Consider the following 46,512-nt stretch of genomic DNA (forward strand, 5'->3'; position numbering starts at 1 on the left):
CTTTATTCTTTGGCAATACCGTCTCGACCTCGCAGATCCTGGAACTGTGCCGCGATGTGCTGGCAGAAGGCTTGTCGCATGCGCGCGACGGCGCCGACTGGGGGCAGGTCGTGCTGCCGGTGGAAAAAGCCGCGCGCGACCTGCGCCTGGCTTTCCCGCAAGACGTGGTACGGCTGTCGGTCAACCAGATTGCCGCTTCGAGCATTTTCTTCCCGGCGCTGGAAACCATGCGCAGCCAGCTGCACGGCATGATCGCTGTGCTGGAAAAGCAGGCTGAACGGGCGGAAACCATCGAGCAGTGCCGCACCCGTGCGGTTGAGCTGGGCTACAAGCTGGACGGCTGGAACAGTACGCCGGTCGCTGGCGGCGGCAAGAAGGCTGGCAAAGCGCTGGCGGCTGAAGAAGGCGAGGGCAGCGTGTTGTGGGTGGAAGCCTTCTCGTCCTCGCTGCAGCTGCACCAGACACCCTTGTCGATCGCGCCGATTTTCAACAAGCAGCGCGAAGGCGTGGCGCGTTCCTGGATCTTTACCTCGGCGACGCTGGCGGTGAAGAACGATTTCCAGCACTACGCGGCGCAGATGGGCCTGGGCGACGAGCCGGCGCAATCCTGGCCCAGCCCCTTCGACTACGGCCAGCAAGGCCTGCTGTATGTGCCGCAGAACCTGCCGCAGCCGAATTCGCCGGACTACACCGACGCCGTGATCGATGCCGCGCTGCCGGTGATCGAAGCTTCCGGCGGCCGTGCTTTCCTGCTGTGCACCACCATTCGCGCGGTCAACCGCGCGGCGGAGCGGCTGCGCGCGGAATTCGAAGCGCGCCACCTGGATTTCCCGTTGATGGTGCAGGGCGAAGCCGGCCGTACCGAACTGCTGGACCGTTTCCGCGCTGCCGGCAACGCCGTCCTGATCGGCAGCCAGAGTTTCTGGGAAGGCGTCGACGTGCGTGGCGAAGCATTGTCGCTGGTGATCATCGACAAGCTGCCGTTCTCGCCGCCGGACGACCCGGTGCTGGCGGCGCGCATCGAAGCCCTTGAATCCAAGGGCATGAACGGCTTCATGCACCATCAGCTGCCGGCCGCGATCATCAACCTGAAGCAGGGCGCCGGCCGCCTGATCCGCGATGAAAGCGACCGCGGCGTCCTGATGATCTGCGATCCGCGCCTGATCTCCAAAGGCTACGGCCGCCGCATCTGGCAAAGCCTGCCGCCGTTCAAGCGCACCCGCGAACTGGATGCAGTGAAAGCTTTCTGGCGCGGCGACGCTGTCGCCGAATAACTGGCATTATCACGGTTGCAGGAAGTGCCGCGGCAGCGCTGGCGCGATCGGCCTTGATCAGCTAAGCTGGCCTGGGTAAGGTCGCTCTGCCTTGTCATCAACATGTAATAATCAGTCTCTATTGTCGCAGCTTGCATTTCGCAGGCCTGCGCACGATGGCAGTGCGCGGTTTTTGTCGAACGTTCGTTTGGATAAAGGTAAGCAATGTTTGCAGCAGTGGATTTGGGGTCCAACAGTTTCCGTTTGCATATCGGCAAATACAATGGCGATGCGATCCGCGTCATCAAGAGTGCGCGCGACCCGATCCGCCTGGCTGCCGGCCTTGACAGCAAGGGCTACCTGACCGAACAGGCGATGCAGGTGGCGCTCGATTCGCTGGCGCGCTTCCGCAGCATCCTGGCCGACTACCAGCTGGAAGCGGTGCGCGTGGTCGCCACCAACACCCTGCGGGTGGCCAAGAACGCCGCCGAATTCCTGCCGATCGCGGAACAGGTGATCGGCTATCCGATTGAAATCATTTCGGGCGAGGAAGAAGGCCGCCTGATCTATATGGGCGTGGCCAGCATGCTGCGCCTGCCCAACGAGAAGCGGCTGGTACTGGACATCGGCGGCGGCTCCACCGAGCTGATCCTGGGCCGCGGCCAGCAGATCGAGCGGGTCGAATCGTTCGGCATCGGCACCGTCAACCAGAGCCTGGCGTTCTTCGCCGACGGCCAGATCACCGCCGCCGCCTACGATGCCGCGGTGCTGTCGGCGCGCAGCCATTTTGAAGATGCCGCGCCGCCATACCGGCCGCAAAACTGGAACCATGCCTACGGTTCTTCCGGCACCATCCGCGCGATTGCCGAGACGATCGACAAGAACGGCCTGGGCGACCATCGCCTGTCCTATACCAGCCTGGAAGCCTTGCGCGCGCGTTTCGTCGAGTTCGGCCATGTCAGCCGCATCGACCTGCTCGGCATGAAGCCGGAACGCGCCGCCGTCATGGTCGGCGGCCTGGCGGTGCTGATCGGCCTGATGCAGGAACTGGGCATCGAAGTGATCCAGCCGATCGAAGCAGGCCTGCGCATGGGCGTGATGTGGGACTTGCAGCTGCGCGGTACGCGGCTGGACCGGCGCGACCAGGCTGTGCACGATTTTTCGCAGCGTTTCCACGTCGACCAGCTGCGCGCCAGCCGGGTTGCGGAAACGGCAACCTCGCTGTTCGAAATGCTCAAGCCGAGCAACGACGGCCTCAGCCAGTACCTGCACTGGAGCGCCTTGCTGCATGAAGTCGGGCTGGTGGTGTCGCAGAGCGGTTATCACAAGCACGCTGCCTACCTGATCGAAAATGCCGACCTGTCCGGTTTCACCACCCGCGAGCAGCGCGCCATGAGCATGCTGATCCTGGGCCAGAAGGGCAACCTGCGCAAGATCAGCGATGCCTTGCTCGATCCCGATTTCTCGAAGGCGGTGCTGGCGCTGCGCCTGGCCGTGATGTTCCTGCACTCGCGCATAGAGATCGATCTTGACGAGCTGCGCCTGAAAATGAAGAGCAAGATCGAGCTCGACATCAAGCGCGACTGGATCGAAGACCATCCTACCGCGACCTACTGGATGACCAAGGAACAGGACTGGTGGCGCGAGATAGGCGTCGATTTCGCCATCCGCAGGACTTGAGCGTCCGGCGCTTTGCCGCGCGCGACCGTCCGAAACAACAACGCCGGCAATTGCCGGCGTTATTGTTTCCATCGATGGCGCATGTGTCAGTAAGTCAGTCCGCTGGCCTTGTTGAACAGCGCAATGTCCACGTAGTTGGAGAGATGGTTGCTGCCTGCGGTTTCACCCATCATGTAGCCGCCGATATCAAAGCCGCCGCCGGGAATCGTGTATTCCCCCTGGCCAGCCGCGCGCTTGCCCGGCTGCAGCAGGCGGATCCAGGTCTTGGCCGCTGCAAAGCCTTCCAGCGTCATGGCCGACACCGGTTCATCGCGGTACTTGCGCATCATGTTGAGATGTTCCAGCTGGATAGGCGAGCTGCCGATGCCGGGATTCGGCACCACCTGCGAAAATACGGTCCATTCGACCGCCTTGCCGCCGGCCAGCTGGCGCAGGGTAGTCAGGTTGGTGAGCGAGGAGCCGGCCACAAAAGTCTGCGGCGCCAGCTTGCGGAATTCCTTCAGGAACACGCCGGCGCTGACGGTGTCTGCCACCATGATGACGAAGCCCGGCTTGGCCGCTGCCAGGGCCGCGGTTTCCTTGCCGATCTGTTTGGCATCCTTGCTCAGGTGGACGGTGCCGCTGAGCTTGATGCCGCTTTCCTTCATCTGGTCCAGCAGGCGCTGATAGGCATCGGCGGTGGCGGCCGACTCCTGGTAGACCACACCGATGTCCTTGATGCCGAGCTTGTCGAAGTGGGAAAAGATGTGACGGATTTCCTGCTGGTAGCTGGGACGCCAGAACAGGATCCTGGCGTCCTTCTGGTAATCGGCGCCGGCCAGCGGCGCATACAGAGTCAGGCCGCTGCGCTTGAAGTCGGCTGAGTTCAGCACCGCGCGGGTGACGTCGTCGCCGATGCCGCCGAACAGATAAGCGACATGCGCCTGGTCGACCAGTTCAGCCACCGCCTTGACAGCCAGGTCGGACTGGCCGCGGTCGTCGCGCACCAAGTACTGGATGCGGCGGCCGTTGATGCCGCCCTTGGTGTTGAGAACGTCGAAATAGGTCTTGATGCCCGCCACATAGTCTCGCCCCAGATCGGCGTTCGGTCCGGAAAGATCGATGGCCTGGCCGACCACGATGGTGTCGGCGGCATACGTCAGCAAGGGCAGGCACAAAGAGAAAGCAGCCAGGCACTTGCACAAAATGCGTTTCAAGTTTAAGTTCATCAAAAAAGTGAAATAAGGTGGCGGAGGAGTCGCAGTGTCCTTGTTTAATATGACCGCTTGATGAAATTGTGGCGCTGGCGGCTATATTGGCGGGGCTGGAAACGAAGCTCTTGATAAAGCTGTACTTGCCGAAAGTCAAAGAATTGTATATATTATTTATACGATTTGTTAATGGAGAATTGAATGGTTGCCAGTAAAATTGTTAAACGCGCTGTTAAAAAACCGGTAGTTGTAGTCAAGGCGGCAGTCAAACCGGCCGCCAAGGCCAAGCCGGCTGCACGGCCTGCAGTCAAGGCCGCCCCGAAAGCGGCGCCTGCCGTCAAGGCTGCGGTAAAACCTGCAGCAAAGCCCGCAGCAAAGACGGTGCCGAAGCCAGCTGCCACGCCGAAGCTGCCAATCGTCGCCAAGCCGCTGGCCGCCAAGCCGGCGCCAAGCCTGAAGTCTTTGCCGGATGCCAAAGCCAAGGTCAAGAAGGCCAAGCTGGTGCGCGACAGCTTCACCATGCCTGCCGATGAATACCAGGTGCTGGGCGACGTCAAGAAAACCTTCCTGAAAGCAGGCCTGGAAGTGAAAAAGAGCGAATTACTGCGCGTCGGCGTTGCCTTGATCCGCGACCTCGGCCTGGCAAACCTGAAGCTGGCCGTGGCCAGCCTGCCGCCAGTCAAGGCCGGCCGCCCGAAAAAAGAGAAGTAAGCAGGCATCGGCCTGGCAGGCTGTGACAGCCTTGGCTTGCGCCATGGCTGAAGCAGGTCGCAGGGCGCCAGAAACACGAAAAGCATGAAATATCCTTTGGGTTATTTCCATGGTTTTCGTGTTTTTTTTGTCTCGAAAATTGCCATTCCGTCACTGTTGCTATGTCATAAAACCGAAATAAACTTGTCATTTTCTTGAAGTAATCGGAAGTTAGGCTTGTCATCGTCACAATCTGAAAGGACGATGAATGCAACTCCTAACTAATGCTGGCGCGGCAAGCTCGAGTGATGCCAAGTTGACGGTTAGCCTGGCCAGCACGCAGGAAGAAGTGCGCGAAGTGCAGCGCTTGCGCTACAAGGTTTTTATCGAGGCGATGGGCCTGTCCGCGCTGGCCAATGCCGATGGCCTGGACAGCGACGAGTTCGACGCCTATTGCGATCACCTGATCGTACGTGACACCAAGACGCTGCGGGTGGTCGGCACTTACCGCGTCATGAGCCCGCATGCGGCACGGCGCATGGGCCGCTATTACTCCGAACAGGAATTCGACCTGGGCCGGCTCGACAACCTGCGCAGCAGCATCGCTGAAGCCGGACGCGCTTGCATAGATCCCGACTACCGCAGCGGCAGCGTCATCATGCTGCTGTGGGCCGGCCTGGCCGCCTTCATGCGGCGCGAGCGCTGCGACTACCTGATGGGCTGCGCCAGCGTCAGCCTGGCCGATGGCGGCCACAATGCGGCAGCCTTGTACCACGCGCTCGATCAAAACAGTTTCTCGCCCGCTGAATACCGCGTCACGCCGCATGTGCCGTTCCCGGTCTATGAGCGCGAAGCCGGCCACGTGGCGCAAATGCCGCCGCTGCTGAAAGGTTATTTGCGCAGCGGCGCCTGGGTCTGCGGCGATCCGGCCTGGGATCCTGATTTTCATTCTGCCGATTTTTTCCTGCTGCTGCCCTTGTCGAAACTGGACGGCCGCTATGCACGTCACTACTTGAAAGAAGCGAGGACGACATGAAACCAGGCGAACAGTTTCTGGAAGCTGCTTTGTTCGGCGCCAATGCCGGCGCCGGCTCCGCATCGTCGAAGCGCGATCCGATCCGCTTCCGCACGATCTGGATTTCCGATGTCCACTTGGGCACCACCGGCTGCCAGGCTGCTCGCCTGCTGGAATTCTTGCGCGCGACCGAATCGGAAACCTTGTACCTGGTCGGCGACATCGTCGATGGCTGGCAGCTGAAGCGGCGCTGGTACTGGGACCAGGTCCATAACAACGTGGTGCAGACGGTCTTGAAAAAGGCCAAGAAGGGCACCGAAGTCATCTTCGTGCCGGGCAACCACGACGAGGCGGTGCGCCAGTTCATCGACCTCGATTTCGGCGGCATCCGCATCCGCGACGAGCTGGTGCATACGACCGCCGACGGCAAGCGCATGCTGGTGCTGCACGGCGACCGCTTCGACGGCGTGATCGCCTGCGCCAAATGGCTGGCGTATGTCGGCGACGGCCTGTACACGGTGATCCTGAAGTTCAACCAGTGGTTCAACGGCTGGCGCGCGCGCGCCGGCCTGCCTTACTGGTCGCTGTCGCAGTATCTCAAGCTGAAAGTGAAAAACGCCGTCAACTACATTTCCTCGTTTGAAGATGCGCTGGCCGCCGAGGCGAAAAAGAAGGGCCTGGACGGCGTCATCTGCGGTCACATCCACAAGCCGGAAATCCGCAACATCGACGGCATCACCTATTGCAACGACGGCGACTGGGTGGAAAGCCTGTCGGCGCTGGTGGAAGAGGCCAGCGGCGAACTGCGCCTGGTCACCTGGCAGGAAATCATGCAGCAAAAGAATGGCGTAGCCAGCAACCAGATCAGAGAACTATGCGAATTGCCATCGTAACGGACGCTGCCCAGACCCAGATCAACGGCGTGGTCAACACGCTGCGCGCCACCACCGCCGGCCTGCGTAGCAATGGCCATGAAGTATTGCTGCTCAGTCCGGACGATTGCCAGACATTTGCCTGTCCCACTTACCCGGAAATCCGCCTGGCCTACAAACCCTATGCCAGGGTCGCCGCCAGCCTCAAGGCGTTTGCGCCGGATTGCATCCATATCTCGACCGAAGGTCCGATGGGTCTGGCGGCGCGCCGCTTCTGCCTGCGCCAGGGCATAGGCTTCACCACCGCCTACCATACCCGTTTCCCTGAGTACCTGAGCGCACGCTCGATGCTGCCCAAGGCAGTGACCTATCGCTGGCTGCGCTGGTTCCATGGCCCCTCCAAGGCTGTCATGGTGCCGACGCAGCATGTGATGAAGGAGCTGGAACAACGCGGCTTCCGTCATCTTGTGCTGTGGGGCCGGGGCGTGGATACCGAGCGTTTCAAGCCGGTTGACGAGGACCATGCCTGCATCGTCCGCCCGCTGTATCTGTATGTCGGCCGCATCGCCGTGGAAAAGAATATCGAATCCTTCCTGCGGGTCGATTTGCCCGGCACCAAATGGGTGATCGGCGACGGTCCCTTGCGCGAAGAGCTGCAGCAGCGCTATCCGGAGGTGCAGTTCCTGGGCGCCAAGGCCCACCATGAACTGACTTCTTACTATAACTGCGCCGACGTCATGGTCTTCCCCAGCCATACCGACACCTTCGGCCTGGTGATGGTGGAAGCCATGGCCTGCGGCGTGCCGGTGGCCGCTTATCCGGTGCCGGGGCCGGTCGACGTGGTGGCGCACGGCCGTTCCGGGATCCTGGACCATGACCTGACTTCGGCCTGCCTGATGGCGCTCAGCCTCGACCGCCGCGAAGTGCGGCGGCATGCGCTGGAATATTCATGGGAGGCAGCGACCCTGCAGTTCCAGCACCACCTGCACCTGATCCAGGGCGCCAAGGTGCGCCCCAAGAAAATTCTGACCAGCCAGTCGCGGCCGGCTTCCGGCCTGTAGCCATGAAAAAAGGCCCCGCAGTGCGGGGCCTTTTTTTAAACAGGAATGCTGTTCCGGGCGATTACCAGAATTTCCACCAATGTTCTTTGGCCACGACCTTTTTGCTGTCGGTGCCGGTGCCGCCGACATAGATGCTGTTAGGGTAGGTCTTCTTCAGCACGCGCTCGGAGTCGTCGCGCAATTGCGTCAGGCCCAGGGCGTCATACGATTGCACCATGATGTGCAGCGCTTCTTCCACTGCCGGCGCGTCGCGGTATTCAGAGATCGCGCTTTGGGCGCGGTTGGCGGAAGCAACATAGGCGCCGCGGCGGTAGTAGTAGCTGGCGACGTGGACGTCATACTGCGCCAGTGCATTCACCAGGTACTTCATACGGTCCATCGAATCCGGCGCATAAGTGCTGTTCGGGAAACGCACCACGACTTGCTTGAAGGCATCGAAAGCGTCGCGCGCGGCTTTCGGGTCGCGTTCGGTGGCGTCTTCGCTCGACAGGAAGTCGAAAATGCTGACCTTGTCGTTGAAGTTCACCAGGCCACGCAGGTAGTACATGTAGTCGACGTTAGGATGATTCGGATGCAGCTTGATGAAGCGGTCGATGGCCGCCAGCGCTTCAGGCTGCTCGCCCTGGCGATAGTGTGCATAGGCAATATCCATCTGCGCCTGTTGCGCATAGGTGCCAAACGGATAACGCGATTCCAGCTTTTCAAAGTACTTAATTGCCTTATCGTAGCCACCGCTGTTCATTTCATCCTTGGCCTCCGAGTATAATCGGGGGGCGGACCAGTTTGCGGTTTCGTCGACTTTGTCTGGCAGCAAGCCACACGCAGATAAGGAGAGAACGAATGCCGCTGCAGCTAGTTTTAAGAGTCTTTTTTGCATAGTTTTTTGCAAGATTGCGTATGTTTACCTGTAGTTACTGTGTTTGGGTAATTACTTTAACGATTGATCGATTATAGCCGATGGGACTTCCTCTGATGTCATTTACCAAGCCAAATTTGGCTGAAATTCTGCCGGAAGCTGATTTAGAGGCCAATATCGAAGATCTCGATGAAGGCGTCGACGAGGGCGACGCCGCTACGGCCAGCGCGCCCATAGTATTGCAATTGACGCCTGATGTGTGCGGAACGCGTCTGGATAAGGTGGTTTCGAGCCTGGTGCCTCAGTTTTCGCGCAGCCGCATCCAGCAATGGATAGAAGCCGGCCACGTGACGGTGGACGGCAAGGTTGCCACCACTACCAAGATGACCACCTACGGCGACGAAACCGTGGTGGTGCTGCCGCAGCCCGCGCCTGACGAGCAAGCCTTCACGCCGGAAGACATGGCGCTGAACGTGGTCTATGAAGACGCCGCGATCATCGTCATCGACAAGCCGGCCGGCCTGGTGGTCCATCCGGCCGCCGGCAACTGGTCGGGCACTTTGCTTAACGGCCTGCTGTTCCGCTGGCCGGCGCTGGCCGGGGTGCCGCGCGCCGGCATCGTGCACCGCCTGGACAAGGATACCAGCGGCCTGATGGTGGTGGCCAAGACGCTGGAAGCCCAGACCGACCTGGTGCGCCAGCTGCAGGCGCGCACCGTCAAGCGCCAGTATCTGGCGCTGGTGTGGGGCACGCCGCTGCTCAACGGCACTATCGACAGCCCGATGGCGCGCCATCCGCGCGACCGCATCAAGATGGCGGTGTCGGACAGCCTGATCGCCAAGCCGGCCATCACGCATTATCAGCGCCTGGGGACCGGTCTGCTGGAGCGGCGTCCGGTCAGCCTGATGGGTTGTCGCCTGGAAACCGGCCGTACCCATCAGATCCGCGTGCACATGCAGTCGCTCGGCTTTTCGCTGGTCGGCGATGCTTTGTACGGCAAGCAACACCTGATGCCGGCATTCTCGCGCCAGGCCTTGCAGGCATCGCGTCTGGGATTGATTCATCCGGTTACCGGCAAGCCTTGCGAATGGTTTGCGCCGTTGCCGCAGGATTTCGCCGAGCTGCTGGTGCGTGCCGGCATGAGCGTGCCGGAGTAGCCGTTTAATGGGAAAAACAGTCGCTGCTTGCGGCTGTTTTTTCATGAGCAAAATGAAAAGCTGGGAATGCCAAGCACATGCAATTGATTATTCCAAACTGGACGGGCGTGCCGGCCAATGTTGGCGCTTTCGCCACGCTGCGCCATGGCGGCGTTAGCCAAGGACCTTACGACGACGGCAACGGCGGCGGCGGCCTTAACCTTGGCGCCCATGTCGACGATGCGCCGCCGGCGGTAGCGCAGAACCGCGCGCTGCTGGATGTCTTGTTGCCGGCCTCGCCGCTCTGGCTGACGCAGGTGCATGGCCGCGAGGTGGTGGATGCCGGTGCGTTCGATGGCGCGCCTGTGGTTGAGGCCGATGCCGCGATCGCCACGCGTCCGGGCGTGGTGTGCGCCATCCAGACGGCGGATTGCCTGCCGGTGCTGTTTGCCGATGTCGAGGGCCGTGCAGTCGGCGCTGCGCACGCCGGCTGGCGTGGCCTGCAAGGCGGCGTGCTGCAGAACACGGCGGCGCGCATGCGGGCTGCCGGCGCCGGTCAGATCGTGGCCTGGCTGGGCGCTGCGATCGGACCCGCCAGCTTTGAAGTGGGCGCCGATGTGCTGCAGGCGTTTGCCGATGCGGTGCCGACAGGTGACGCCGATTCCGCGGCTCACCTGGCGCAGACCCAGGCATGTTTTGTCGCGATCCCGCAGCGGCCTGGAAAATATCTGGCGGATATCTATCAGCTTGCGCGGATTGCCTTGCGCGAGGCTGGCGTGACACAGGTTTACGGCGGCGGTTTGTGCACCGTGAATGACAGGAATTGTTATTCTTATCGCAGAGACCGGGTCACCGGACGCATGGCGTCGCTGATCTGGCTGAAATGAGTTATTGTTTGGCTTGATCTGCCGGCGGCGACGGCTGATCGGCCGTGGCAGCCGCTGCCGCGGCTTTTTCCTGGGCCGCCTGCCTGGCAGAGTTTTCAGCACGCTGTCGATTTCTCTTGCGCTGCGGCGTGCCCATCAGGTATAAAACAATTGTCAAAGGAAAAACACCGTACAGCAGAAATGTCATTACACCGGCGACTGCGTTAGCTTCTGTTATTGCCATCATGAAGACGACGTAGATCCATGCGATGGCGACGATATACATTGTGTTTCCTGCTTTAGAGTCAATCCGATAAAAGATACACGAAAATACGCCAAATCAACGGTCACCGCATGAATACGCCCCAATTTTCCGTCTTCGATCCCTCCGCCTTGCTGCAACTCTCGCAGCAGTTCAATCAAGCTTTCAATCCTCAGTTCCTCCAGCAGCTCAGCCAGATCGGCGATCCCAACATGTTCTTGGGGGCGCTCAGCAATTCCGCCCATGGCCAGAGCGCAGCAATGGCTGCGGGCCTGGGCGAGCTGGGTATTGCGCTGGATCCGGCAGCGCTGGAAAAGCTGCAGGTCGAGTACACCCAGAAACTGTCGGCCTTGTGGCAGGACATGCTGGCGGCGCGGCCGCCGGCCATCGCCGACCGCCGCTTCAGCGCCGCCGCCTGGCATGGCAATTCGCTGTATGCCTTCAATGCCGCGGCGTATTTGCTGAATGCGCATTTTCTCAACGCCATGGTCGATGCGCTGGAGGCGCCGCCCAAGATCAAGCGCAAGATCGGCTTTACCGTGCAGCAGATGATAGACGCCATGGCGCCGTCCAATTTCCTGGCGACCAATCCGGCGGCGCAGCAGAAAATCGTCGAGACTAACGGTGAAAGCCTGACCAGGGGCATCGCCCAGCTGATCGCCGACATGCACAAGGGCCGCGTCTCGCAGACCGACGAAACGGCGTTTGAAGTGGGCAAGGACGTGGCCACCACCGAAGGCGCGGTGGTCTTTGAAAACGAACTGTTCCAGCTGATCCAGTACACGCCGCTGACCGCCAAGGTGTTCCAGCGGCCGCTGCTGATCGTGCCGCCTTGCATCAACAAGTTCTATATCCTCGACCTGCAGCCGCAGAACTCGCTGGTGCGCTATGCGGTAGAGCAGGGCCATAGCGTGTTCCTGATTTCCTGGCGCAACGCCGACGAGTCGCTGGCGCATGCCACCTGGGACCAGTACATCGACGACGGCGCCGTCAAGGCGCTGGAACTGGTGCAGGAAATTTCCGGCCAGGACAAGGTCAACGCGCTCGGCTTTTGCGTCGGCGGCACCATCCTTTCGACGGCGCTGGCGAAGCTGGCGGCGGCCAAGGTCAATCCGGTTTCCAGCCTGACCTTGCTGACCGCTTTCCTGGATTTCAGCGATACCGGCATCCTCGACGTCTATATCGACGACACGCAGATCCGCATGCGCGAGCAGGCGATCGGCCAGGGCGGCCTGATGCCGGGGCGCGAGTTCGGCTCGGCGTTTTCCAGCCTGCGGCCGAACGACCTGCTGTGGAACTACGTCGAATCGAATTACCTCAAAGGCGAGCAGCCAAGCTCCTTCGATCTGTTGTACTGGAATGCGGACAGCACCAATCTGCCGGGGCCGATGTTCTGTTATTACCTGCGCAATATGTATCTGGACAACGCATTGAAGGATGCCGGCAAGCTGAGCGTCGGCGGTCAAAAAATCGACCTCGGCAAGATCGACGCGCCGGCCTTCATCTACGCCTCGCGCGAAGATCACATCGTGCCCTGGACCTCGGCCTATGCGTCGCTGAGTTTGCTGAATCCGAAGAAGCCGAAGCTGAACCGTTTCGTGCTGGGCGCCTCCGGCCATATCGCTGGCGTGATCAACCCGCCGGCCAAGAACAAGCGCAGCTACTGGACCAATGACAGCGGTAAAGCCGCCGATGCCGACGCCTGGCTGGCCGGCGCCGCCGAGCATCCGGGCAGCTGGTGGACCGAATGGGCGACATTTTTATCGGAACATGCGGGAAAACAGGTGGCGGCGCCGCGCAAATTGGGAAATACTAAGCACGGCGTGATCGAAGCAGCGCCGGGCAGTTACGTCAAAGTCAGGGCAGAATGAATTCAGGGTAGAAAAACAAGACACGGAAATGTGCGGATGTGCAGAAGGCAGCAGTAAATGAATAGCAGATCGATTATTGAATTGTTTTTTTGAAGGAGACAAGAGATGGCAAAGCGAATCGTTTATGTGACCGGGGGAATGGGCGGCATCGGTACCCCAATTTGTACTCGTCTTTGCACAGATGGTTTTACCGTGGTCGCTGGCTGCGGTCCGAATTCAACGCGCAAGGACAAATGGCTGGCCGACATGCGCGCCAAGGGTTTCGATATTCACGCCTCGGAAGGCAACGTTTCCAACTGGGATTCGTGCAAGACGGCGTTCGAGAAGGTCAAGGCCGAGATCGGCGAAATCGATATCTTGATCAACAACGCCGGCATTACCCGTGACGGCCAGTTCCGCAAGATGTCCAAGGCTGACTGGGATGCGGTGATCGACACCAACCTGAATTCGCTGTTCAACGTCACCAAGCAGGTGATCGATGGCATGGCGGACCGCGGCTGGGGCCGGATTGTCAATATTTCATCGGTCAACGGCCAGAAGGGCCAGTTCGGCCAGACCAACTATTCGACCGCCAAGGCCGGCATCCATGGCTTCACCATGGCGCTGGCGCAGGAAGTGGCGACCAAGGGCGTGACCGTCAATACGGTTTCGCCAGGCTATGTCGGCACTGACATGGTGCGCTCGATCCGGCCGGATGTGCTGGAAAAGATCGTTGCCGGGATCCCGGTCAAGCGTCTGGGCGAGCCGGAAGAAATCGCTTCCATCATCTCCTGGATCGTGTCGGATGAAGGCGGCTATGCCACCGGCTCCGACTTCTCGCTGAACGGCGGCTTGCATATGGGCTGATCCAGCCCCGGTAAAAACCGTGTGGGCGCAGGCCGGTTCACACGGATTTCCTTATCCGTATTGCAATGCAATAAAATCTCCCTATAAAAGCCGGTTGCACATGTTTTGCGCAATATAATAAGGTGTCACTGCAAATTGATTGCGGTTCAGCACCTATAAGCGCGTTATGGCGCAGTAACCTGGGACAGAAATGACTACTACAAAAAAGACGTCTGAACGCTTGATCAAAAAATATCCGAATCGGCGTTTGTACGATACGCAGACCAGCTCCTACATCACGCTGACCGACGTCAAGCAGCTGGTGCTGGACAACGAAGAATTCGTGGTGCTGGATGCGAAGACCGAGGACGACCTGACGCGCAGCATCCTGCTGCAGATCATCCTGGAAGAAGAATCCAACGGCACCCCGATGTTCTCCAGCGCGGCGCTGTCGCAAATCATCCGCTACTACGGCCATGCCATGCAGGGGATGATGGGCAACTACCTGGAAAAGAACATCCAGGCTTTCATCGATATCCAGAACAAGTTGGCGGAAAATTCCAAGGGCCTGTACGAAGGCAAGCCTTTCAGCCCCGAGATGTGGACCCAGTTCATGAATGTCCAGGGGCCGATGATGCAGGGCATGATGAGCAACTACATCGAGCAAAGCAAGGGCCTGTTCATCCAGATGCAGGAACAGATGCAGAACCAGACCAAGAACATGTTCGGCACCTTCCCGTTTGCACCGCCGCCGCCTGCGGAAAAGACCAAAAAGTAGACGCCTGGAGGGGCTCTTGATCCTGTGACAGGTTTTTAGAGCCCGCAAGGGGTAACCATGGTAGTGGAAGGGGTACAATAGCGTCTTTGCTTTGACCCCACCTTTCGTCATGTCCAATGTTATTTCCGCAGCGCCAGCTGCACCAGCCACTGCCCCCAAAGTCGGTTTCGTCTCCCTTGGTTGCCCCAAGGCACTGGTCGATTCCGAGCAAATCCTGACCCAGCTGCGCGCGGAAGGTTATGAAACTGCCAAGTCTTATGAGGGCGCTGACCTCGTCATCGTCAACACTTGCGGCTTTATCGACGCCGCCGTGCAAGAGTCGCTGGACGCCATCGGCGAAGCGCTGAGCGAAAACGGCAAGGTGATCGTCACCGGCTGCCTGGGCGCCAAGAAAGACGCCGACGGCGACGACATCATCCAGAAAATCCACCCGAAAGTGCTGGAAGTGACCGGCCCGCATGCGGTCGGCGAAGTCATGTTCGCGGTCCACAAGCATCTGCCGAAGCCGCATGCGCCGTTCCTCGACCTGCTGCCGCCGCAAGGCATCAAGCTGACGCCCAAGCATTTTGCCTACCTGAAGATCTCGGAAGGCTGTAACCACCGTTGCAGTTTCTGCATCATCCCGTCGATGCGCGGCGACCTGGTGTCGCGTCCGATCGCCGACATCATGATGGAAGCCGAGAACCTGTTCAAGGCCGGCGTCAAGGAACTGCTGGTGATTTCGCAAGACACCAGCGCCTATGGCGTCGACGTCAAGTTCCGCATGGGCTTCTGGAACGGCAAGCCGGTCAAGACCCACATGACGCAACTGGTCACCGCATTGGGCGAGGTCGCTGCCCAGTACGGCGCCTGGGTCCGCCTGCACTACGTTTATCCGTATCCGCATGTCGACCAGATCATCCCGCTGATGGCCGAAGGCAAGATACTGCCTTACCTGGACGTACCGCTGCAGCACGCCCATCCCGATGTCTTGAAGCGCATGAAGCGCCCGGCCAGCGGCGAAAAGAATATCGAGCGCATCCAGGCCTGGCGCGCCATGTGTCCAGACCTGACAATACGCTCCACCTTTATCGCCGGTTTCCCGGGCGAGACCGAAGCTGAATTCGAATACCTGCTGGACTTCCTCAAGGAAGCTGAAATCGACCGCCTCGGCTGCTTCGCCTACTCCCCGGTGGAAGGCGCCACCGCCAACGCCCTGGACAATCCGGTGCCGGAAGAACTGCGCGAAGAGCGCCGCGGCCGCGTCATGCAACTGCAGGAAGAAATCTCCAAGAAGCGCCTGCAAGCCAAGGTCGGCAAGACCATGCGCGTGCTGATCGACTCGGTCGACCGCAGCGGCGGCGCCGGCCGTTCCAGCGCCGATGCGCCGGAAATCGACGGCGTGGTGTATGTCAAGCCGCCGTACGAACCGCACAAGAAACTGGTGGTCGGCGAGTTTGTCGATGTCACCATCACCGCGTCGGACGCGCATGACCTGTGGGCCGCTGCATGATGGCAGGGAAGTTGGTTGTCGCACTGGCCTTGTCCCTGGGCCTGGTTTCAGGCCAGGCGCTGGCGCAGTACGACGGCGGCGTGCCGGCAGTTGCTGCGCCGGCTGCACCGAACCTGTTCGCCAGGCCGCTGACCTTGCGCGGCACGCTGGGCGAGGCCAAGATCGAAATGCATCTGCAATTGAAGCCGGATCCTACCGAGGGCATCCAGGGTACTTATGTGGTGGCAGGGCAGAGCGGCAAGATCCTGCTGGCCGGCGAATCCGAAAATACCGATGTCATCATGGAAGAGTCGGTCAACGGCAAGGATGTCTCCGGCGAGTGGGCCGGCACCCTGGTCGGCGACACGTTCCGCGGCACCTGGTCGACCACCGACGATGCGGTCACCAAACCATTCGTGCTGGTGGTGCAGCAGCCGGCGCAGACTGCGCACGCCGGCAAATAATTCAGGTAAATAATTCTTCAAGAAATGCTTCCAGGGCATATGGCAAAAAAGAATTTTCAAACCGCGTTGATCCACAGCGAATACCAGGCGCCGGCAGGCTTTGACGCCTTCCCGGTCGGCATCCACCACGCTTCCACGGTGCTGTTCAAGAACGTCGCCGCGATGCGGGCCCGCAACTGGCAGGAAAAGAACGGCTATACCTACGGCTTGCACGGGACGCCGACCTCCTTCACGCTGGAAGCACGGCTGGCGGCAATCGAAGGCGGCCGGCATTGCCTCTTGGCCCCTAGCGGCCTGGCGGCGATCACGCTGATCAACCTGGCCTTGCTGAAGAGCGGCGACGATGTGCTGCTGCCGGATAATGTATATAACCCGAACCGCGACCTCGGCAACTGGCTGGCGCGTGACTTTGGCATCAGCGCGCGCTATTACGATCCCTTGGTCGGCGCCGGCATCGCCGCCCTGATCCAGCCGAATACGCGCCTGATCTGGACTGAGGCGCCGGGTTCGGTGTCGATGGAAATGCCGGATATTCCAGCCATCTGCCAGGCTGCCCACGCCAGGAACGTACTGGTGGCGATCGACAACACCTGGTCGGCTGGCCTGGCCTTGCGCGCTTTCGACCTCGGCGCCGATATTGTCATGCATGCCCTCACCAAATACCAGTCGGGCGGCTCGGACGTGCTGATGGGAGCGGTGATCACGCGCGATGACGCCTTGAACCAGCGCCTCCAGGCTGCCCACATGCGCCTGGGCCTGGGTGTCGGCATGGACGATGTCTACCTGGTGCTGCGCAGCCTGCCGACCATGAAGATGCGCTTTGAGGCACATGATGCAGCGGCGCGCCAGGTTGCCGCCTGGCTCAAGCAGCGGCCCGAGATCAGCCGGGTGTTGCATCCGGCCTTCCCGGATTGCCCGGGGCATGAGATCTGGCAGCGCGATTGCAGCGGCGCCGCCGGCTTGTTCTCGGTGGTGTTCGACGAACGCTACAGCGAAGAGCAGACCGACCGTTTCGTCGACAGCCTGCAGCTGTTCAAGATCGGCTACAGCTGGGGCGGCGCCAACAGCCTGTGCGTGCCTTACCGTATCCAGGGCATGCGCCAGAACTGGCAGGGCGAGGGCATCCTGGTGCGTTTCAATATCGGCTTGGAAGATGTGCAGGATTTGATTGCGGATATCGAACAAGCCTTGGCTCTCATGTAGTACGTTATCAAGCTAGGTCATCCCCTAGTGCCCGCCGACACCGTGCTGCCTACATTCACCGCGGTGTGCACTGCCAGGACATGGTGTCCCGTGAAAGCGTAGCGGATCGGTGCTGGTGCCGACGGCCAGCGCGCCGTAGCTGTCGATAAATTCCTCGGATTGATTGTTGCCATATGTAGTGTCTGGCCGAAACGAAGTTGAGGCCGATCTTTCCTATCTCATGCGCGACGCCGGCAATCAATGCTGTGGTCGCCACCACCAAATACTGTGCACCCGCTACACTCAAACGGGCAGCTGCCGCCAAATGTACCTTGCAGCTGATCGGACTCTCATTATTTCCAAGTACCACACCCTAGCGCGATGCTATCCGACACCAGGATGCTGTGCTCGACATCCTTGGCACGGAACATGGTCTTCAACATTTTTGCCGGCAGGTGATGGCCATTGGCGATGAGCGGGGCGTGCAGGCGATTTTTGATCGACCGCCCCACAGGTAGTTGGGATGGCGCGCCCAGGTCAGGGGCACCGCGCTAAAGATGATCATTGACTTGAAGGACCGGGACGACAGCTTGCAAAATATAGAATAGCTCCTAGGAAATTCATAACATTACTCCAATTGCTTATTGTATAACCATGTCGTTTTATTAAACTTGGGACTGAGCGGATTGACCGCTCGTTACAATCTCAACCGTTTAATTGGCATAGGAGAATTATTATGCAAGAAAGCAAAACCGCTGTGGCCGACTGTAAAGCCATAGTCGACAGCGAAGCCATCGTCCAACAAGAAGCCTCGATTGAGGACTTGGGTCTGGAAGTCGTGGAAGACACGCCACAGATCGCCTTAGGTCGCCCGGTTCGTCACATCCGTGCGCAGTAAGGCTCTAAGTAGAGCAAGCAAGGGCGGGTCTCCGCCCTTTTCCTTTCTCCAGCTATCGTCTCGACTAGCCATCACCTAGGAGTGCTTGGGCATGCCACAGATCACTATTGAACGCGGATTTTTCGCCCCTGATTCAATTAAGAATCTGGCCCGCTTGTATGAGCACGTTAGCGCGCACGAGCGGGCTGTGGCTGAGTACGAGTACGATCCCGTTAAGTCGCCGCGGCTGATGGAACCACTGCTCCTCAAGCGCTCCTTTGAAGCAAAACTGTTCGACGACCGCCTGTTCCTCGAGTTGTTCGAGTGCATTTCGGCCGACGCCGAACGTGCGATCAGCGGACTGTTCCGGGTCTATATCGATGGCATGCTGAGTCCGCAATATGAGAACGAAGTGTTGTCTACGAAGCCGCTGCCAGGCGAAGGATTCGAGGCTTATGTCAGTCGAGCAACCGATGGGCGCAAGTTCGGCATTGTAGTCAACGGGGTCGAGCAATGGTCCGACACGCTAGCACGCTTGGCGGCGCGCTTGTTTGCACCGATCGTGGAGGCCCAGGGTACAGCACGCAGCACGATCGAGGTTACGCTGTTCATCGGAAACTACGGCTACACACCTTTCGGCATTCATATCGACGATCCCTACACCTCGGTGGTGCATTTTCATGCTGGACCCACCACGAAGGAAATGACTCTCTTCGGCATCAAAGAATTTCATCTTCTGAATGGCGTAACTAAGAATTGCTTTCAGCCGCAGAAGTTGATTCCGCATGGTCGCACCTTCGCAGTCGAGCCGGGCGACGTGTTCCTGCTACCCCCGCACTACTACCACATCGGCAGCACCGAAGGCTTCTCGATCGGCGTGGCACTTGCGCTGTCTAAGTACTCCGCTGCGTCGATGACCAAACAAATTTTGCAGCGTGCAATCGGTGAAGAACGCATGACTGGCTCAATGGATGACGTGATCGGCCGGGCGCAGGCAGATGACGTGTCGCTGCCCGACTGGTTGCGACGTGTGGGCAACGAATATGCTGCCCAGACGCGCAGCAGGCGGAATTTGCGGTATTCATTTCTGTGTTCTTCCGAGCCAGAGGCGACTCCGCGGCAGCTGTGGGAGCGCGATCCGGACTTTCCGTTGTCTCAGCTCGAAGAGGGTGACGACCTGCTGTTGTTTGCGCGCGGTAACCGCGTGCGTCTGGCGCGCAGCGAGTTGACGCAGCGCTTGGTGGCGGCACTGCCGCACACGGCATTCAGCATCGAGCAGCTATACAGCTCACTGCGCGGCGATGTATCGCTCGATGCACTTTCGGCGTTGGTGAAGCAGCTGGTTCGCGTGGGTGGGGTGCGTCGCATAACCGCAGCAGAGGAGCACTGCCAGCTGCTTCATGCGTCTCATTGTCACTCATTGGTATCGAATAGCATGGACATCGATCCATCCTGGGCGCGACGACTCGCTGTCATGTCGGAGCAATTGAGCGTGCGTGCGCATCTGCCAGGCGTGATGCCCGGATACGGCCAGGTACGCGAGATCATCGCTGAGATGTTCACTCGCTTCACGCCACAAGAGCTGCCGCGCTCGCGTGCCTGGGTTGATGGCGGCCAGCTCTACACAATTACCGATGCCCTGGTAGAGTTAGCCGATAAACCGGGCCTGACGCTGGCACAGCGGCTTGCCAAGGCGTGTCGGTCGCTGCACTACTGTGTGACTGTCAATGGCCTGTCAGCTTGGCACGAGCCCTTCGCGCAACACATGCAGATACGGATGCTGGATCCGCTGTTCGCCGAACTGAACGGTGCACCCGCCTGTGGCACTGATTTCTATACGTTCATCGGCAACTATGGCTACACACCCTTCGGTGTGCACGATGACACAGATCAGTCATTGCTGTGGCATCTGGGGCCGGCACCAAAGGTGGCCTACATTTGGCCGCGTGCGCGCTACGTTGAACTGACCGGTGGCACGCTGGCGACTGTGGATTACGAGGCGCTGTTGCCTTATGCGCAGCGTTACGAGTTGCAGCCCGGGGATCTGTTGTTTATCCCAATGGGTGACTTCCATGTCCTTGAAACACGCGAGTTTTCGTGCACCATGGGGCTGACGCTGTTTCCGGAGGACATGCGACTCGAGTGCGCCGAGGCGTTGCGCCTGTTGGCGCCGGACGAGCGCGCGTTGCAGGCGATGGCACAAGCGCCGGTCACGCTCGATCAATGGGCCAGTTTGCGTCGCATGGCAGTGCAGAGCAATGGTTACATGATCACACCGCCGCAACTGGACTCCATGTGGGATGCCGTTCCAGACGCGGCATCACTGCGCCGCTGCACGCTGCGCATCCGGCCGTCGTGTCCATTACGCACTGCCGAGGTCGCCGGCCGCCAGGTATTGTTTGTGCGTGGCCGCGTGATCTGGGGGCGGCCGAACGCCTTATTCGGTCATCTCTGCGAGGCGCTCGCCAGTGGCGAACAGATACCGTTTGAGGTGCTGGAACAGCGGTTGTCTGGCACTGTGCAGGCAGAGGCCGTGGTCGATCTGGTACGCAAGATTGCGACATTAGGTGGGGTGTTAATTGAGCAGCATTGATCTGCGCATCCGCTCGGCCCTGCAATCGGTGTGGCAGCGCAGCGTAGCTGGCTTTGCCGAGCTGGGTATCGCAGTGCCAAAGCCGATCGCACTGGCAGAGCGCGGCGAGCACGTTGGTCGCTATCTGTGGGCAGCGATTTGCGCGGGTGCGCCTTGGAGTACTGTCGGCATGGTGATCGCTACGCTGCTGGGGACGGCTGGCAACGTCGCCCAGTCCTTCGTGCTCGGGCAGGTTGCTGAGCAGGCGCTGGGCGGACAGCGCGAGCTGGTCACTTGGCTATTGTTGACGCTGATGACGCTGTGGCTAGCGGGGCCGTTGCTGCAGGTGCTACATAGCCTGGCGCGTCTGTATGCGAGCCAAAACCTGCGTATCGTCGTGACTGACCATCTTACCGCCCGGCTGATGCACGCGCGACCGCGACAGGTGGCCGATAATGCCGTGGGCAATCTGGTCGAGCGCATCGAACTTGCGTCGACCAGCCTTCCAGGTGTGGTCTGCACGGCTGCCGACACACTGATAAAACTCTTGTCGGTGACGGTACTGGCGAGTCTCGTGTTGGCGGGTGTGTCGTCCTCTATGGCGCTGCTGGCTGGAGCATGGATGATGACGGCACTGCTGCTGTCGAGCTATCTGGCTTATACCGGAATGAACATCGTCGAGAACGCGAGCGACGCGCACGCTAAGGTGATCGCAGACCTCGCCGAGATCATCACCAACGTTCCTCTGATCCGCAGCTTCACTGCGCAGGCGATGGAGCGCCGCCGTTTCGGCACAGCGCTGCAGGCTGACCTCTACGCTTGCCGTCGCGTGCGTAGCTATTGGGTCTTCGTTCTGTTGATTGAAGCCGCGTACAAGTGGCTATTTGGTTTAACCGTTGCGGTCTATACAGTGCAGCAGTACGGCGCGGGTATTTTACCCCTGCCGCAGTTGATCACGATCTGCTCGCTGATCATCGCGCTGAGCTGGCATTTTGAATCTGTTGCCTTCCATTTTGTGGATCTTTTCGATGCACTGGGCGTACTGCGATCGGGATTGCGTGAGCTGTCTGCGATTGAAGTTGAGCTTGCTCTCGGTAGCCAGTCACTGCCTAAGCCCGGTCACGTTGTGCTGGAGAACGTGACCGCGTCGTACAATCACGTCGAGATGCTGCGCGATGTGAGCCTGCGGATCGAGCCGGGTAGCAAGGTCGGTATTGTCGGGCCGTCGGGCTCCGGGAAGTCAACGCTGCTGGCGGTGTTACGTGGCGATCTGAAACCGGATCTAGGGCGCGTCGAACTGCATGGCGCGCCACTGGCGGACTGCTCGGCCGGACAGTTGGCTCGTGCATCGAGTGAGGCGGTGCAGAACGCACTGATGTTCAATCGCAGTGTGCGCGAAAACGTTGCCTACGGGGCGTCAGAGTCGGCGACGAAGACGATCGAACATGCCCTGTCGGCGGCGCAGGCGCGGCAATTAGTGCAGGGCCTCTCGAGGGGCATAGAGACCGAGGTCGGTGAGCGTGGCGCGTCGTTGTCCACCGGTGAACGGCAGCGGCTAAGCATCGCACGTGCGCTGCTCAAGCACGCGCCGCTAGTTGTATTCGATGAGGCCACCTCATCCGTCGACACGATCTCTGAAATGCGTATCATCGACTACTTGGTCGACGACACACCTGGGCGCACCGTCATCGTCGTTACGCACCGTGTGACTACGCTCGAACGCTTCGACCAGATTGTGGTGATGAACCAGGGCCGCATCGTCGACGCCGGCTCGCCGCAGGAGCTGCTTGCCCGCAGTACGCTGTTCCAGCAGCTACTGCGCCACGAGGACGATAGCCGCAGCATCCGCCGTCCGCACATATCTCAGACCTCATTTCCCACCGAACCCACGCTACTGAAGGGGGCGACAGATCACTGGCAAGCACATCGCCGTTGGACTTGGGACTTCATCTCCAGCCGGGCTGGTGACCTGCTGACGCTGACCGATGCACAGGGCGAGCCGACCGGCGAAGTACGGCTGGCCGATTACATGCGGGCGATACGTTATGGCAAGAAACCTTTGGCGTCGCTTTATGCCTCCGGTTGGCGTTTCTTCGAGCAGCACCCAGACATGCTGGCTGACTTCAGTGAGCCGTCCGAAGCACGGCCCGATATGCTGCAGCGTATTCCGCAGCACTTGTTCAAGCCGTTGCTATGGATCTTCATCGGACCAGAAGGGTCAGGCACAAACTTGCACTACGACGTGCTTGACACCCATGCTTGGCTGGCAGTGATTCGTGGTCGTAAGCGGATCGCATTGCATCCGCCTGCATTACTCGCTGCCGACTACAACAAGCACCGTGCGGATGCTCTTGTCGTGTTGCGCGAGCGCCGTGATCAGGGACATTGGCGTTACTTCGAGCAGGAACCGGGCGACCTGTTATTGATCCCGGCTGGCTGGTGGCACGAGGTCGTTAACGAAGGCTTGACGTTGGGCTTGACCCGTAATTTCGCGACGCCCGACATATGCAACCGCGTGGCGCAGGCCGCGCACGCGCAAGGATTGGCGTCGCTACAGCCTTGGATCGAAGAAATGCGAGAGGAGGCGCTACCATGACGACCGACTACGCTAGTCACTATCGCGTACACCCGCGGCTGCACTGGGAGCTCGCTGGCGAGGGGCGGATCGAGATGCGTCTGCCGTTCGGCAGCAAGCGTCTACGTGCAGCTGAATCCATCGCGACACTGCTGAAACGCGCTGCAGAAGAAGCGCCGAAAACTGGCGATGTGCTGGCTCAGTGCCTGGGCACCAGTGTGTTCGAGACACTGGTGAAATACCTCTTCTTGTTGCCAGAGAGCCAAGCAGACGTGCTTGGCGACGGACTGTGCATACCGGCTGCCCGGCCCGCCGGGTGCGCGTTACCAGTGTACGATCTCGATATGCTCATCGAGGACGATCTGGTGTTGCTACACGTGCCAATCGCTACAACGGCCGAGGGAAAGGTCTCGGTGGCTAGTGGAGGCCGCTGGGTACGCACACACTTGGCTCAGTCGATTGAGTCGCCGCTTGGGGCATCGGCTCGGCAAGGAGTATTGTTGGACCTTGATTTTGGTTGTCAACTCGACATTGCGGCAATGCGCCTGTTCGATGTGGGTGACGTGGTTCACCAGCCGCTCCAGGACCGAGCGAGCGACATCGGCGAACGCGCTGCTTATGTGTGTCGGACGATCGCCGCCCGCGGAGCGCGGCCGTTGATCTTAGGTGGCGACCACGCGCTAGCCTACTACAGCGTCGGCGCGCTGGCTCAGAGCTACCCGAGGCTGGGGGTGCTGCAGATCGATGCGCACCCGGATCTATATACGGTCGGCGCAGTCTGCGATGAACGGCTCAACCACGCCAACGTGATGCATTGGGTACGCCGCATGCCGCACGTGCTGGCGCTGTGGCAGGTAGGGGTGCGCGACTTCTTCCATCAGCCGACCGAACGAGTTACCTGTGTGCACGACCCGAAGGTGCAAGTACTGTCAGCTTTCGAGGCCGAGACCAGCGGCTACCAGCGACTTCTCGACGGCATGGATCCGTCCTTGCCCTGGTTTGTTACGTTCGACGTCGACGCGCTCGCACTCGCCGATTATCCGCAGACAGCTACACCTGTGCTCGGCGGGCTCAGCCTTTATCCATTGCTAGCTTGCTTCGAGCGGCTGTTTCATGAATTTCGCATCGTCGGCATGGAGTTCGTCGAGATCGGTGATGCGCCACCAGAGGCGCACGGCACCGCGGCGATAGCGGCTCGTCTAGCCAGCCGTTACCTCTTTCACCTGCGTAAAGTCACGCCTACGCGGGATCTACTGTATTCAACGATCGTCTAGGAACACTGTGATGCCCGATCTCTATGACCTGCTGCTGCACTTGCCAGGCGTTGTGCCAGCCGAGGAGTGTGACATCATCATACGCAGCTTCGACGAGTTGCAGCAACGGGGCGGTGCCTATCGCGAGTCGTCGATGGATGCGAGCTCTGGCCGGCGTGTCGAATCGACCTTCAACGCAGTGTCACTGCCGCCCGGTTCCATGGCGTTCGAGGCGGCGCACCGCCGCACTTGGACTGCGCTGAAGGCCTGGCTCGACTATCTCGAGGCACAAGGGCGCTACAACACCAAACTGCTTCGTAGGTCGCTGCGCTATTCGCACGACTACCGCGTGCTGTGCTACGCCATGGGCGCGCGAATCCATCCACACACCGACTGGGACGAGTTCACGCTCGCTAGCTGCACGCTTGCACTGAACGACGACTACACCGGCGGTGAGTTCGGCTTCTTCAACGACGACCGGCGTATCCGCTTGAACCGGGGCGACGCACTGATCTGGCCCGCCGACTGCTTCTGGGTGCACAGAGTGACGCCAGTTAAATCAGGCATGCGCTATAGCGTCAACAGCTTCATCACCTCAGTGCCCGAGGCGATGAAGTCAAAGGTGGCTGACGAACTCAACGCGCGACCGAAGCAGGAATGGGACTCTATCTATAGTCACCACTTCGTCGAATGAATTGGTGACGACGAATGGTTTTGCCAAGTGCCCCAAAGTAACTGACTTATTTCCTCGCCCGAGATTCAGTGCTGCCAAGCTGAGGAATACGGTAGTTAAAGTAGTTTCGGTCTTCGCGGGAATAACGATGGTGCATGGGCGACAGCGGACATTCTTGTCACTAATGGAAGGTTAGTGGTGCTGGTTGGATGCATTTTCCTAGGTTCTAGAGATGCGCGGCTTTTCCAGAAGATAGTAGCCAAAGCCAAGCGTCGATCTGCCAAACGCAAGGTAGTTCTGATACCAGCGTCTGGCGCGCTCACCAAAGGCTACGGTGTCGGGGTCGTGCGGATGAGATGCAGCATATTGCATGACCGCCTGGCAGTACATGTGCTCGTAGCGGTCCCATTCCTCAGCGCTGCTTGCCATCGCCAGGCGCAACTTGAAACCCTGCGCGCGAGCGCGCGCAATGTTTTCGGCATGGCTGCTCAGCTCATCTTCCGTGGCGCCGAGCATGATCAGATATTCATGCGGCGGCGGCCGTTTCCAATAGCCTTCACCCACCAGCAGCACGCCGCCTGGTTTGAGCCATTGACGGCAGATGGCGAGGCTGGGCTCGAATCCGCCCAGTGCATGGGTGGAGCCAACGCACAGAATCGCGTCGTAGCCGCCGGCCGGCAGCGGATGTTGTTCGAGCTGGCTGGCGATCAGCGTCAGCCGGCCGTCGCCCGGGTTGCTGGCAGCCCAGGCCTTGGCGGCTTCAGCCAGGAAAGCCGGATTGATATCGACGCCGACGCCGCACACCGGCTGCGACGCCAGCAAATCGCGCAGCAGCGCAGCTTTGCCGCAGCCGGCATCCAGCACCAAGGCATCAACCGGCAGCTGCGGCGCGGCTAGCAAGCCGGCGGCTTTGCCGGCAGAAAGCGGGCTGCAGTAATGATGGCCGCTATGGGCGATGGTGGTGTATTTGAAGGGATCTTGTGCAGAAACAGAAGTGGCCATGGCGGCGCGTTCCTTTAAAGTGGTTGATGTTTTTTTCACTCTTAAAAGAAACGCAAGCTTTCATACCCAGCCTCCAGTCTGTCATGTCCGGCAAGGGCGGACAGTGGTTTGCGGCTTATGCCGCACCTCATGTTATCGCTGCAGCGGCGTTCAGGTCAATTGTTGCAGCATATAGACCGCGGCAAGCTGGCTGCCCGCAACTTGATAGCTGTCGAGGTTTTCCTTGGCCGGCGAATGCCTGACTTCGACCGCCGCATAGCCCAGGCCGCCCCAGAATGTCTGTGACTGCTGCACTGACACCAATGCGCTCCAGCCAAGGTTTTCCGCGCGCGCATGGTCGAGCGCTGCCGCCACCAGCAGATTGGCTGCCCGCTGGCCACGTGCGCCGGGGGCGACCGCCAGGTCGTGCAGGTACAGGCAATCTGGCGCCGAGGTCAGCTTGAATGGTGAACCTAGCGGGGTGATGGCATCCTTGTTCGACGGGTAGCTGAACAGATAAGCGGCGGCGCTATCCGGCGCCGGCCCCCAGATCCAGCAAGTGGCCGGGGTCAGCGCCAGGCGGGCGCGGAAAACTTCTTCGGATTCCAGCATGGCCGGCGGATAGCATTCGGCCTGGATCCGCATGACGGCCGGAATATCGCTCGCTAGCATGGCCCGCATCGCGGGCGCTATGAAATTGTTGCGCATGGATTGAAACAGTGTGACGGATGGATGATGCTGCCACTGCCCGCTGCCGCGGGCAGTGTTGCGGGAAAATCAAGCCGGCATGGCCTTGTTGTCATTCAGGTCGACCAGGCCCTTGATCAGGCGGTAAGCCTTCCACAGCCAGGCCAGGCCCCACACAACGAACGCCAGCGGAATCCCGATCACGGTCATGCACAGGGCGACGCCGACCACCACCCACAGCAGATACCACCAGAACGAGCGGATCTGCCAGTTGTGGTGGCTATACACAAAAGAGTCCGCCGCATCCTGACGCTTGACATAATTGATGATCAAGGGGATCCAGGAAAATGCTCCCAGCGAGAACAGCAGGCTGGCGGCGTGACCCAGATAGAGCCACCAGGCAATGTTTTTCTCGGAGTGCAGCTTGCTATCGAAAACCAGTTCGTTGGCCATGTTTTTCCTTCAAGGTTGAGGATTTAACGTTACCGTCGGCGCCGATTTTCGCGAAAATCACGCCAATATAGGCAAGATGCCATCCAAACCGACAAAATTCAAGGCCACGCTGGCTTTTTCTCGCACCACCGGCTTGGCGCGGAAGGCTACCGACAGGCCGGCCACGCTCATCATGCTGAGGTCGTTGGCGCCATCGCCCATGACAATCGCCTGGCTGGCGGCGATGTTCAGCTCGGCGCAGACGCGTTCGACCGTGCGTTTCTTTTCCTCGGCGTTGACGATGGCGCCGCGCACCTTGCCGGTCAGCTTGCCGTCGACGATTTCCAGCACGTTGGAGTGGGCGTAATCGAGACCAAGCGTATCTTTCATGCGGTCGGTGAAAAAGGTGAAGCCGCCCGACACCAGCAAAGTCTTGATGCCGGCCGCCTTGACCGCCGCCAGCATGGTTTGCGCGCCTGGCGACAGCTGCAGTCGTTCATCGTAGACCCGTTGCAGGGCCGAGGCTTCCAGTCCCTTGAGCAAGGCGACGCGCCGCGTCAGGCTCTCGTCGAATTCCAGCTCGCCGCGCATGGCGGCTTCGGTAATCGCCGCGACTTGCGGCTTCAGCCCCTGCATGTCGGCGATTTCGTCGATGCACTCGATGGTGATCAGGGTCGAATCCATGTCCATCGCCAGCAGCTTGAAGTCACCCAGCTGCGGCGCCGCCGGCAGCCAGGCGCAATCGATGCGGGCGCCGAAGCAGGCGGCATCGATCAAGGCCTTCAGGCTGGCGGAATAGGCGACATTGGCGCAGCGCCATGCGTGGCGGCCGCCGCTGCTGATGTCTTCCGCGGTAGCATCGGCCAGGCTGGCGATGCGGGCTATGGCGCTGTGGTCTGCGTCCAGGCTTTGCAAGATAAGATTCATGGTTCGATGTGGCTTTACTAAAATATAAATGATCGGGCAGGCAGCGTCATCCTGCCAGCGCTTTGATGGTGGCTTTGACCTGGGTCAGGCGCGCCGCCAGGTCCGGCATGTTGACGGTAATCCGCAGCTTGTCCTGGCCGTTGAGCTTGATGTGGCGGTTTTTCTGGATCAGCTCGATGATGCGCATGGCGTCGATCGGCGGATTCGGCACGAATTGCAGCAGGGCTGAATCGGTATGGGCGTCGATCTTGACGATGCCGATTGACTTGGCGGATATCCGCAGGCGGTGCGTCTCGATCAGCGCCTTGGCCGGATCGGGCAGCCTGCCGAAGCGATCGATCAATTCTTCCTGCAGGTCGTCGATCTTGTCTTGCGCATTGCAGTTGGCCAGGCGTTTGTAGATGGACAGCCGTTCGTGGACGTCGCCACAGTAATCGTTGGGCAGCAGGGCCGGCACATGCAGGTTGATTTCCGTGGTGGTCGATAATGGCGCCGCCAGGTCGGGCTCCTGGCCGTTCTTCAACGCTCGCACCGCTTCATTGAGCATGTCGGAATACAGCTGGAAGCCGATCTCGTGCATTTCGCCGGACTGGTTATCGCCCAGCACTTCGCCGGCGCCGCGGATTTCCAGGTCGTGCATGGCCAGGTAGAAGCCGCTGCCGAGTTCTTCCATTTGCTGGATCGCATCCAGCCGGCGCTGCGCCAGCTTGGTCAGGCCTTGCACATCGTGCACCAGCAGATAGGCATAAGCCTGGTGATGCGAGCGGCCGACGCGGCCGCGCAGCTGGTGCAGCTGGGCCAGGCCGAACTTGTCGGCGCGGTGCATGATGATGGTGTTGGCGGTCGGCACGTCGATGCCGGTTTCGATGATGGTGGTGCACAGCAGGATGTTGAAGCGCTGGGCGACGAAATCGCGCATCACTTTTTCCAGGTCGCGTTCATGCATCTGGCCGTGGGCGACGGCGATGCGCGCTTCCGGCAGCAGGGCTTCCAGCATGGCCTTGCGGTTCTGGATGGTTTCCACTTCATTGTGCAGGAAGTACACCTGGCCGCCGCGTTTCAGCTCGCGCAGGCAGGCTTCGCGGATGGTCGATTCGCCTTCGCTGCGGACAAAGGTCTTGATCGCCAGGCGCTTTTGCGGCGCGGTGGCGATGATGGAGAATTCGCGCAAGCCTTCCAGCGCCATGCCCAGGGTGCGCGGAATCGGCGTGGCGGTCAGCGTCAGCACGTCGACTTCGGCGCGCAATGCCTTCAGCGCTTCTTTCTGGCGTACGCCGAAACGATGTTCCTCGTCGATGATCACCAGCCCCAGCCGGGAAAACTTGATATCGTCCGACAGCAGCTTGTGGGTACCGATCACGATGTCCAGCGTGCCGTCGGCCATGCCCTTGATGGCTTGCGTGATTTCCTTGCCGGAACGGAAGCGTGACAGTTCGGCGATCTTCACCGGCCAGTCGGCAAAGCGGTCGGTGAAGGTCTGTGCGTGCTGTTCCGCCAGCAGGGTGGTCGGCGCCAGGATCGCCACCTGCTTGCCGCCCAGCACGGCAACAAAGGCGGCGCGCAAGGCGACTTCAGTCTTGCCGAAGCCGACATCGCCGCAGATCAACCGGTCCATCGGCTTGCCGCTGGTCATGTCCTTGATCACAGCATTGATGGCGGCGGCCTGGTCGGCGGTTTCTTCAAAGCCGAAGCTGGCGGAGAAGGCTTCGTAGTCGTGCGCCGAATATTCGAAAGCGTGGCCCTGGCGCAGCGCGCGGCGGGCATACAGGTTGAGCAGTTCTGCCGCGGTATCGCGCACTTGCTGGGCGGCGCGGCGCTTGGCTTTTTCCCACTGGCCGGAGCCGAGCGCATGCAGCGGCGCGTCTTCCGGCGAGGCGCCGGAGTAGCGCGAAATCACGTGCAGCTGCGAAACCGGCACGTACAGCTTGGTGTCCTTGGCGTATTCCAGGTGCAGGAATTCGGTCTCGCCTTCGCCCAGGTCCATGCTGAGCAGGCCCATGTAGCGACCGATGCCGTGATTGATATGCACCACCGGGTCGCCGATCTTCAGTTCGGACAGATCGCGCACCATCGATTCGACCTGGGTCGCGCCTTCCTGCTTCTTCTTGCCTATCCTGCGGCCGGAACCGGCATACAGCTCGGTTTCCGTGATGAAGCTCAGCTGTGGCAGCTCGAAGCCGGCATGCAGCGGCGCCACGCCCAGCATCAGCTTGTGCGTCGACGTCAGGAAATCGGCATAGCCGTCGCACAAGGCCAGCGGCAGGCCGTATTCATTGAAGTACTGCTGCAGGGTTTCGCGGCGGCCGTTGGTTTCGGCGCAGATCATGACGCGGCTGCCGCTCTGCAGCAGATAAGCGCGCAGGTTGGTGAGCGGATCGTCGATGCGGCGGTTGACCGCGATATTCGGAATCGGCGCCGACAGATCGGAGGCCGCATCGCTGTGCTGGATCACCCAGCGGCCGAACGGCTTGGCCAGGGTGAAGAAATTTTCATCAGTCAGGAACAGCGCTTCCGGCGCCAGCAAAGGCCGCTCGCGGTCCGATTTCAGGAATTTGTAGCGCGACTGGGTATCGCCCCAGAAACGCTGGATGGCGCCGTCGATGTCGCCCACTAGGGCAAAGGTGGCGTCCGCCGGCAGGTAGTCGAACAGGGTCGCGGTTTCTTCAAAGAACAGCGGCAGGTAGTACTCGATACCGGCGGAGGCAATGCCGTTGCCTATGTCCTTGTAGATTGCCGAACGCGAAGGATCGCCTTCGAAGACTTCGCGCCAGCGGCTGCGGAAGGCCGAGCGGGCGGCATCGTCCATCGGGAATTCGCGGCCCGGCAGCAGGCGTACTTCCTTGACCGGATACAGCGAACGCTGGGTGTCGGCGTCAAAAGTGCGGATGGTTTCGATGGCGTCGCCGAACAGGTCGAGCCGGTAGGGCAGTACCGAACCCATCGGGAAAATATCGATCAGGCCGCCGCGCACCGAGTACTCGCCGGGCGACATGACCTGGTTGACGTGGCTGTAGCCGGCCAGCGTCAGCTGCGTCTTGAGGCGCGCTTCGTCGAGCGTCTCGCCTTGTTTGAAAAAGAAAGTGTAGCCAGCCAGGAAAGAGGGCGGCGCCATCCGCACCAGCGCCGTGGTGGCCGGCACCAGCAAGACGTCGCACTGGCCGCTCTGCACCTCATACAGCGTGGCGAGGCGCTCCGAGACCAGGTCCTGATGCGGCGAAAAGGCATCGTAGGGCAGGGTTTCCCAGTCCGGCAGCAAATGGCAGCGCAAGCCGTTGGACTGCTCGACGCTGGCCTGGAACCAGGGGATTTCCGTGCGCAGGCGCTGGCCGTCGCTGGCGTTGGCCACGATCACCACCAGCATCCGCTGTTGCGGCTTGAGCGCCAGCGCCGCCTGCGCCAGGACGTAAGCGTCGGCCGAACCATGCAAGGCAGGCAGGGCAAAGCGCGTGGCCGGCTTGGGCAGCAATTTTTCTAGATCAAGGGACATTAGAGCCTGTTAACATGAAACGTAAGGCAAGCGCTGAAGCAAACGATGCCGCAGCCGATGGGATGCGCAGAGCCTGCCGGTGGTCTTGCATGGTCAAAAAAAGCCACAATACGCCTGATTTGACAGTTAAAATTCAGAGCCGCATTATAAACCACGGGCTCAAATGCCGATTCCGGCGACGGATTGCCGGGCATGCCGCGGTTTTTCATTATTTATGTAAATTATTCATGACATCTCTTCAGCAACTCCAGCGAGGCCATTGCGCGTGAATCCATCCCGCCATTTTGCCTTGATTCCCGCTGCCGGCGTAGGCGCCCGGCTGGGCGCGGCGCTGCCGAAACAATACATGCCGCTGGCCGGCCAGCCGATGCTAAGCCATGTGCTGACGACATTTGCCGCCGCCGATGCGATTCATCACGTGTTCGTGGTGGTCAGCCCCGAGGACGGCTATATCGCCGACCTGATGGCGGCCTCGCCGCATTTGCAGGGACGGGTGACGGTGCTCTACAACGGCGGCGCCAGCCGCCATGACTCGGTGCTGAACGGCTTGCAAGCCATCAAGGAGCAGGTCGGCGAAGACGACTGGATGCTGGTGCACGACGCCGCCCGTCCCGGCCTGACCCAAGACTTGATTGCCCATCTGATCGCAAGCTTGAAAGATGACCGGGTCGGCGGCTTGCTGGCGCTGCCGGTGGTCGATACCCTCAAACGCGGCGACCAGAATGCGCGCGTGGCGCAAACGGTCGAGCGCAGCGGCTTGTGGGCCGCGCAAACGCCGCAGATGTTCCGCCACGGCTTGCTGACGCGCGCCCTGACGCTGGCGGAAGCGGTGACCGACGAGGCCGGCGCGATTGAGCTGCTGGGCCTGCAGCCACGCCTGGTCGAGGGTAGTCCGCGCAATTTCAAGGTGACGTTGCCGCACGACGTCGCCTTGGCAGAAATGTTTTTAAAGGAGCAGATATGAGCCAGCAGTTCCGCATCGGCCAGGGTTACGATTGCCATGCCTTGCAGGTGGGGCGCCCATTGATTATCGGCGGCGTCACGATTCCGCATAAAACCGGCCTGCTGGGCCATTCGGATGCCGACGTCCTGCTGCACGCGATTATCGACGCGCTGTTCGGCGCCGCTGCGCTGGGCGATATCGGCCGCCATTTCTCAGATACCGATGCGCAGTTTGCCGGCGCCGATTCGCGCAAGCTGCTGCGGGAAGCGGTGCGCCTGGTCGGGGAAGCTGGCTACGTAGTTGGCAATATCGATTCCACCATCATCGCCCAGGCGCCGAAAATGGCGCCGCATATCCCGCAGATGGCGGCGCATATTGCCGCGGATTGCGGCATCGCCGTCGGCCAGGTCAACGTCAAGGCCAAGACCAACGAGAAACTGGGCTACCTGGGGCGGGAAGAAGGCATCGCGGCGGAGGCCGTGGCCCTGTTGTTCGCACGGTAGGGTGCGTACACCTGCTCTTGCTATTGCCGTCGTAGCGTGGGCACTTGTGCCCACGCTGAACCGCAATAACCGAAGCACAGCTTCACACGACCCGCATCTGATGTGAAATCCCGCGTGGGCACGATTTGCCCACCCTACAGTCAGCTCAGCTGCAGTTCGATCTGGCTCGACAGGCCGCCGCCTTCGCGGTTGCTGACGCGCAGCTTGCCGCCATGCTGCTTGACGATGCGGCTGACGATCGCCAGTCCCAGGCCTGAGCCGTTGGCTTGTCCGCGGGCGACGTCGAGGCGGGTGAACGGCCGCAGCAAGCGGTCTATCTCGCCCTCGGGAATTCCCGGGCCGTGATCGGCCAGGGTCACGATCGCCCGGTCCTGGCGCGCCAGGACACTGATATCGATATCTACGCAGTCGTCGCCATCCTTCTTGCCATAACGGCGGGAATTTTCGATCACGTTGTTCAGCACGCGGCGCAGTTCGGTTTCGTTGCCGGAGACGTGGATATCCGGTGCGATCTGGGCTTGAATCCGGATGTCGGCCTGGCGTTCCGCGGTTTGCACCACATTCTCGATCAGTTCGCTCAGGTTGATCTTCTCGAAACTGCTGGTGTCGGTCGGCTTGGCGTAGTGCAGGAACTGGCCGATGATGCCGTCCATCTGCGCCAGATCGGATTGCATGCCGCTGCGGGCGTCGTCCGACAGGTTCGCCATTTCTACTTCCAGCAGCATGCGCGCCAGCGGCGTACGCAGGTCGTGCGAGATGCCGGCCAGGATGATGGCGCGGTCCGATTCGATGCGCTGCAGGTCGCTGACCATCTGGTTGAAGCTGCGGTTGGCCTCTTCGATTTCGGTCGGTCCGGTTTCCGGCAGGGGTTCCGGCTGCAAGCCCTTGGCCACCGCCCGCGTTGCTGCGGTGAGGCGCGACAGCGGCTGGTTGATCAGGGTGGAGATGAACATCGCCCCCAGCAGCGACAGTATCAGCGCGACGCTGGCCCATTGCAGCCATTGCACGCCGGAGCCGCGCTCGACCCGTTCGCGGTCCAGCACCAGCCAGTATTCATCGCCGTCGATCTTGAAGCTGACCCAGAAGCCGCCGATCTCGTTGACCTTGGAAGAAAAACGGGTCTGGTTGCCGAGCTTCGCCCGCACTTCCTTTTCCAGGTCCGGCATGATGGCATCGTCGACCGGCGGATCGATCTGGTCGGTGTCTTCCAGCGGATAGATGCGGATGCCCTCGTTGCTGGCGAGATCGAACAACAGCTCGCGCCGCAAATCGGGCGCGGAGTGGGTGAGGGCGGCGCGGGTGATGGTGACGATCGAGATGATCTGCGCCGCCAGCGCTTGCGCCCGCGGGCCGCGCTCGACGATGCGGAAGCTGGCGACCCAGGCCACCATGCTGACCGTGATCAGGAAGGCCAGCATGAAAAAGGTCCGCCACAGCAGGCCGCTTTTCAGCCAGGCCAGGCGGTTAGTGCCTACCATGCGGCCACGCGATGCAAGCTTCTTCGGAGAGCCATGCCGTGCAAACAGGCATCAACGCGGCTGGCCTTCCGGAATGAACACGTAGCCTAGTCCCCATACCGTTTGAATATAGAGCGGGCTGGCCGGATCCGGTTCGATCAGCTTGCGCAGGCGCGAGATTTGTACATCGAGACTGCGGTCGAAGACTTCATATTCGCGGCCGCGCGCCAGCTCCATCAGCTTTTCGCGCGACAGCGGTTGCCGCGCGTGCCGTGCAAACACCTTGAGCACGGAAAATTCGCCGGTGGTCAGGGGAATCGATTCGCCGTTCTTTTTCAGGGTGCGGGTGCCGAGATCCAGGATGAATTCGCCGAACTCGAAGGACTGCGGCGTTTCCGACGGCGCGCCCGGCAATTCGTCCGGACCCTTGCGGCGCAGTACGGCGCCGATGCGGGCCACCAGTTCGCGCGGGTTGAACGGCTTCGGCAGGTAATCGTCCGCTCCCATTTCCAGGCCGACGATACGGTCCACGTCCTCGCCCTTGGCGGTCAGCATGATGATCGGCGTCTGGTCGCCGGCGCCGCGCAGGCGGCGGCAGATGGCCAGGCCGTCTTCACCCGGCAGCATCAGGTCGAGCACCAGCAGGTCGTAGCGTTCGCGTATCCACAATTTGTTCATGGCCTGTGCGTTCTCGGCCGTGACCACCTGGAAGCCTTGCTCCGTCAGATAGCGTCGCAGCAGATCGCGCAAGCGGATGTCGTCGTCAACCACCAGAATTTTATGCTGGTGGGCCGTAGATGTTTGTGTTGGGGTGTTGATCGTATTCATGGTCATATGGTAACGTCAGAGTGCGCATCAAAAATACAGTTAGGACCCATGGATTACAAAGTGTTACAAACTTTACCAAATACGTCTTATGGCGATCAGGTGAGGAGCTTACACTTAATTCGTGACGATTAATCTTAACCGTTATCCTGAACACACAGCAAAGAAGTCCATATGATGATGAAGTTTCGGAAAATCAGTGTTTGTTTATTGTTGCTGTCGGCAATAATGAGCGCCTCTGCACGTTCCGACCGAGTACCTGAGGAACGTGGCGAACGCCGTATGCCGCCATCTCAGTATGAACCACGGCGCGGTCCTGCGCCAGATGAACAGTGGCAAGGACGCGAACGCAACGCCGAACAGAACGAAGGCAACGCGCGCAACCGCATGTCGCCGGATGAACGGCGCGCCTTGCGCCAGCAGATCGACCGGGCGGGCCGCGATATCTATCCCCAGCGGCGCTAATGCCGACAGGATGTACATGCGCTGCTTGCGCGACAAAAAACCGGTGATGAAGTCGCCGGTTTTTTTATTGGCGGCCGTTTTGCGCACAGCGTCGTTGCTGCGTTTGTTTGAAGTCGTTGCCGCGAATGCTCACAAACGATATGTTCCCATATGGAAACTATCTATGCAAGTAGTAGTCGTGGTTGAGGTACGACCGAGAAGCGGCATCAGGCTTCTGCTTATCTCCATTTTGCTTTTTTCCTCCTCGTGTTTTGCCGATGCGGTTTATCGAGGGATAGCCGACGATCACACTACTGCCGGCAAACACGGCCTCTATGAGATTCGTGAAGAGGCGAGAAAGTTTGTCGCGCGAGAGAACGGGGAAAACCTCAGCACGTGGGAAGTCCTTGATCCTAATTTGAAGATCGTGGTCCCCAGATGCGCGATTCCTCTCAAAACGAAATGGGCGCCAAAAGATCGAGGCTTGTCCAGCAAAAGCGTTTGGGTAATTTGTGAACGGACGGTAGACGAGCAGTACAAAAAATGGGATGTGTTTGTGCCGGTTGCTTTGCCTCGTCAGGCCGATGCGAAGTAGCAGCTCAAATTTGATTCGGTTTAGATTGTTCGATGTGATTGACCGCGATCGATCCAGGCGGCAGGCGTGGACTTGATCAAGTGCGTCATCGGAATTCGGCGGCCACAGGCTCGCATCAGGTGGTCTTGGTCTGTGCTGCTGAAATAATATGAATATTTTTGTGGCGAGATTTTGAGCGCTTGCCGATCAAGATCACGGGTGCTTGATTCTCAGGTGGGACAAATGCAGTGAGAGGGCAGCGACGATATGAATCGGGAGATGTAAACCAGAAAGGGGTTGCAAGATTTCTCTTGCAACCCCTCGAATTACTGGTGCGGCTGGCAGGAATCGAACCCACGACCCCTTGGTTCGTAGCCAAGTACTCTATCCAGCTGAGCTACAGCCGCGAAAAACAAAATTATATACGATCTTTGTTTATTTTGGAAGAGGAAAATATTTAAAAACTTCATATTTCGCTTCGCTTGCAGAGGTAAATCTCTTTTTCTGCTTGCGCACAACCAAGTCCGCTACTATGCCTGAACAATTGCAAAATGGGAAGCCTTTTTTGCATTTAATTGCCATTTTTTTCGAAAGCTTGCCTATGGGGGCAGGCAAATACGGAAATCTCCCCAATGCTATAATCAAACAATAATCATTATCATTTGCTTTGTAAGAATATAAGAAAGAAGGTTGATCACATGAAGGTAAAAGTCATTGCGGCAGTTGTGTTGTTATCTCTTGGCATTGCCGGCGCTGCGACAGCGGCTGAGTATCCGATCGGCAAGCAGCAAATCATGAACGGCCTTGAGATCGCCGCTGTTTACCTGCAACCGATCAAGATGGAACCGGAAGGCATGATGCGCAAGGCGGAACTGTCGGACATCCATGTCGAGGCGGATATCCGTGCAGTCAAAAACAATCCCAACGGCTTTGCCGAAGGCGACTGGATGCCGAACCTGGTCATCTCTTACGAATTCAGCAAAGCCGGTTCGACCCAGGTGGTCAAGGGCGACATGATGCCGATGGTGGCCAGCGACGGTCCGCACTACGGCGACAACGTCAAGCTGATGGGGCCGGGCAAGTACACCTTGAAGATGATCATCTCGCCGCCGTCGGCCAATGCCGGCGCGCACTTCGGCCGCCACGTGGATAAGGAAACCGGCGTCGGCGCCTGGTTCAAGCCGTTTGAAGTGGTGAATGAATTCACCTTCGCCGGCGTCGGTAAAAAAGGCGGATATTAATCTCTCATGAATTTTCGATCGGAGAGCATGACTATGGTGTCTGCCAAAGCGCGCGGCTTGTTTGGTATTTGTTTATTTTTTGCGGCGGCGGTTTCGATGGCCGCCGATTTGCCGACCTTCAAGCTGGAAATGAAAGATGGCGTCTTGAATCCGGCGCGGATCGAAGTGCCGGCCGGTAAAAAAATCAAAATCGAAATCATTAATGCCGGCAAGTCGGCGGCGGAATTTGAAAGCGTTCAGCTGCGCAAGGAAAAAGTGCTGGCGCCGGGCGCGGAATCGTTCGTGGTGATTGCGCCGCTGTCGCCGGGCGAGTACAAGTTCTTCGACGATTTTCATGCCACGGCGCAGGGCGTTATCGTCGCCAAATAAAAACCTCTATATATAGAGGCGGTGTTTGTTTGTATTGTAAATGTTTGCGGGGCGGCGCCGAGCGGCGCAGTTTCGATTGACTGGAGATTTTGAATGGGCCAGGTTTTATTCATTGTCTGGCGCGAAAGCGTCGAGGCTTTGCTGGTGGTGGGTATTTTGCATGCGTGGCTGAAGAACGGCGGCGCAGATGCGCGCCGCGGCTTGCCTTATCTGTGGGGCGGTGTCAGCGTTGGCGTGCTCGGCGCGATCGGCCTGGGCGCGGCATTGCTGGGTTTCAGCGAGCTGTTGTCGGGCGATGCCCAGGATTATTTTCAGATCGTGATGGTGATCCTGGCGGCGATCCTGATCGTGCAGATGGTGTTCTGGATGCGCAAGCATGGCCGTACGCTCAAGCGCGACATGGAAACCTCGCTCAGCGAAAACCTGCAAAAGGCCAGCTGGTGGGGCGTGTTTGCGCTGGCGGCGCTGGCGATTGCGCGCGAGGGTAGCGAAACCGTGATTTTCCTGTACGGCCTCGGCCTGGCGCAGCAAGGCGAAACCGCCGGCGCGATGATACTGGCGGCGGTGCTAGGCTTTGCGCTGGCCTTCCTGACTTTCTATCTGCTGCAGCTCGGTGGTAAAATTTTCTCTTGGCGCCGTTTCTTTCAAGTCACCGAAATCATCTTGTTGTTCCTGGCGGCAGGCTTGCTGTTGACGGGTATCGAACGCCTGATGTCGCTGGATATCATCCCGACGCTGATCGACCCGGTCTGGGACAGCTCCCGCCTGCTCGACGATACGACCACATTCGGCAACCTAGTCTCCACGCTGACCGGCTATCGCGCGCAGCCTGCGCTGATGAGCCTGCTGGTGTACGCGGCTTATTGGGTGGCTGTGCTGTTGTTCCTGAAGCGCGCCCGGCCCAAAGCAATTCCAGCGAATCGCGCGAATCCAGCGAAATGATCTGATGACTACTTGTGCAATTCCCCAGGCAACACGACTCTCCCGCACGGCTGACTGGATGCGGGACCACGCGAAGCTGATTCGCTGGGTGCAGTGGGGGATTGTGCTGCTCTACGGCTTCCTGATCCTGGTGCCGATCTTCCTGCCGTTGCCGGACGAGACCGCGCACATCTGGTCGAACCTGACCCTGATCGCGCAGTTTGCCTTCTGGGGCGTCTGGTGGCCGTTCGTGCTGATCAGCATGGTGCTGATGGGACGGGTCTGGTGCGGCGTGCTGTGCCCGGAAGGAGCGCTGACCGAGTTCGCCAGCCGCCACGGCCTCGGCAAGGCGATTCCGCACTGGATGCGCTGGGGCGGCTGGCCGTTCGTCGCCTTTGCCCTGACCACGGTGTACGGCCAGATGGTCAGCGTCTATCAGTATCCCAAGGCGGTGCTGCTGGTGCTGGGCGGCTCCACTGCCGGCGCCATCATCGTCGGTTATCTGTATGGCCGCGACAAGCGCGTCTGGTGTAAATACCTGTGCCCGGTGAACGGCGTGTTCGGCTTGCTGGCCAAGCTGGCGCCTTTCCATTACAAGGTCAATGAAACCGCCTGGCGCGCGTCTTACGGCACCCACAGCCATACCCAGGGGCGCACCGTGATCCCGGTCAATTGTGCGCCGCTAGTGCCCTTGCGGGCCATGAAGGGCGCCGCCGACTGCCATATGTGCGGCCGCTGCAGCGGCCATCGCGATGCCATCGAGCTGACCTGGCGCGCGCCGACCGAAGAAATCGTGCGCCACGGCGAGCAGCAGAACAGCTTGTGGGAAAGCGCGCTGGCGCTGTACGGCCTGATGGGCATCGCCATCGGCGCCTTCCATTGGTCGGCCAGTCCCTGGTTCGTGCAGGTCAAGCAGGTCATTGCCACCTGGCTGATCGACCGCGACATCATGTGGCCTTTCGATACCCATGCGCCATGGTGGGTGTTCACCAATTATCCGGCGCAGAACGATGTCTTCAGCTGGCTCGACGGCGGCCTGGTGATTGCCTACATCCTGACTACCGGCCTGGTGCTTGGCACTGCGCTGAGCTTGCTGTTCGCCCTCAGCAGCCGCGTGCTCGGCAGCTGGGACCGCAAGCGTTTCAACCATCTGGTGCAAGCCACCATCCCGCTGGCCGGCTGCGGCGTGTTTGTCGGCTTGTCAGCCACCACCATCAGTTTGCTGCGCGGCGAGCATCTGCCGGTATTCTGGGCCAATGACTTGCGCGCCATCCTGCTGATCGCCACCACCTTGTGGAGCGTCTGGCTGGCGTGGCGCGTTACTGGTCGCTATACGGCGTCTTTCGGACGCCGGCTGGCGAGCATGGCGCCGGTCATCGCCGGCCTGGCGCTGGTCAATTTCGCCTGGCTGCTGATGTTCTGGCTGTGGTAAATCCCCATCGTTGCTGTGCCTAAAGCGGAAATCCTCCGCTGCTTGCCGCGGTTAATGCGTAAAATGGGCTTGTTATCCCGTCCATATTTTCTGTGCCGCCTTCCATCCATGAAACGTGGCCGCGGGCGGGAAGCCTCTTTTCAACTTTAGCTGACCTTTTTATCATGGCTCGCCCCCGCTTCCTGCCCGACAACTTCACGTTGTTGCTGGTGACTACCGTTCTCATTGCCAGTCTTCTTCCCGCCCGCGGCCAGGTCGCGCAGTCTTTCAACCTGATTACCACGCTGGCCATCGGCCTGCTGTTTTTCCTGCATGGCGCCAAGCTGTCGCGCGAGGCTGTGGTGCAGGGCGCGCTGCACTGGCGCTTGCACCTGACGGTGCTGCTGGCCACTTTCGTGTTGTTCCCGCTGCTCGGCCTGGTGCTGAAACCGGCCTTGCTGCCGCTGGTCACGCCCGACCTGTATCTGGGCATCCTGTTTTTATGCACCTTGCCGTCCACCGTGCAATCGTCGATTGCCTTTACTTCGGTGGCGCGCGGCAATGTGCCGGCGGCGGTCTGCAGCGCTTCGGCTTCCAACCTGCTGGGGATTTTCCTGACGCCGGTGCTGGTCGGACTGGTGGTGGTGGCGCACGGCCAGGGCAAGGGCTCTTTCGATTCCATCATGAACATCGTGCTGCAGCTGCTGGTGCCGTTTGTCGCCGGCCAGATTGCGCGGCGCTGGATCAGCGGCTGGATCGAAAAGCACAAGATCATCTTGAAGATCGTCGACCAGGGTTCGATCCTGCTGGTGGTGTACACCGCCTTCAGCGAAGCGGTGGTGCAGGGCTTGTGGCAGCAGTTGCCGCCGGTGTCCCTGGTGGGCCTGATCGTGGTGGTGTCGCTGCTGCTGTTCGCGATGCTCAGCATTGCTACCTTCGCCAGCCGCCGCATGGGCTTCAGCAAGGAAGACGAGATCACCATCGTCTTCTGCGGCTCGAAGAAAAGCCTGGCCAGCGGCGTGCCGATGGCCAAGGTTCTGTTTGCCGGCCATACCGTGGGCATGATCGTGTTGCCGCTGATGCTGTTTCACCAGATTCAGCTGATGGTGTGCGCGGTGCTGGCCAGGCGCTATGCCGCGCGTCCGGTCGAGATCGTGGCCGGCGGCGGTCCGGCGCCGGTGTGGTCGGACGTCAGTCCGGAGGATTGATTGCCGGTCCGGGGCGGCTGAGCTTCAGCCAACCCGGCGGCCTGCAGGCTTAGGGAGCGGGGTTAGGCTGGCGCGAATGAATCGCTTCGATCTCGCGCAAAATCTCCTCATCCAGCGTGAGATTCACGCTATCCAGATTGCTTTGCAGCTGCTCCATGGTGGTGGCGCCGATGATGTTGCTGGTCAGGAAGCCGCGGCTGTTGACGAAGGCCAGCGCCATTTGCGCCGGATCCAGGTTGTGCTTTTTCGCCAGCGTCACATAGTCGCCGATGATGCGGCTGACTTGCGGATTGGTATAGCGGCTGAAGCGCTCGAACAAGGTCAGGCGGCCGCCGGCAGGACGCGCGCCGTCCAGGTATTTCCCGGAGAGGACGCCGAAGGCAAGCGGCGAGTAAGCCAGCAGGCCGACCTGTTCACGGTAGGCAAATTCCGAATGGCCGATTTCGAAAGTACGGTTCAGCAGGCTGTACGGGTTCTGGATGCTGACCACGCGCGGCAGGTCGTATTTTTCCGCGGCCCGCAGGAACTGCGCGATGCCCCAAGGCGTTTCATTGGATATGCCGATATGGCGTACCTTGCCGGCCTTGATGAAATCGGCCAGGATGGTCAGCGTTTCTTCGATCGGCACCGTTTCTTCATCGGCAATGTGGTTGTAGTTCAGCGTGCCGAAGCAGTTGACGCTGCGGTCCGGCCAGTGCAGCTGGTAGAGGTCGACATAGTCCGTCTGCAAGCGTTCCAGGCTGCCGTTGAGGGCTTCGGTCAGGCCCTTGCGGTCGAAATTGTTGATGCCGCCGCGTACGTGGCGCGGATTGTGCGGCTTGCGCGCCGGCCCGGTGGCCTTGGTGGCGATCATCACCTGGTCGCGCTTGCCGGATTTTTTCAGCCAGCTGCCGAGGTAGCGTTCGGTCAAGCCCTGGGTCTCGGCGCGCGGCGGCACGGGATACATTTCCGCGGTGTCGATCAGGTTGACGCCGTGCGCCAGCGCCAGCTCGATCTGCGCATGCGCTTCGGCCTCGCTGTTTTGTTCGCCCCAAGTCATGGTGCCCAGTGTGATCAGGCTGACTTTCAGATTGCTGTGTCCCAGTTCACGATATTGCATTGATGCTTCCTTTGCTGCGGGCCGGATAAGAATTGAATGATTGGCGCAAATACAGGGCGGTCGGCGTCTGCCGTGCCCGTGGCGGTGCGGACCGACAATCGCGTCGCGCGCCATACTCTAAAAAGAGGATAGAGAGTATAGCCGCAAGCGCGTTTCGCTGCAGGCCGCGGCCCGCCAGCCTTAGCCGGCCTTGGCCGTGCCGGCGGGCGGTGCCTCGGACCTGGCGCCTGCCTGCGCATGCGGATCGGCCAGCCGGTCAAGCTTGAACAAGGTGGGAAACAGCCGTATCCACAACAGCACCACGACGATGGTGCCGACGCCACCCAGCACTACTGCGTGCACCGGTCCCAGCCAGGCCGCGGTCACGCCGGATTCGAATTCGCCCAGCTGGTTGGAAGTGCCGATGAATACCGAATTGACGGCGCTGACGCGGCCGCGCATATGGTCGGGCGTTTCCAGCTGCACGAAGGACGAACGCACCACCACGCTGATCATGTCGGAAGCGCCGAGCACCACCAGTGCCGCCAGCGACAAGGCAAAGGAACGCGACAGCGCAAACACTACAGTCGCCAGGCCGAAGATAGCGACCGCGGTAAACATGCTGCGGCCGACCTTCCTGCTCAAGGGCCGGCGCGCCAGGAAAATGGCCATGGACAAAGCGCCGACCGCCGGCGCCGAGCGCAGCAGGCCGAGGCCGAGCGGGCCGGTGGCCAGGATGTCGTGCGCATAGATCGGCAGCAGGGCGGTGGCGCCGCCCAGCAGGACCGCGAACAAGTCCAGTGAGATAGCCCCCAGAATGGCCGGCCGGCTCTTGATGAAGGCGATCCCCGCCAGCACCGATTTGACGGTGGCGGGTTCGCGCCGCGGTAACACGCTTTCGATGCGGATCAGCGCTACCAGCAGGCTGGCCGCCAGGAACAGCGTGCTGCTGCTGGCGTACACCGCGCTTGGTCCCAAGACATAGATAAAGCCGCCCAGCGCCGGGCCGATGATCACCGCGGTTTGCGTGGCCGAGGCCGACCAGGCGATCGCGCGCGGCAGCAGGCGCGGCGGCACCAGTCCCGGCACCAGCGCCTGCAAGGTCGGCGATTCAAAGGCGCGGGTAGCGCCGATCACGAACACGATGGCAAAGATGACTTCCTTGGTCAGCCAGCCATGGTAGCTGCCGATGGCCAGCGCGGCGGCGGCCAGGCCTTCGATGAACAGGCAGATGCGGGCGATCTTGCGGCGGTCGTAGCGGTCGGCGACATGGCCGACCACCAGCGCCAGCACCAGGGCCGGCAGAAACTGCACCAGGCCGACCATGCCGAGGTCGAAAGCGCTGTGGGTAAGCTGGTACACCTGCCAGCCGACGGCGACAATCTGCATCTGGTTGGCGAGGGTGGAGGCAACGCGCGCACCCCAGAACAGGGTAAAGGGGCGATGGCGCAGGACGGATTCGGTTTCGGGGTCAGGGGGCGTGGGAGCGGGGGTGGTCATTATGCGATGGCAAGGTGGGGCAGCTAAGCGGGGTAATCAAAGCGAGGCAAGGCCATAGGATATGCCGATCCCGAAAAAAAAGCCGCTAACTTCAGCGGCTTTTTTGTAGCGTGTGGCTATTCCGGACGGAATTGATAGGCAAAAGTAAATTCATCCGTGCGCGGGGTGTATTTCAAGCCTTTGCGCAGGGCCCAGGTGGCGTACTGATGATAGAGCGGGATCGCAGCGTAATCGTTGAGCGCGACCACGGCGCCCTGGCGGGCAAAATCCTGGCGCTGCTTCTGGTCGACGGAAGCGAGCGAGGATTGCACCAGCTGGTCGAGTTTCGGATTGCTGTACTTGCCCCAGTTCCAGGAGCCCCAGCCGGTGTCGGGATTGGTGGTGCCGAGCAGGGTGCGCAGGCCGAAGTCTCCCGCCAGCGTGCCCCAGCCGAGCAGCGCAGCGCTATAGTCGCCGGCGCGCGCCTTGCCGAAGTAGACCGCCAGCGGCAGCGTTTCAACCTTGGCCTGGATGCCGACCCGGTTGAGGAATTGCGCCACCGTCTGAACCACGCGTTCATCATTGATGTAGCGGTTGTTCGGACCATGCAGCGTGATGCCGAAGCCGTTCGGATAGCCAGCCGCCGCCAGCAGTTTCTTGGCGCCTTCCGGATCGTATTTTTCTACTTTCAGCGTATCGGCATAACCCAGGATGCCGGGCGCGACGATGTTCGATGCTGATACCGCCAGTCCTTCCAGGGTACGGTCAACCAGCGCCTGGCGGTTGATGGCCTTGGAAATCGCCTGGCGTACGCGCAGGTCTTTCAAAGGATTCTTGTCCAGCGGTTTGCCATCCTTGTCGGTGATGTCGGGCGATTTGTCGCGCGACTGGTCGAGCGTCCAGAAAATCGTGCGCCAGGAAATCTTTTGCGCCAGCGTGAATTTCGGATTGCTCTTCAGCTTGGGCAGGTCGGCCGGCGGCACGTTTTCGATAGCGTCGACTTCGCCCGCCAGCAGCGCTGCCAGGCGGGCGCCGTCAGAGGTAAGGATGCGGAAGGTGACTTTATCCCAGGCCGGTTTCTCGCCCCAGTAGGCATCGTTGCGCACCAGCTCGATGCGGTCGCCGCGCTTGAAGCTGGAAAACTTGAAGGGGCCGGTGCCGACCAGCGCCTTGCCGCTGTTGAAATCGTCGGTGCTGGCGTTTTGCGCAGCTTTCTTGGAAACGATGAAAATCGTGCTGACATCCAGCGCTAGCGGGCCGTAAGGTGTGGCGGTTTTCAGGCGCACTGTATACGGGTCGACCACCTGCTTGCTGACAATCTGCTTGGTGTAGCTGGTGAACGGGCCGGGGCTGGTGGTCAGGGTGGCGGGGCGGTCCAGCGAAAACACCACATCTTCCGCGGTCAGATCGGAACCGTCGCTGAACTTGACGCCATGCCGCAGCTTGAACTCCCAGGTCAGCGGATCGATGGCTTTCCAGGAGGTCGCCAGGCCAGGAATCAGCTGGCCGTTGGCATCCACATTCACCAAGGCATCGAACAGATGCGAGGAAAGCGAGATATTTGGCGCTATATTGTTGAAATGCGGATCCAGGGTGGAGACATCGGCATATAATCCGATCTTCAGATCTGCGGCGTAGCTGGCTGCGGGGCTCAAAGAGGCCAGGGTGCTCAGGCCGGCGAAAGCCAGGACAAGTACTTTCTTTCTGGAAAGCTGAAACATGCGATCTCCCAATCGGTATGAAGTAAGGCCGGTAATTTAAGGCGGGGGCAAGAAGTAACTGCGGCTGCGCCTATTCTATGGCTGTGCATATAATTATCAAAACACAATAATTTCTTTTTGTTATGTGTTTTAGTTATATAAGCCTGCCTCTGGAAACAGGGCGCAGGACGTTGCGGAAGGCAGTCGAAAAGACAAGTCTTTCTCCCAACCCAACTTTTATTTACTCAGCCGGTGCTTTTAATAAAATTATCGGTTATAATGAGACATCGTTTAAGATTCGAGCTAGTAGTGCAGTATTAGTCTGTCATTTCTTTCTTGCTTCAAACGATCTAACGGGCGACAGCCCAACTTAACTGAAATAGGAAATGTAATGGCAACTGGTATCGTAAAGTGGTTCAATGA

Annotated in this window: 41 protein-coding genes and 1 tRNA gene; 28 read left to right on the forward strand and 14 right to left on the reverse strand. The window is 60.1% G+C overall.

The annotated features are described in order from the left end of the window. Positions 1-1,274, forward strand: a 1,274-nt coding sequence (locus VNZ65_RS10830) for an ATP-dependent DNA helicase (protein WP_325668811.1), incomplete at its 5' end; no start/stop codon positions are given. A gap of 204 nt (positions 1,275-1,478) precedes the next feature. After that, positions 1,479-2,933, forward strand: coding sequence for a Ppx/GppA phosphatase family protein (locus tag VNZ65_RS10835; protein WP_325668813.1), 1,455 nt, complete (start codon positions 1,479-1,481; stop codon positions 2,931-2,933). An 86-nt stretch (positions 2,934-3,019) separates the two neighbouring features. Here the strand turns inward: VNZ65_RS10835 and VNZ65_RS10840 are convergent, their stop codons facing one another. After that, on the reverse strand, positions 3,020-4,129 hold the full coding sequence (locus VNZ65_RS10840; RefSeq protein WP_325668815.1) for an ABC transporter substrate-binding protein: 1,110 nt from the start codon (positions 4,127-4,129) through the stop codon (positions 3,020-3,022). Positions 4,130-4,324: 195 nt separating this feature from the next. Here VNZ65_RS10840 and VNZ65_RS10845 point away from each other — a divergent pair, with 195 nt between their 5' ends. The 4 genes from VNZ65_RS10845 (at position 4,325) to VNZ65_RS10860 (ending at position 7,761) form a co-directional block, all read left to right on the forward strand. After that, the gene (locus VNZ65_RS10845; RefSeq protein WP_325668817.1) at positions 4,325-4,834 is read left to right on the forward strand and encodes a hypothetical protein; all 510 of its coding nucleotides are present in this window, start codon (positions 4,325-4,327) and stop codon (positions 4,832-4,834) included. A gap of 247 nt (positions 4,835-5,081) precedes the next feature. Continuing rightward, positions 5,082-5,849, forward strand: coding sequence for a GNAT family N-acetyltransferase (locus VNZ65_RS10850; RefSeq protein WP_325668819.1), 768 nt, complete (start codon positions 5,082-5,084; stop codon positions 5,847-5,849). Beyond that, positions 5,846-6,721: a UDP-2,3-diacylglucosamine diphosphatase gene (locus VNZ65_RS10855; protein ID WP_325668821.1), complete on the forward strand. Its 876-nt coding sequence runs from the start codon at positions 5,846-5,848 to the stop codon at positions 6,719-6,721. Before VNZ65_RS10850 ends, VNZ65_RS10855 begins: the two co-directional genes overlap by 4 nt. Further along, a complete protein-coding gene (locus tag VNZ65_RS10860) occupies positions 6,703-7,761 on the forward strand; it encodes a glycosyltransferase family 1 protein (RefSeq protein WP_325668823.1) in 1,059 nt (352 codons plus the stop codon). The genes VNZ65_RS10855 and VNZ65_RS10860 overlap by 19 nt, the downstream gene beginning before the upstream one ends. Positions 7,762-7,822: 61 nt before the next feature. Here VNZ65_RS10860 and VNZ65_RS10865 read toward each other — a convergent pair whose 3' ends face one another. Next, positions 7,823-8,638 (reverse strand): outer membrane protein assembly factor BamD, encoded by an 816-nt coding sequence (locus VNZ65_RS10865; RefSeq protein WP_061940037.1) that lies wholly within the window; start codon positions 8,636-8,638, stop codon positions 7,823-7,825. 80 nt (positions 8,639-8,718) lie between these two features. Between VNZ65_RS10865 and VNZ65_RS10870 the strand changes: the two genes are divergently transcribed. Together VNZ65_RS10870 and pgeF are read left to right on the forward strand one after the other, a co-directional pair. Further along, complete coding sequence (locus VNZ65_RS10870; RefSeq protein ID WP_325668825.1) at positions 8,719-9,774, forward strand: RluA family pseudouridine synthase; 1,056 nt, start codon at positions 8,719-8,721, stop codon at positions 9,772-9,774. Positions 9,775-9,851: 77 nt separating this feature from the next. Continuing rightward, the gene (gene pgeF / locus VNZ65_RS10875; protein WP_325668827.1) at positions 9,852-10,640 is read left to right on the forward strand and encodes a peptidoglycan editing factor PgeF; all 789 of its coding nucleotides are present in this window, start codon (positions 9,852-9,854) and stop codon (positions 10,638-10,640) included. Between the two features lies 1 nt (position 10,641). Here pgeF and VNZ65_RS10880 read toward each other — a convergent pair whose 3' ends face one another. Next, positions 10,642-10,905 (reverse strand): hypothetical protein, encoded by a 264-nt coding sequence (locus tag VNZ65_RS10880; RefSeq protein ID WP_325668829.1) that lies wholly within the window; start codon positions 10,903-10,905, stop codon positions 10,642-10,644. Positions 10,906-10,973: 68 nt separating this feature from the next. Between VNZ65_RS10880 and phaC the strand changes: the two genes are divergently transcribed. From phaC to VNZ65_RS10935, 11 genes are all read left to right on the forward strand, one after another. Then, positions 10,974-12,752 carry a class I poly(R)-hydroxyalkanoic acid synthase gene (gene phaC / locus VNZ65_RS10885; protein WP_325668831.1) on the forward strand — a complete coding sequence of 593 codons (1,779 nt, stop codon included), beginning with the start codon at positions 10,974-10,976 and terminating at the stop codon, positions 12,750-12,752. 105 nt (positions 12,753-12,857) lie between these two features. Continuing rightward, entirely contained in the window at positions 12,858-13,598 is a 741-nt protein-coding gene (locus tag VNZ65_RS10890; protein ID WP_061940047.1) for a 3-ketoacyl-ACP reductase, read from the forward strand. Between the two features lie 190 nt (positions 13,599-13,788). Next, positions 13,789-14,355, forward strand: coding sequence for a polyhydroxyalkanoate synthesis repressor PhaR (phaR, locus tag VNZ65_RS10895; protein ID WP_325668833.1), 567 nt, complete (start codon positions 13,789-13,791; stop codon positions 14,353-14,355). Positions 14,356-14,464: 109 nt separating this feature from the next. Beyond that, on the forward strand, positions 14,465-15,847 hold the full coding sequence (rimO, locus tag VNZ65_RS10900; protein WP_325668835.1) for a 30S ribosomal protein S12 methylthiotransferase RimO: 1,383 nt from the start codon (positions 14,465-14,467) through the stop codon (positions 15,845-15,847). Then, positions 15,844-16,290, forward strand: a complete 447-nt coding sequence (locus tag VNZ65_RS10905; protein ID WP_325668837.1) for a hypothetical protein — start codon at positions 15,844-15,846, stop codon at positions 16,288-16,290. Before rimO ends, VNZ65_RS10905 begins: the two co-directional genes overlap by 4 nt. Before the next feature lie 39 nt (positions 16,291-16,329). After that, on the forward strand, positions 16,330-17,493 hold the full coding sequence (locus VNZ65_RS10910) for a cystathionine beta-lyase (protein ID WP_325668839.1): 1,164 nt from the start codon (positions 16,330-16,332) through the stop codon (positions 17,491-17,493). Positions 17,494-18,208: 715 nt separating this feature from the next. Continuing rightward, the gene (locus tag VNZ65_RS10915) at positions 18,209-18,370 is read left to right on the forward strand and encodes a hypothetical protein (RefSeq protein WP_325668841.1); all 162 of its coding nucleotides are present in this window, start codon (positions 18,209-18,211) and stop codon (positions 18,368-18,370) included. A 91-nt stretch (positions 18,371-18,461) separates the two neighbouring features. Further along, on the forward strand, positions 18,462-20,942 hold the full coding sequence (locus tag VNZ65_RS10920; RefSeq protein ID WP_325668843.1) for a hypothetical protein: 2,481 nt from the start codon (positions 18,462-18,464) through the stop codon (positions 20,940-20,942). Next, complete coding sequence (locus tag VNZ65_RS10925; protein ID WP_325668845.1) at positions 20,929-23,517, forward strand: ATP-binding cassette domain-containing protein; 2,589 nt, start codon at positions 20,929-20,931, stop codon at positions 23,515-23,517. The genes VNZ65_RS10920 and VNZ65_RS10925 overlap by 14 nt, the downstream gene beginning before the upstream one ends. Then, positions 23,514-24,770 (forward strand): arginase family protein, encoded by a 1,257-nt coding sequence (locus VNZ65_RS10930; RefSeq protein WP_325668846.1) that lies wholly within the window; start codon positions 23,514-23,516, stop codon positions 24,768-24,770. The genes VNZ65_RS10925 and VNZ65_RS10930 overlap by 4 nt, the downstream gene beginning before the upstream one ends. Before the next feature lie 10 nt (positions 24,771-24,780). Next, entirely contained in the window at positions 24,781-25,443 is a 663-nt protein-coding gene (locus VNZ65_RS10935; protein WP_325668848.1) for a 2OG-Fe(II) oxygenase, read from the forward strand. Between the two features lie 198 nt (positions 25,444-25,641). Here VNZ65_RS10935 and VNZ65_RS10940 read toward each other — a convergent pair whose 3' ends face one another. The 5 genes from VNZ65_RS10940 to mfd all read right to left on the reverse strand — a co-directional run bounded on the left by VNZ65_RS10940 (position 25,642) and on the right by mfd (position 31,936). Next, complete coding sequence (locus VNZ65_RS10940) at positions 25,642-26,424, reverse strand: class I SAM-dependent methyltransferase (RefSeq protein ID WP_325668850.1); 783 nt, start codon at positions 26,422-26,424, stop codon at positions 25,642-25,644. Positions 26,425-26,574: 150 nt separating this feature from the next. Continuing rightward, the gene (locus VNZ65_RS10945) at positions 26,575-27,075 is read right to left on the reverse strand and encodes a GNAT family N-acetyltransferase (protein ID WP_325668852.1); all 501 of its coding nucleotides are present in this window, start codon (positions 27,073-27,075) and stop codon (positions 26,575-26,577) included. A gap of 105 nt (positions 27,076-27,180) precedes the next feature. Further along, positions 27,181-27,543, reverse strand: a complete 363-nt coding sequence (locus VNZ65_RS10950; protein WP_325668854.1) for a DUF4870 family protein — start codon at positions 27,541-27,543, stop codon at positions 27,181-27,183. Between the two features lie 57 nt (positions 27,544-27,600). Next, the gene (gene serB / locus VNZ65_RS10955) at positions 27,601-28,449 is read right to left on the reverse strand and encodes a phosphoserine phosphatase SerB (protein WP_325668856.1); all 849 of its coding nucleotides are present in this window, start codon (positions 28,447-28,449) and stop codon (positions 27,601-27,603) included. A gap of 46 nt (positions 28,450-28,495) precedes the next feature. Beyond that, positions 28,496-31,936: a transcription-repair coupling factor gene (mfd, locus tag VNZ65_RS10960; RefSeq protein ID WP_325668858.1), complete on the reverse strand. Its 3,441-nt coding sequence runs from the start codon at positions 31,934-31,936 to the stop codon at positions 28,496-28,498. 265 nt (positions 31,937-32,201) lie between these two features. Here mfd and ispD point away from each other — a divergent pair, with 265 nt between their 5' ends. Together ispD and ispF are read left to right on the forward strand one after the other, a co-directional pair. Then, positions 32,202-32,900, forward strand: coding sequence for a 2-C-methyl-D-erythritol 4-phosphate cytidylyltransferase (gene ispD / locus VNZ65_RS10965; RefSeq protein ID WP_325668860.1), 699 nt, complete (start codon positions 32,202-32,204; stop codon positions 32,898-32,900). Next, entirely contained in the window at positions 32,897-33,382 is a 486-nt protein-coding gene (gene ispF / locus VNZ65_RS10970) for a 2-C-methyl-D-erythritol 2,4-cyclodiphosphate synthase (RefSeq protein ID WP_325668862.1), read from the forward strand. Before ispD ends, ispF begins: the two co-directional genes overlap by 4 nt. Positions 33,383-33,522: 140 nt before the next feature. On the opposite strand, the gene VNZ65_RS10975 is transcribed toward ispF, so the two are convergent. Next, on the reverse strand, positions 33,523-34,860 hold the full coding sequence (locus VNZ65_RS10975; protein ID WP_325668864.1) for a sensor histidine kinase: 1,338 nt from the start codon (positions 34,858-34,860) through the stop codon (positions 33,523-33,525). A 51-nt stretch (positions 34,861-34,911) separates the two neighbouring features. Next, entirely contained in the window at positions 34,912-35,667 is a 756-nt protein-coding gene (gene ompR, locus VNZ65_RS10980) for a two-component system response regulator OmpR (protein WP_061946107.1), read from the reverse strand. A gap of 279 nt (positions 35,668-35,946) precedes the next feature. Between ompR and VNZ65_RS10985 the strand changes: the two genes are divergently transcribed. Both VNZ65_RS10985 and VNZ65_RS10990 read left to right on the forward strand, forming a co-directional pair. After that, entirely contained in the window at positions 35,947-36,129 is a 183-nt protein-coding gene (locus VNZ65_RS10985; protein ID WP_325668867.1) for a hypothetical protein, read from the forward strand. A gap of 25 nt (positions 36,130-36,154) precedes the next feature. Beyond that, positions 36,155-36,703 carry a hypothetical protein gene (locus VNZ65_RS10990; protein WP_325668869.1) on the forward strand — a complete coding sequence of 183 codons (549 nt, stop codon included), beginning with the start codon at positions 36,155-36,157 and terminating at the stop codon, positions 36,701-36,703. A 309-nt stretch (positions 36,704-37,012) separates the two neighbouring features. On the opposite strand, the gene VNZ65_RS10995 is transcribed toward VNZ65_RS10990, so the two are convergent. Next, positions 37,013-37,089 (reverse strand) — tRNA-Arg (locus VNZ65_RS10995). Between the two features lie 291 nt (positions 37,090-37,380). Here VNZ65_RS10995 and VNZ65_RS11000 point away from each other — a divergent pair. From VNZ65_RS11000 to VNZ65_RS11020, 5 genes are all read left to right on the forward strand, one after another. Continuing rightward, positions 37,381-37,923, forward strand: a complete 543-nt coding sequence (locus tag VNZ65_RS11000) for an iron transporter (RefSeq protein ID WP_325668871.1) — start codon at positions 37,381-37,383, stop codon at positions 37,921-37,923. 33 nt (positions 37,924-37,956) lie between these two features. After that, positions 37,957-38,292 (forward strand): cupredoxin domain-containing protein, encoded by a 336-nt coding sequence (locus VNZ65_RS11005; protein WP_325668883.1) that lies wholly within the window; start codon positions 37,957-37,959, stop codon positions 38,290-38,292. Positions 38,293-38,385: 93 nt separating this feature from the next. Continuing rightward, entirely contained in the window at positions 38,386-39,234 is an 849-nt protein-coding gene (locus VNZ65_RS11010; protein ID WP_325668873.1) for an FTR1 family iron permease, read from the forward strand. A gap of 58 nt (positions 39,235-39,292) precedes the next feature. Further along, positions 39,293-40,645 (forward strand): 4Fe-4S binding protein, encoded by a 1,353-nt coding sequence (locus VNZ65_RS11015; RefSeq protein WP_325668885.1) that lies wholly within the window; start codon positions 39,293-39,295, stop codon positions 40,643-40,645. Between the two features lie 164 nt (positions 40,646-40,809). Further along, positions 40,810-41,832 (forward strand): bile acid:sodium symporter family protein, encoded by a 1,023-nt coding sequence (locus tag VNZ65_RS11020; protein ID WP_325668875.1) that lies wholly within the window; start codon positions 40,810-40,812, stop codon positions 41,830-41,832. A gap of 49 nt (positions 41,833-41,881) precedes the next feature. On the opposite strand, the gene VNZ65_RS11025 is transcribed toward VNZ65_RS11020, so the two are convergent. From VNZ65_RS11025 to VNZ65_RS11035, 3 genes are all read right to left on the reverse strand, one after another. Beyond that, complete coding sequence (locus tag VNZ65_RS11025) at positions 41,882-42,931, reverse strand: NADP(H)-dependent aldo-keto reductase (RefSeq protein ID WP_325668877.1); 1,050 nt, start codon at positions 42,929-42,931, stop codon at positions 41,882-41,884. A 180-nt stretch (positions 42,932-43,111) separates the two neighbouring features. Then, positions 43,112-44,410 (reverse strand): MFS transporter, encoded by a 1,299-nt coding sequence (locus VNZ65_RS11030; protein WP_325668879.1) that lies wholly within the window; start codon positions 44,408-44,410, stop codon positions 43,112-43,114. Positions 44,411-44,526: 116 nt separating this feature from the next. Beyond that, positions 44,527-46,110: an ABC transporter substrate-binding protein gene (locus tag VNZ65_RS11035; protein WP_325668881.1), complete on the reverse strand. Its 1,584-nt coding sequence runs from the start codon at positions 46,108-46,110 to the stop codon at positions 44,527-44,529. Positions 46,111-46,512 lie beyond the last annotated feature (402 nt).

Origin of the sequence: Collimonas sp., from assembly GCF_035566555.1 — a bacterium.
Classification (GTDB): Bacteria; Pseudomonadota; Gammaproteobacteria; order Burkholderiales; family Burkholderiaceae_D; genus Collimonas.

Excerpts from the sequence above, each read along its gene's own strand:
- VNZ65_RS10835 (WP_325668813.1), top strand. The coding sequence starts at position 1,479 with ATGTTTGCAGCAGTGGATTTGGGGTCCAACAGTTTCCGTTTGCATATC.
- VNZ65_RS10845 (WP_325668817.1), top strand. The coding sequence starts at position 4,325 with ATGGTTGCCAGTAAAATTGTTAAACGCGCTGTTAAAAAACCGGTAGTT.
- VNZ65_RS10850 (WP_325668819.1), top strand. The coding sequence starts at position 5,082 with ATGCAACTCCTAACTAATGCTGGCGCGGCAAGCTCGAGTGATGCCAAG.
- VNZ65_RS10855 (WP_325668821.1), top strand. The coding sequence starts at position 5,846 with ATGAAACCAGGCGAACAGTTTCTGGAAGCTGCTTTGTTCGGCGCCAAT.
- VNZ65_RS10860 (WP_325668823.1), top strand. The coding sequence starts at position 6,703 with ATGCGAATTGCCATCGTAACGGACGCTGCCCAGACCCAGATCAACGGC.
- VNZ65_RS10865 (WP_061940037.1), bottom strand. The coding sequence starts at position 8,638 with ATGCAAAAAAGACTCTTAAAACTAGCTGCAGCGGCATTCGTTCTCTCC.
- VNZ65_RS10870 (WP_325668825.1), top strand. The coding sequence starts at position 8,719 with ATGGGACTTCCTCTGATGTCATTTACCAAGCCAAATTTGGCTGAAATT.
- pgeF (WP_325668827.1), top strand. The coding sequence starts at position 9,852 with ATGCAATTGATTATTCCAAACTGGACGGGCGTGCCGGCCAATGTTGGC.
- VNZ65_RS10880 (WP_325668829.1), bottom strand. The coding sequence starts at position 10,905 with ATGTATATCGTCGCCATCGCATGGATCTACGTCGTCTTCATGATGGCA.
- phaC (WP_325668831.1), top strand. The coding sequence starts at position 10,974 with ATGAATACGCCCCAATTTTCCGTCTTCGATCCCTCCGCCTTGCTGCAA.
- VNZ65_RS10890 (WP_061940047.1), top strand. The coding sequence starts at position 12,858 with ATGGCAAAGCGAATCGTTTATGTGACCGGGGGAATGGGCGGCATCGGT.
- phaR (WP_325668833.1), top strand. The coding sequence starts at position 13,789 with ATGACTACTACAAAAAAGACGTCTGAACGCTTGATCAAAAAATATCCG.
- rimO (WP_325668835.1), top strand. The coding sequence starts at position 14,465 with ATGTCCAATGTTATTTCCGCAGCGCCAGCTGCACCAGCCACTGCCCCC.
- VNZ65_RS10905 (WP_325668837.1), top strand. The coding sequence starts at position 15,844 with ATGATGGCAGGGAAGTTGGTTGTCGCACTGGCCTTGTCCCTGGGCCTG.
- VNZ65_RS10910 (WP_325668839.1), top strand. The coding sequence starts at position 16,330 with ATGGCAAAAAAGAATTTTCAAACCGCGTTGATCCACAGCGAATACCAG.
- VNZ65_RS10915 (WP_325668841.1), top strand. The coding sequence starts at position 18,209 with ATGCAAGAAAGCAAAACCGCTGTGGCCGACTGTAAAGCCATAGTCGAC.
- VNZ65_RS10920 (WP_325668843.1), top strand. The coding sequence starts at position 18,462 with ATGCCACAGATCACTATTGAACGCGGATTTTTCGCCCCTGATTCAATT.
- VNZ65_RS10930 (WP_325668846.1), top strand. The coding sequence starts at position 23,514 with ATGACGACCGACTACGCTAGTCACTATCGCGTACACCCGCGGCTGCAC.
- VNZ65_RS10935 (WP_325668848.1), top strand. The coding sequence starts at position 24,781 with ATGCCCGATCTCTATGACCTGCTGCTGCACTTGCCAGGCGTTGTGCCA.
- VNZ65_RS10940 (WP_325668850.1), bottom strand. The coding sequence starts at position 26,424 with ATGGCCACTTCTGTTTCTGCACAAGATCCCTTCAAATACACCACCATC.
- VNZ65_RS10945 (WP_325668852.1), bottom strand. The coding sequence starts at position 27,075 with ATGCTAGCGAGCGATATTCCGGCCGTCATGCGGATCCAGGCCGAATGC.
- VNZ65_RS10950 (WP_325668854.1), bottom strand. The coding sequence starts at position 27,543 with ATGGCCAACGAACTGGTTTTCGATAGCAAGCTGCACTCCGAGAAAAAC.
- serB (WP_325668856.1), bottom strand. The coding sequence starts at position 28,449 with ATGAATCTTATCTTGCAAAGCCTGGACGCAGACCACAGCGCCATAGCC.
- mfd (WP_325668858.1), bottom strand. The coding sequence starts at position 31,936 with ATGTCCCTTGATCTAGAAAAATTGCTGCCCAAGCCGGCCACGCGCTTT.
- ispF (WP_325668862.1), top strand. The coding sequence starts at position 32,897 with ATGAGCCAGCAGTTCCGCATCGGCCAGGGTTACGATTGCCATGCCTTG.
- VNZ65_RS10975 (WP_325668864.1), bottom strand. The coding sequence starts at position 34,860 with ATGGTAGGCACTAACCGCCTGGCCTGGCTGAAAAGCGGCCTGCTGTGG.
- ompR (WP_061946107.1), bottom strand. The coding sequence starts at position 35,667 with ATGAATACGATCAACACCCCAACACAAACATCTACGGCCCACCAGCAT.
- VNZ65_RS10985 (WP_325668867.1), top strand. The coding sequence starts at position 35,947 with ATGCCGCCATCTCAGTATGAACCACGGCGCGGTCCTGCGCCAGATGAA.
- VNZ65_RS11000 (WP_325668871.1), top strand. The coding sequence starts at position 37,381 with ATGAAGGTAAAAGTCATTGCGGCAGTTGTGTTGTTATCTCTTGGCATT.
- VNZ65_RS11005 (WP_325668883.1), top strand. The coding sequence starts at position 37,957 with ATGGTGTCTGCCAAAGCGCGCGGCTTGTTTGGTATTTGTTTATTTTTT.
- VNZ65_RS11010 (WP_325668873.1), top strand. The coding sequence starts at position 38,386 with ATGGGCCAGGTTTTATTCATTGTCTGGCGCGAAAGCGTCGAGGCTTTG.
- VNZ65_RS11015 (WP_325668885.1), top strand. The coding sequence starts at position 39,293 with ATGCGGGACCACGCGAAGCTGATTCGCTGGGTGCAGTGGGGGATTGTG.
- VNZ65_RS11020 (WP_325668875.1), top strand. The coding sequence starts at position 40,810 with ATGGCTCGCCCCCGCTTCCTGCCCGACAACTTCACGTTGTTGCTGGTG.
- VNZ65_RS11025 (WP_325668877.1), bottom strand. The coding sequence starts at position 42,931 with ATGCAATATCGTGAACTGGGACACAGCAATCTGAAAGTCAGCCTGATC.
- VNZ65_RS11030 (WP_325668879.1), bottom strand. The coding sequence starts at position 44,410 with ATGACCACCCCCGCTCCCACGCCCCCTGACCCCGAAACCGAATCCGTC.
- VNZ65_RS11035 (WP_325668881.1), bottom strand. The coding sequence starts at position 46,110 with ATGTTTCAGCTTTCCAGAAAGAAAGTACTTGTCCTGGCTTTCGCCGGC.